This is a genomic window from Nocardia nova NBRC 15556 (genome assembly GCF_001613005.1).
GTDB lineage: Bacteria > Actinomycetota > Actinomycetes > Mycobacteriales > Mycobacteriaceae > Nocardia > Nocardia nova.
This window is the reverse complement of record NZ_BDBN01000042.1, coordinates 1-57,671: the sequence shown is the minus strand read 5'-3', so window position 1 is coordinate 57,671 and position 57,671 is coordinate 1. Positions and strand designations below refer to the sequence as shown.

Sequence of the window (57,671 nt, the reverse complement as noted above, 5' to 3'; positions counted from 1 at the left end):
CCTCGGCGAGGCTCCATCCGAGCAAAGCCAGGTAATTCAGCAAACCTTCAGGAATGAATCCGCGATCCCGGTGCGCGAAGAGATTCGACTCCGGATCACGTTTGGACAACTTCTTGTTGCCCTGGCCCATCACGAAGGGCAGATGACCGAACTCCGGAGTGAACTCCGCCACCCCGATCCGCTGCAATGCGGCATACAACGCCAACTGCCGCGGAGTGGAGGAAAGCAGGTCTTCCCCGCGCAACACGTGTGTGATTTTCATCAGCGCGTCGTCGACGGGATTCACCAGCGTATAGAGCGGATCACCGGTGCCGCGGGTGAGCGCGAAATCGGGCACCGTCCCGGCCTTGGCAGTGATCTCCCCGCGAACCAGATCGTTCCACACCAGATCGTGCTCGGGCATCCGCAAGCGCACCACCGCGGGGCGGCCCTCGGCCTTGTAAGCGGCGATCTGCTCGGGGGTCAGATCGCGGTCGAAGTTGTCGTAACCGAGCTTCGGATCGCGTCCGGCGGCCCGGTGACGGGCCTCGACTTCGTCTGGGGTGGAGAAGGATTCATAAGCCTCACCGGCCGCCAGCAACCTCTGGACGACATCGAGATGAAGCTCACGCCGCTGCGACTGACGGTAGGGACCGTAGGGCCCGCCGACCTCCGGCCCCTCGTCCCACGTCAGCCCGAGCCACCGCAGCGCGTCCAGAATCGCGTGGTACGACTCCTCGGAATCGCGTGCGGCATCGGTGTCTTCGATACGGAAGACGAAGGTGCCGCCGTGGTGGCGAGCGAACGCCCAGTTGAACAGCGCGGTCCGGATCAGGCCGACATGCGGTGTGCCGGTGGGTGACGGGCAGAATCGGACCCGTACGTCAGTCATATTCCTTCTCTCGATCAACGTTTGGCGGCAACAGGATTGGTGAGGGTGCCGATACCCTGAACCGTCACGGATACGGTTTGCCCATCCGTCATCGGTCCTACACCTTCCGGCGTTCCGGTGAGGATGACATCGCCGGGCAGCAAGGTCATCACCTTGGTGACCCACTCGATCACGGTCGGAATGTCGTGCAGCAGAAGTGAAGTCCGGCTGCGCTGGCGCACCTCACCGTCGAGTTCGGTGGTGATCTCGAGATCGCCCGGATCGAGTTCGGTTTCGATCCACGGTCCCAGCGGGCAGAAAGTGTCGTAGCCCTTGGCGCGCGTCCACTGTCCGTCGTGGCGCTGCTGGTCACGCGCGGTCACGTCGTTGGCGACGGTGTAGCCGAGAATGACGTCGGCGGCCCGGGCGGCCGGCACGTCCTTGCACGGGCGGCCGATCACCACCGCCAGCTCCCCCTCGTAGTCGACCTGAGAGGAATTGGGCGGCAACAGGATCGGCAGGTTCGGCCCTACGATGGAGGTGTTCGGCTTGAGGAAGATCACAGGATCCTCCGGCGCCGCTCCGCCCATCTCCGCCGCATGCGCGGCGTAGTTCTTTCCGACGCACACGACCTTGCTGGCCAGAATGGGGGCCAGCAGTCGCACATCGGCCAGCGGCCAGGTACGGCCGGTGAATGTCGGGGTACCGAACGGATGCTCGGCGATTTCACGAGCGATCTCGTCGGAACCGTCGGTTTCGATACTCACGAACGCGACCCCATCGGGGCTGGCAACACGACCTAGACGCATGGCGAAGAGTCTATCCACCTGCCCGAACGCGGCCGACCACCCGGTCTGCGACGGGCGCATGTGACGAATTTCGACTTGCCTACCCGCCACATCCTGGGTGTACGGTAAGAGCCGGTTCACAGAGTAAGACTCTGATCCCAAAATATGAGATTCGAGGTGAGGGCGATGACCACCGTGACAGACGTGCGCGCGACCCGGCGGTGGACCATGCTCGCGCTCGGAGTCTTCGCTCAGTCCTCGAGCGCGGTCATCGTGCACGGCACCCCGTTCCTGTTGCCGGCGCTGACCGATCGCGGAATGCCCTTGGCCACAGCGGGTCTGCTGGTCGCGATGCCGACGGTCGGCCTGGTGTGCACGCTGATCGCCTGGGGATACTTCGTGGACCGGGTGGGTGAGCGCACCGTCCTGGTCGCCGGTCCGGTCGTGATGTGTGTGGCAGGTGTGGCTGCTGCGACGGTGACGAACTACGGCATCCTGGGCGTACTGCTGTTTCTGGCCGGTATGGGCGCTGCCAGTACCAACGGCGCGAGCGGCCGGGTGATCGTCGGCTGGTTCCCGGTCGATCAGCGCGGGCTCGCGATGGGTATCCGCCAGACCGCACAGCCGCTGGGTGTCGCGGTCGCCGCGATGTCGATACCGGCTGTCGCTGCCGCACACGGCTTTTCCACGGCGATTCTGGTTCCGGCGGCGATGGCGGGTGTCGCGGCGATCGGCTGTCTGATCGGAATCGTCGACCCGCCCCGCCCGGCGAGCACCGGCGCGCATCCGGACAACCCCTATCGGGGTGATTCCACGCTGTGGCGCATCCACGCGGTCTCGGTGCTACTGGTGGTTCCGCAGGCCACCCTGTGGACGTTCGCCCTGCTGTGGCTGCATCGCGATGCCGGGCTGTCGCTGCCGGTGGCCGGGGCGATCGTCACCGCGACCCAGATTCTGGGCGCCGCCGGGCGCATCGGCGCCGGTATCTGGTCCGACCGTGTCGCCAGCCGCCTGCGTCCGTTGCACACCGTGGCGATCGCGGCCGTGGTCTCGATGGCCGCTCTGGCCGGTGCTGCCTGGTTGCACTGGTGGTGGGCGGCGATCCCGATCCTGTTCGCCGCGTCGGTGATCACCGTCGCGGACAACGGCCTGGCGTTCACCGCCGTCGCCGAAATCGCCGGCCCGTACTGGAGCGGCCGCGGCCTGGGCATCCAGAACACCGGCCAGAACCTGGCATCTGCCGCTGTCGCACCGATTTTCGGCGCTCTCATCACCGCCGCCGGCTTCCCGGCGACCTATCTGGTCGCCGCGATCGTCGCGGCAGCCGCCGTCCCCGTGGTGCCGATCGTCCGCAACCGCTGACATCCGGGTTCCCCACGGCCGCACCCCTTTCCGTCACAGTACGGAGTGCGGCCGTGGGGAAATGTCACGCCGCCAACAACTTTCGAGGTTGTACCTACAACCTGAGAGGCCTCGGCACCGCTTAGGGGCGAAGCCGGAACGCCGGGATCGAGCGGTCCCGGTCGACGCCCGCCCCTGGTACGGGCCGCAGGATCAAATCTCGATCAGCGCGGCTGGATCGAACTCGATGCGAAAAACCTTGTCCGCCTCGACATCCGCGCTGAACCGGCTTCCCTCGGGGACTGTCGGCTCCCATCGGTAGCCGTCATCGCCGAGCACGGAGCGATGAATTCGAATATGCGGCTGATGCTCGATGATCCAATATTGCGGGATCCCGAGTGCCGCGTATTCGCGGACCTTGCGCACCCGATCCGTGCGCTCGCTACCGCTGCCGGGCGACACCACTTCCACTACGAGTAACAATTCGGTGCCGGGGATCAACTTCGGCGTCTCATCCAGCACCGCCGCTCGCGCCACCTCGCGCGGGATGACGAAGACATCGGGTTTACGCACGCCATTGGGCGTACTGATCTCCCACTCCCCGCCCTCCAGCACAACGACCTCGGCTTCGCCCGCCGCAGATTCGACGATCCGCGCCAAGGTGCGCGCAATCCAGTTGTGCCGAGCCCCCGCCGCCACCTCGATCAACCACCCGTCCTCGAGTTCCAGCCCTTTGCCGTCTTCCGGTTGTTCGTGCAAGTCGAGCACGGTGTACGGACCGAATCCGACGGCACCCCCGATGTGCTCCGCCGTCATACCGCCTCCAGGTCTTTGCGCACGTCGATGGCCTGCATCAGTTGCGCTCAATGCTAGCCGGTGGCGGTCGACGGCAACCAGCAGCGCAACCCTCGAGCGCACAGGACCGGGTCATGTCCCGGCTGCTTTGCGACGGCAACTACGCGCTCTTCCTGTGCGCCGATTCGTGGCCCCCAATTCCGACACGTCGCGTCGAAGTCGCGCACATGCCACGATCCCCCTGTCGCGCCGTTGTTTTGGCGACAGGAGGATCGTTCGGGACAAGCTCAGAGGGACGCCGCGATGCGGTCGCCGATTTCGACCGTGGAGGCGGTGCCGGCGCGGGCAGCGAGGTCCTTGGCTACCGCGGCTTCGATGCGGGCGGCTTCCTCGGACCGGCCGAGGTGGTTCAGCAGCAGCGAAACCGAGAGGATGGCGGCAGTCGGGTCGGCCTTGGACTGGCCGGCGATATCGGGTGCGCTGCCGTGGACCGGTTCGAACATGCTCGGGTTGGTGCCCGAGGCGTCGATGTTGCCCGAGGCGGCCAGGCCGATGCCACCGGACACCGCCGCGGCGAGGTCGGTGATGATGTCGCCGAACAGGTTGTCGGTGACGATCACGTCGAAGCGGCCCGGATCGTTGACCATGTGGATCGTCGCGGCGTCGATGTGCTGATAGGCGACCTCGACCTCGGGGTATTCCGCGCCGACCTCGGTGACGGTGCGCTGCCACAGCGAACCGGCGAAGCTCAGCACATTGGTCTTGTGGACCAGCGTCAGGTGCTTGCGGCGCTGCTGGGCCTTGTCGAAGGCGTAGCGCACCACCCGCTCGATGCCGAAGCGGGTGTTGGTGGAGACCTCGGTGGCCACCTCGTGCGGGGTATTCACGCGGATCGCGCCGCCGGTACCGGTGTACGGACCCTCGGTGCCCTCGCGCACGACGACGAAGTCGATCTCCGGATCACCCGACAGCGGGCTGGTGACGCCCGGGTACAGCTTCGACGGACGCAGGTTCACGTGGTGGTCGAGCGCGAAGCGGGTGTGCAGCAGCAGACCGCGCTCGAGCAGGCCGCTGGGGACCGAGGGATCACCGATCGCGCCCAGCAGGATGGCATCGTGCTGCTTCAGCTCCGGCAGCACCGACTCCGGCAGCACCTCGCCGGTCGCGTGGTAGCGCTTGGCGCCCAGGTCGTACTCGGTCTTCTCGACCCCGGGCACGACCACGTCGAGTACCTTGAGCGCCTCGGCGATGACCTCGGGCCCGATACCGTCACCGGCGATGACAGCCAGCTTCATATGACAACGCTCCGTTCGTTCCTGCTCGCGGCTCGCAACACGTATGCGGCCGAATCAGCCAAGGGCGGTCGATCGGCGGCGTTGCGCCCGGCCGGATCGCCGACACCGTCACACTATCGGTCCCCCGAATCACCCCGATAACCAGGGCAAGCCGCTCCCAATGAGTGAGATCCGACGGCACGGGCTCCCCGAATCACCAGCACGAATCTCACCGGCACACAACCGGTCACATCTACCGAAACGCACAATGCGCGCGAATCCCGCTCCGCGCCATGGCGGTTGGATTCGCGCGCACTGTAACGTACTGCGGCCGAGCCGATTCCGGCCCGGAACGTCTCAGCTCAGGTCGACCTGGACGACCTTCGCGGCACCCACGGCCTCGGCGATCGAGGACTGCACCTCGGCCGGGACGGACTCCTCGACGCGCAGGATGACCGTCGCGCCTTCCTGGTCGATGTCCTGGCTCAGCTGAGCGGCCTTGATGTCGATGGCCGCCTCGCCCAGCTTGGTGCCGATCTTGCCCAGGGCACCCGGGCGGTCGTCGTAGTTGAGGATCGCCAGGTTGAGGCCCTCGGCGCGCATGTCGTAGTTGCGGCCGTTGATGTTGACGATCTTCTCGACCTGAGCGGGCTCGGTCAGGGTGCCGGCGACGTTCAGGGTGCGGCCGTCGCCGAATACGGCGCGCAGGTCGACCAGGCTGCGGTGGGTCGGGCTCTCGCTGTGGGTGGTGACGGAGGCCTCGAGGCCCCGTTCCGCGGCCAGCGACGGGGCGTTGACGAAGGTGACCGCGTCCTCGACGTGCGCGGAGAACACACCGCGCAGCGCCGAGAGTTCCAGCACCGCAACCTCTTCCGAGGACAGCTCGCCGCGCACCTGGAGTTCGAGCGAGACCGGCAGCTCGTCGGCGAGGGCGCCCAGCAACACACCCTGCTTGCGCACGATGTCCAGCCAGGGGGCGACGATCTCGTTGACCGCACCACCGGCGACGTTCACCGCACCGGGCACGAACTCACCCGCGAGGGCGAGCTGCACCGACTTGGCGACATCGGTTCCGGCGCGGTCCTGGGCCTCGGCGGTGGAGGCGCCCAGGTGCGGGGTCACGACGACCTGCGGCAGCTCGAACAGCGGGCTGTCGGTCGACGGCTCGGTCTCGAACACGTCGATGCCGGCGGCGCGCACGTGGCCGGAGGTGATGGCGTCGGCCAGGGCCTGCTCGTCGATCAGACCGCCACGGGCGGCGTTGACGATGATGACGCCCTTCTTGGTCTTGGCCAGGGTCTCCTTGTTCAGCATGCCCTTGGTCTCAGGGGTCTTGGGCAGGTGAATGGAGATGAAGTCGGCGCGCTCGAGCACCTCGTCCAGGCTCAGCAACTCGATGCCCAGCTGGGCGGCGCGGGCCGGGGAGGTGTAGGGGTCGTACGCGATGACCTTGGTCTCGAAAGCGGCCAAGCGCTGCGCGAACAGCTGGCCGATGCGGCCCAGGCCGATGACGCCGACGGTCTTGCCGAAGATCTCGACACCGTTGAACTTGCTGCGCTGCCAGGTGTGCTCGCGCAGGGTGGCGTCGGCTGCCGGGATCTGGCGGGCGGCGGCCAGCAGCAGGGTGACGGCGTGCTCGGCGGCGGTGTGGATGTTGGAGGTCGGCGCGTTGACGACCATGACACCGCGCTCGGTGGCCGCGGGCACGTCGACATTGTCGAGGCCGACGCCGGCGCGGGCGACGATCTTGAGGTTCTTGCCGGCCTCGAGCACCTCGGCGTCGACGGTGGTGGCCGAACGGACCAGCAGCGCGTCGGCCTCGGGCACGGCGGCCAGCAGCTCGGGTCGATTGGGGCCGTCGACCCAGCGAACCTCGACACCGTCACCGAGCGCATCGACGGTCGACTGGGCGAGCTTGTCGGCGATCAGAACAACAGGACGGCCATTTTGGCTCACTGTGGGGCACTCCTGGGGAAAGAGGTCGGCATTTACCGCGGACCAGCTTAATGGTCGCGCTTCGGCGCCGGTGTACCGCCCGGTAGGCAGCCGCCCTCACACCGCCGCCGACCCCGGGCCGCAGCGCATCGGGCCCCGGACGCGAAAGAGCCCCGCATCTCGAAAGATACGGGGCCCCAGTGTAAGTCGCGGACAGTTCACGCTACGTAAAGTGGCGCGCAGTCAGCGGACTCGATCAGAGAACGCTTACGTTCTGAGCCTGCGGGCCCTTCTGGCCCTGGCCGATCTCGAACTCCACGCGCTGCCCCTCGTCGAGGGACCGGAATCCACTACCGCTCACAGCCGAGTAGTGCACGAACACATCGGGACCACCGTCGTCCTGAGCGATGAACCCGAAGCCCTTCTCGCTGTTGAACCACTTCACTACGCCTTGCGCCATTTCATACCTTCTGTAGACGAGCCGAACCGACCAACTTCACGGTCGGGCCGGTCTCAGTGATCAAGCCTGCCACGGACTGCGCCGTCGCGCCACCACAGTGGTCACCCCGGGGGAGGGAAACCGCACCCGAAGCGAAAAGTCGGCTTTTCGCGTGGGGCACGCCGTGATTGTCCCGTGATAGCGCGGCGGGCCGCGGTCGTCGCGTCGCGGCGAGCGGCGGGAATCGTGCGTGTGCGGTCGCCCGGCCGCAGAAATGGGTCGACCCCGGACACTGCGGTCCGGGGTCGACCCGAGGTCGCATCATGCGACCGAAATCAGTGATCAGCCACCGAAAGAGCCGGTCCACAGGGTGTTGACCAGGCCGTGGAAGGCGGCACCCAAGGTGTCGAACAGGCCGTTCACAGCAGCACTACCGGTGTCGATGATAACGGGGATCATAAATACCTCTTCGTTGTTTCAATTCAGTCGTACAAACTGACGATCAACATATCGAGGGCTCAGAAAGGCGCGTTAACTCGTTTTCGGGAATAGTGATCTGCCCGACAGGTCACAGTTCGTGTGGGTCGGGCCACAGTCGGCGCATCGGCTCGATTCGGACGCCCTCGGCTTCCGGGCCCGCCTTGGTGTGGCGTACGTCGAACTCGACGCGCTGGCCCTGCACCAATCGCCGGAAACCGTCGCCGTGAACCTCGGTGTATTCGACGAAAACTTCCGCCCCGCCGGCATCCGGGATTATGAAACCGAAGCCTTTCTCACTGTCGAACCACTTCACCGTGCCGTGCAACTACGCTTCTCACTTACTTCTCGACGTCGGGCCAGGCAGAGGGTAACCGGACCCCCACCGACAGTCCAGCGCTCGCGCCCGCCACGCCGACCGCCGCTCACTCCGGCAGCGGACGACGCAATTCATGTTGCAGCGCTTCCAGTTCCGCGCCGCCGGCCATCTGCCGGGTCAGCTCCGGCAGGTCGATCTGCGACTTGTCGTAGCCGCCGAGTGCGCGGCCGCGCCGCAGCAGCAGGAATCGGTCGCCGACCGGATAGGCGTGATGCGGATTGTGCGTGATCAGCACGACTCCGAGGCCGCGATCACGGGCCTGCGCGACATATCGCAGCACCACGCCGGACTGTTTGACGCCGAGCGCGGCGGTCGGTTCGTCGAGGATGAGGACCTTCGCGCCGTAATGCACCGCACGGGCGATCGCCACACACTGCCGCTGCCCGCCCGACAGCGTGCCGACCGGCTGCTCGAGATCGCGAATCTCGATTCCCATGTCCGACAACGCGGTTCGCGTGATCTCGCGCGCGGTCGCTCGATCCAGCAGGCGAAGGGGCCCGGCGCCGCGGGTCGGTTCCGAGCCGAGGACGAAATTGCGCCACACACTCATCAGCGGTACGACCGCCAGGTCCTGGTAGACGGTGGCGATACCGCGGTCCAACGCCTCGCGTGGCGAGGAGAACCGGGTCGGCTCACCGTCGATGCGCAGCTCACCGGCATCGTGGCGATGAACGCCGGCGAGGATTTTGATCAGGGTCGACTTCCCGGCGCCGTTGTCGCCGAGGACGCAGGTGACCTCCCCGGCGCGAACGACCATCGAGATATCCGACAGGGCGACGACGCCGCCGTAGCTCTTCCCGATGTTCACCGTCTCGATCAGCGGCGCGGCTGTGGTCTGCGCCGCCGTGTGCTGAGGAGTCATCGGCGCAACCTTTCCGCGCGCTTGGCGAAGGCGTTGTTGACCAGAACCGCGGCGAGCAGCAGCACCCCGAGGAAGAGCATGAACCAGTCGCTGTCCCAGCGCGCGAACACGATTCCCTGCCGGGCCATGCCGAAGATCAGCGCGCCGATGGCCGCGCCCAGCACCGATCCGAATCCGCCGGTGAGCAGGCAGCCGCCGACGACCGCGGCGATGATGTACTGGAATTCCAGTCCCACGCCCTGGTTCGCCTGCACACTCGCGAACCGCAGCAGATTGCAGGAGCCGACGATCCAGCCCGCGAAGGCGGTGCCCATGAACAGCAGGATCTTGGTCCGCGCCGCCGGGACACCGACGGCACGAGCGCTGGGCAGCGAACCGCCGACCGCGTAGATCCAGTTGCCGAAGCGGGTGCGCACCAGCACCAGCGTCGCCACCGCGGTGACGGCGATCCACCACAGCACCGACGCTTGGATGCGGGCGTCACCGAGATTCGTCGTCGCCGCGAAAACCCATCCGGCCGAGGCGTATCCGGGCGCCGAACGGATGCCCGACACCTGCACGGTCCCCGTGACCAGCCGTGTCACGCCGAGGTTGAGGCCCTGCAGAGCCAGGAAAGTACCCAGTGTGACGATGAAACTGGGCAGGCCGGTGCGCATCACCACCCACCCGTTCAGCGCGCCGACCGCGAGCGCGAAGAGCAGCGAAACACCCAGCGCGAACCAGACATTCCATCCGGCGTGTACCGCGAGCATGGCGGTCACCAAGGCCGTCGACGCGGTCATCACCCCGGCGGAGAGATCGAATTCGCCGCCGATCATCAGCAGTGCCACCGCGACGGCCATGATGCCGAGCGTCGAGGCGTCGTCGAGCCAGGTGGCCACCCCGAGGGGACTGAGGAACCGGTCGGTGATCACGGCGAAGAAGACGAATACCACCAGCGCGCCCAGACCGGCGCCGATTTCGGGGCGGACGATCAGCCGGTTCAGCAGCGACGGCCGGATCGCGGCGGGGGCGGTGGCTTCGGAAACCGTTGCGGTGTCGGTCATGACAGCTCCCTGCTCAGCGCGTGCCTTGTGCCACGAGGGCGGCGATGGCGTCGACGTTGGTCTTGTCCACGAAGGCGGGTCCGGTCTGCACCGGCATCCCGCCACCGACGGTGTTGAGATTGCGCCGATACAGCTGCAGCATCACGACCGGCAGATATCCCTGTTCGTACTGCTGCTGGTCGACCGCGAACAGCAGGGTGCCGGCCCGGATCGCGCTCACCACATCGGAATTCAGGTCGAAGGTGGCGACGGCGGCGCGGGAATGGGATTCACGCACCCCGTCGACCGCGCGGGCGGCGATCTGCGAATTGAGGGTCAGCACCGCGTCGATCGCGTGGTCGGCCTCCAACGCTCCCTTGATCCGCGACTGCGCATCGGCCGGGTTGTTGATGTCGACCTGCAAGGTGGTGGCATTTCCGCCGAATCCGTCGATCGCGCCGGCGCAGCGGTCGTTGGCGCCGATATTGCCGGCCTCGTGGATGACGCAGAGCATCCTGGCCCGGCCGGCCTCACGCAGGCGTTTGCCGGCGGCCGTTCCCGCCTGTCGCTCACTCTGGCCGACATGCCCGATCGCACCGGCAGCCGCGCTCTCGGCTTCGCCGGAGTTGATCGTGACGACCGGAATTCCCGCCGCGACGGCGTGCTCGACGGACGGGCGCAGCGCCTGCGGATTGGCCATCGACACCACCAACCCGTCCACATGCTGGGCCACCGCGTTGTCCACCAGCTTGGCCTGCTCCCCCGGATCCCCCGAGGAGTTGTATTCGACCCGGATGCCCAGATCCTTACCGGCCGCCTCGGCGCCGTTCTTCACCACATTCCAGAACGCGTCGCCGGGGCTGCCGTGCGTGACCACGGCGACCGAGCTCAGTGGAGCCGTCGAAACCGTTGCGGGAGCGTGTGATTCGGAGACATCGGCGCCAGGTCCACTGCACGCCGCGAGGATCGCGGTGAGAGCCAGCACTGGCGCGAGCCGGCGTGCGAGCCCGCGAGCATGTCGCGACACGGGAGGACGGGCGGGAATCCGCTGTGGCCGTGTGGTCATCGCGCCTCCGGGCATTCGGCAGAACAAGGCGGGTACTCGTTCCGGAGCACTCCAGGTGTATTGAACACCACCGGACCGGCCGCGACCGGTGACACGCGCCCACGGGTGGCGCCTCGCGTCGGCCTCCCTCACGGCGACTACCCTCGTCAACATGGTTGTCGGAAAACGCGGGAGGGCCCCGGTCGACAGCCCCGGGTTCGAGCTGCCGCTACTGCTGTTCGCCGGGTTCCGCTCGCTCATCGACGAATTGCATGCCGAGCTGGCGGAGCGGGGGCATCCCGATATGCGCCCGGCCCACGGATTCGCGATGCAGGCGATCGGAGTGCAGGGGGCGACGGCCAGCGATATCGGCCGCAAGCTGGGCGTCTCGAAGCAGGCGGCGGGCAAGACGGTCGAGAAGCTGACCGCGCTGGGCTATGCCGAACGTGTCGAGGATCCCGACGACGCCCGGCGCAAGATCGTCTGCCTGACCCCGCGCGGAATCGACGCGCTGCGGCAGTCGGCCGAGATCTTCGAGCGGTTGCGACGCCGCTGGGTGCACGAACTGGGCGCCCAGCGCGTGCGCGATATGGAGGCCGCGTTGCGCACGATGGTCCCGCCGGAATCGTTCCGGCTCGACGTCGCGGGCTGGTTCGGGAGCTGACCGGCTCCGCCCCGGCGGCCGTCCAGGCTTGCTCAATTCGACAACTAGGTTTACCGTTTAGACAACTTGGTTGTCCAACTCGAACGGATCGACTCATGCATTTCCCCACCCACACCCCCGACTCCGCACCCGCCGAAGCCCGTCGCACCATGACCGCGACCACCGCGCACTTCGGCTACCTCCCCGCCGCGGTGGGGAAAATGGCGACGTCGCCACGACTGCTCGACGGCTTCATGAAACTCAACGCGCTCTTCGAAGGCAGCACCCTCGACCAACTGTCGCGCGAGGTGCTGGTGATGACGATGGCCACGCGCAACGAATGTCACCTGTGCGTCGCCATGCACACCGCGAAGCTGACCGAGATCGGCGCCGACCCGGAACTGATCACCGCGCTGCGCGAACAGCGCCCCCTCCCCGATCCCCGCCTGGCCGCACTCCAGGAGTTCACCCTCACCGTCGTCGAAACCGCCGGCAACGTCCCCGCCGAACGAGCGAGCGATTTCCTTTCGCACGGCTACACCACCGAACAGGCCCTCGAGGTGGTGCTGGGAATCGGCACCTACACGCTGTCCACACTGGGCAATCGGCTCACCGCGGCGCCACTCGACCCCACGCTGACCGCATTCGCGTGGTCGGCGGGCCTGCACACGGCCTGACGACTGATTGCAGCTGACAAGCACCGGCGGTAGAGTGCAGAGCAATTGCAATCAGCAAGCACTCCGTGAGAGGACCCGCCATGCCCCGTCTTCGTGTCCACAATCTCTCGATCTCACTGGACGGGTACGTCGCGGGTCCCGACCAAGGTCCGGATCATCCGCTCGGCGTCGGCGGCGAACGCCTGCACGAATGGGTTTTCGTCACCCGCACCGGCCGGCGGATGATCGGCCAGGACGGCGGCAGCACCGGAATCGACGACGAACAGCTCGCCGCCGGTGAAGCGAATGTCGGCGCGACCATCATGGGCCGCAACATGTTCGGGCCCGTTCGCGGGGAATGGCCCGATGATTCCTGGACCGGCTGGTGGGGGCCCAACCCGCCCTATCACCACCCGGTCTTCGTCCTCACCCACCACCCGCGCCCGGCGCTCGAGATGGACGGCGGCACCACCTTCCACTTCGTCGACGACACCCCCGAAAACGTGCTGGCACGAGCCTTCTCCGCCGCCGGAGGCAAGGACGTCCGCCTCGGCGGCGGAGCCGCGACCGTTCGCCGCTTCCTGCGGGCCGGACTCGTCGACGACCTCCACCTGGCTCTCGTCCCCACTCTCCTCGGCGCCGGCGAACGCCTCTACGACGGCCTCGGCAGCCTTCCCGGCTACACCGCGTCCCCCGCCCGCCAAGGCGACAACGTCACCCACTTCCACCTCACGAAAGTGGCCGACCAGCCGAGCCCGCGGACCACTTGACCTCAACCGTACTCGAGCTCTTAGCGTGGCGGCATGACTTTCACCGCGGCCGAACGCACCTATCTGACCTCCCAGTCGCTGGGCCGGCTGGGCACTGTGACGGCGGACGGGCGGCCGCAGCTGGTTCCGGTGGGATTTCGGGTGAACGACGACGGCACGATCGATATCGGCGGGCCGAGTCCGAGCGCGCAGCGCTACCGCAATGTGCGGGGTAATCCGAATGTGAGCCTGGTCGTCGACGATATGACGCCGGACGATCCGGCCGAGGTGAAGCCCGGCTGGGGGCGTGGAGTGGAGATCCGTGGCGTCGGCGAGATCCCCGATGTGGAGACGCCTCCGGTGGCGCCGGACTGGTTCGCGCACACCATCATTCGCATTCATCCGCGGCGGATCCGCAGCTGGCACATCGACCGCGCGAATCCGGACGGCGGGGCGCGGGATGTGAGCTGAGTCTCTTCTCAGCCCTGGGCGTATCGCGGCCGTGACGTTCGCGCCGAAATCGGCGAGGGTTGCGGGACAAGCGAGTTGAAAGGGGCTGGTCGTGTTCGCGACTGCCACGTCCGTCCGGGTACGCCGAATCCTGGCGAGGACGGCGATAGCGGGCTTGATTCTGATCGGCATGGTCACCGCGACCGCCGGGCAGGGTTCGGCGCAGGCACCGGTGAGCGAGCCGAGTTCGGTCGGCTGGTACTACCCGGAGGTGACACCGTTCGATCCGATACCGCTGGACTATCTGTACGGCTGGAATTCGTGGTATCGGCCGTACTACTCCTGGTATAGGCCCGTTTACCCGCCGGGGTGGTTCGGCAGCAGCTGAATCGCAGGACTGAGGGTCAACCCTGAGTCCCCGTCATCCTCGCGGCCGATTCCGCCCTGAACCTCGTGCCACCACCCGTGACGCGGTGTCCGATTTGCGAGAGACTGCGTGCGGTGTAACTGATTGGAAGGATTCACCGTGATTGCCAGAACCGAACATCGCACCAAGCGCACGGCGGCGCGCATCGCCGTTGCCGGCGCCATCGTGGCCGCGCCGCTTGCCGCGCTTGCCATTCCGGCCCAGGCCGAGGTCGTGAGCGCCCCGGCGGCCACCGAGATCGCACATCCGGGTCGCGGGCACGGCCCGTGGGACGGCCGGGACCGTGGCGACTGGGACCACCGCGGCGATTGGGACCGCCACCACCGCGGCGACGACTGCAACCCGTGGGACCGGCACGGCAACGGCTGGAACGGTTTCCGTCAGGTCGTTCCGCCGGGATGGTTCGGCAGCAGCTGATCGGCAGCTGATCAGCGGCCCGGCGCCTGCACGGCGCCGGGCCGTTTGCCGTTACCGGCTGTTCGCGACGATCGTCGCCGCCACGCCGGCGAGGACCAGGTCGAGACCGAAAGTGAAGTCGGAGGCAGGGTCGGCCTCGGCGGGCTGGATGGCGTCGAACAGCCCCGAGTCCAGCAGTGCGGCCATATCGGGCAGCCGCTTTCGATCCACCAGTGCGCGCAGATTACGGCTGTAGTCGTGCAGGACGCCGGCCGGGTCGAGATCGGCTGCCGCCATGGCGTGTTCGAGTTGACGGGCGGTGACGAACGCCTCGCGGACGTATCCGCTGACCACCATGATGGCCCCGACCTTCGCCGGCCAGTCCAGCACGGTGTCGCGCAGTGCGCGCAGCCCGGCGTCCATCCAGGCCACAGTGTTCGGTCCACTCGGCGGTCCGGTGATCGGCAGTTCGGTGAGCCAGGGACGGGCGCGGTGCCGCTCGAGTTGAGCGAACGCCCAGGCGCGCAGCATCGAACGCCATGAGCCGCTGGGCAATTCGGGTGGCGCACCCATTCCGGCATCGGACATCAAGCCCAGCAGTTCGTCCTTCGATCCGATGTGGCGGTAGAGCGACATCGGCGTAACACCGAGAGCCGCAGCGATTTTCGGCAGCGTCGCGGCGGCGAGACCGTCTCGGTCGGCCAGTTGGATCGCCGTCGCCACCACCCGGTCCACATCGAGTGCGGCCGGACGGCCGAGCTTGGTGTCCACCGGCAGCCGCCACAGCCGGGCCAGATGGTCGGGCACCTCCCGATCGGTCATCAGCGCGCATCCCGTCGTCGAATAATCATCCTTCCGGAGTTTAGTATGGTCGATATAGTATAAGCCATATACTTACTATTGCCGCCGATCGGAAGGACGCTCCGTGCACACCGAAACCCTCCGCCGCACGGCGGGTATCGCCGCTGTCTGCGGCGCCGCGCTCATGCTCGTCGAACTGCCGCTCTACTTCGTCTACGAGGGCCCGCCCCCGGACTGGAACATCCTGACCCGCGGCCTGATCGGCCTCGTCGGACTCCTCGGCGTGGTGGTGTTCATGTCCACCTTCGGGCACCTGGTGAAGGCCGCCGATCGCCGCTACGAATGGCTCGGCTCACTGGCCTCGACCGCCGGTTTGATCTGGGCCACAGTCGCTTTCGTCTCCATGGGCCTCGAGATCGGCGCCACGATCCAGGCAACCGAACCGATCGATCCCACCGTCACCGTGTCCGGCACCTATGTGCTGTACGGAACGGTCAGCCGGCTCCTGACCGCCCTGTTCATGACCACGGCCGCTGTCACGATTCTGCGCACGCGGATTCTGCCCGCGTGGGCGGGGCGGTCGGCCGCGGTCCTAGCAGTGGTGAACGTGGCGTTCGCACCGTCGATGTTCTTCGGGAACTCTCCGGTGAACTTCTACGCCGCGAACGGATGGGGCACTACCGCAACGGTTTCCGGGTTCACGATCATCTGGTTGCTCGCGGTCGGGATCGCGTTGCTCACCTCGGCATCGCCGAAAGCCGTTCTCGCCGCGGACGGCTCGCGGACGGGGGCACCGCAGTTGATCGACTGACGAAGCGGCCCTGGCTCGGCCTCCAACACGGAAACCCCTGCGGGTGAATTACTTTCACTGTCGAAGATAGTCGGCCGCCGCCATGCCGATCGTCTCCGCGACCAGCGCGAGGGCCGGCACGTCCAACTTCCACTGCTGCCAGTAGAGCGGCACATCGACCCACTGCTCCGGTGCGAAATTCCGTAAAGCGCCCGCACGCAGCAGTGGGTCGGCGTGCGTTTCGGGGACCAATCCCCACCCGAGCCCCGCGACGATGGTGTCGCGAAAGCCTTCCGAGGTGGGTACGTAATGCCGGAGCCGGCTCGCACCCGCCTTGCCGGAGGTGACGGTGCGGACGTAGCGATCCTGCAACTCGTCCCGGCGATCGAAAACGATGACCGGCGCCTCGGGAAGCCGCTGCTCCAGAGGCCCTGCTGCGAAATGACGCTCGACGAATTCCGGGCTCGCGACCGGCAGGTACCGCGCCAGACCCAAGAGCCGTGCCGTACATCCGGTCACCGGGTCGGCCAGCGATGTCACCGCCGCCATCACCGTGCCCTCCCGCAGCAGTGCGGCGGTGTGGGATTCGTCCTCGCGATGCAGATCGAAGCAGACCGGCGGATCCTGCGGCACCTGCGACAGGGCTGGCAGGAACCAGGTCGCCAGTGAATCGGCGTTGACCGCGATGGACAGCGTGGTGGACTCGGCATCTCCGGCGATCCCCAACTCTCGCTGCGCCGCGTCCTGCAAGGCGGCCAGTTGCCGCGCGAAACGCACGACCGCCTGGCCGGATTCGGTGGGCCGCACCGGTTTCGTGCGCATCAGCAGCACGCGGCCGGTTCGCTGTTCGAGCGCCTTGATCCGCTGACTCACCGCCGAGGGCGTCAGATGCATCGCGGCCGCGGCGGCATCGAATGTGCCTTCGTCCACGACGGCGAGCAGTGTGCGGACCTGATCTACCGGAAGTTCGGACATCACGGTTGCTAATGATAGTTAAGAACCTTTAGCTGTACTGATTACGTCAACGCCCATACCGTCGGCTGCGTGAACAGCGGTATCTTCTCGGCGGCCCTCGCCGGATTCGGTGCCGGCTTATCCCTGATCGTCGCCATCGGCGCGCAGAACGCGTTCGTCCTGCGCCAGGGCGTACGCAGGCAAGCCGTGGCGGCCGTGGTCGTCATCTGCGTCGTCTCCGACGCCATTCTGATCATGTGCGGTGTCGGCGGACTCGGTGCGCTGGTCAGCGCGTATCCGGCAGCACTGACCGTCGCCGGACTCGCCGGCGGATGCTTCCTGATCGCCTGCGGCGCTCTCGCGGCCCGCCGCGCACTGCGCCCCGCCACCGCCGCCCTCGCGACCACCGGCGATGCCACCGCGTCCCTCCGCACCGCGATTCCGGTCTGCCTGGCCCTGACCTGGCTCAACCCGCACGTCTACCTGGACACCGTGCTGCTGCTCGGCTCGGTCGCCGCCGGGCACGGGTCGTTGCGGTGGGCCTTCGGCGTCGGCGCGATGGTCGCGAGCGGAGTGTGGTTCGCCGGGCTCGGCTACGGGGCTCGACTGCTCGCGCCGGTGCTGTCGCTACCCGCGGCGTGGCGAGTGCTCGACGTCTTCGTGGCGGGGACGATGTTCACACTCGCGGTGGTGCTGTTGACGCAGCTCGCGTGAAGGCTTGGCCCGCTTCACCGAGCGGTTCGCCGCCCGTTCCCGCAGTACGCTCGATACATGAATCCCGAGGTGAAAACGGATGAGCTCGCGCGGGTGATCGCCGACCACGACCTCGCCCACCTCATCACCGTCGGCGACAATTCTCTTCCCCGCATCGTGCCGGTGCATCCGGTTCCACACTCCGGCCGACTGCACGTGGCCGCGCCCGGCAGCCATACCCGGGACAACGTCGCGGCCCGCCCGGCGGTCAGCCTGGTGTGGGCGCCGCGAGAACCGACGGGCTACTCGTTGATCGTCGACGGTCTCGGCACGCTGGAAGACGACCAGCTCGTCATCGCGCCCACGCGGGCGATCCTGCACCGCGTCGCCGCACCCGGGCAGGTGGCTGCCGAGGGCGAATGCGGCAACGACTGCCGGGTTATTCCGCTCTGAGACGTGGGTTGGGGTCACTGAGCGTTGTCGATGACTTCGAGCTCTTGCGCCTTTTCGTGTGTGAATCCATCTGCGACACAAGCCCTTTCGGTCACTTGTTCAGAATGTGTTCCGAAATCCACACAGACCGAAGGGGTGCACACCCCTCCCCTTCTTGATAGAATTCGAACATGCATTCGAACGCCGGGGAGGACGTCGAGCAGGTCGCGAGACCGCTGCTCGCTGCGGTTTCCCAGCTGTCCGAACAAGCACTGATACCACTGTCGGATGAACAACTGATACAGGCGATGCGGGATGTGGAGAGTTGCACGCGCCGACTGGCAGCGATGCACCATCGCCTGCTGATCGAAGCCGAGGAGCGATCCCTGCCGTCCCGGACCGGCGCGAAGACGGTGAAGCGGTTCCTGATGGAGACGCTGCAGATATCCAGCGCCGACGCCGGCAGCCGCGTCAACGCGGCGCGCTCGGTAGGAACCTTCCACGATCTCGACGGCCAGGTGCGAGACCCGCAATTACCATGCACCGCAGCAGCTTTGGCACACGGTGAGGTCTCCGCCGATCACGTGCGCGGGATCGCGCAGGTCATGAACCGAGTGCCCCGAGGCGTAGCCGACGCGGATCGCGAAGCCGCAGAACACCTGTTGGCGGAGTTCGCGCGATCCGGCTCGCCGGACGACATCGGCAAGGTCGGCGACCGAATCCTGGCCCACCTGGACCCCGACGGCCGCCTCACCACCGACCACGACCGCGCACGAATGCGAGGCATCGTCGTGGGCCGGCAACGCCCCGACGGCATGTCGCCCGTGCGCGGCGACATCGACCCGGTGCTGCGTGCCCTACTGGACCCACTGCTGGCCAAGTACGCACGCCCCGGCGTCTGTAACCCGGAGGACCCGAACAGCCCCGCCGTCGAGATCGACACCGCCGACCCGGCGATGCTTGCCGAGGCAGCGCGATCCGATCACCGCAGCGCCGCCCAACGCAACCACGACGCACTCACCGCGATCCTGCGCTCCGGCCTGATCGCCGAAGACCTCGGCCGCCACCGCGGCATGCCGGTGACCACCGTGCTGACGATGAAACTCGAAGACCTGGAAAAGGATTCGGGCTCCGCGACCACAGCCACCGGCGGCGTCGTGCCGATCCGCGAGGCGCTGCGACTGGCCGAACGATCCCGCCCCTACCTGGCGATCTTCGACCACGCCGGACTCCCCCTGCACCTCGGCCGCATGAAACGACTCGCCTCCCCGACCCAACGCCTGGCGCTGATCGCCGCCCTGCGCGGCTGCTCCCGCCCCGGCTGCGACGCCCCCGCCAGCCTCTGCGCCGCCCACCACATCCGCGACTACGCCAAAGGCGGCCCCACCGATATCACCAACCTCGCCCTAGCCTGCGACGCCTGCCACGCCCTGATCCACGACGGACCCGGCGGCTGGAAAACCGTTGCACAGAACCAGCTTTCCCCGTTCCCGGGCCGCACCGCCTGGATCGCACCCGAACACATCGACCCCAGTCGGAGACCCCGCATCAACCACCGCCACCACCCCGACGAACTTCTGGCAGCGATACTCACGCGCATCCACCTGCGCGACGAACGGGAACGACTGCAACGCCGACAACGCGAACGCGAACAGCACGAGCGTTGGTTGCAGTCGCTTTCGCGTCCACCCGACACCAGCGCGGCCTGACACCCGACCACCGGCCGGGCGCACCGCCGTGCGCGAAGCAGGCCGCCGACTCTCACAGCCGCCGGGATCGGTCCGGCCGCACCCGCCCGGCGGCCACGAGAGTCCTCATCGCTACCGCCTTCGCGGCGCACAAGGTGGGGTCGCATTCCAAGTGCAGTTGCATATCCTCGTGCGCCTCCAGCACCGTCGGCGCCGATGACCGGGCGGCGTGCGTCAACGAGAACCACAGAATATTGGGGCGTACAACAGCTTTCACAGCAGGATGTGCGCTTTGGCCGAACCGCTGATCGCCCCCGACATCCGGCCAAGCACAGGAGACACCTGCCACCGCCAACGCCGCCACACCGACAACCGTCACCACCGATGCGACCAAACCCCAGCCAGACATCTCACTCACCCGACTCGACCCTCGATTCACGCGAAGCCGGCTCCGAAGGAATAGTGGGGCGTGCCCGCGCATAGGTAACCTCAGGCTCAACCGCCTCCACATCACATGCGGCGCAGACAATTCGGAGCCGCTCCCCGAGATGCTCCACGCTCGGAACCACAACCGCCGCCACGTTGTACCCACCGATCCGGTCCAGCAGCCGCATGATCGGATCATCGATATCCCCAGCCGTCCGAAACACCACCCGCACCAACGCGTACCCCAACTTCACCGCATGCGCGAGCACCAGCTGCTCATTCGCCGGCCATCCCGGCAAGGTCCGGTCGATATAGCCGAGAGCGCGAGGCGGCCCCTCCGGCAGTTCACCCGACGCGACATAAGCGGTAGGAAGCGTCATACCGACCTCCCCATGGTCACGATGAGATACATTCAGCTCCTTCGGTTTTCGTTGGCAAGCACCCGCCGCCGAGGATCACCCCCGGTTCAGGATGGCGTCACAGATATCCGGACATCGACCCGGCGGCGGGGCCGATTCGAGCTTCACGAAGAAACGCCACAAACCGAAGGCATGGAACCGCACCGAAGTAATACGCTTCCGCTACTGGCCGTTGAGGGTGTCGATCGGGGGCAATGGTGATCGTCAGCACATGGACCGGCGCGGAGGTACGTGCACTTCGCACGGTCGCACTTCGACTTACGCAGGAACAGTTCGCGGAACGACTGGGGTTTCAACCGCCGACCATTCGCAAGTGGGAGAGGGCAACTCATGAGCGTCCGGTGCGCGGCGATTCGGCCGCAGCGCTGGATGTGGAGTTGTCTCGGCTCACCGATGAGCAACGGGATCGCTTCACCGTCGCCGTTGCACCTGACGAACTCCCGCATCGTGTTCGCGACACCGAGATTCCGACCTGCACAACCGATAACCTGGGTGAACACGATGAGCTGAGCACCTACGGAATCGAGGACGAGGTGAAGCGGCGCGAATTCGGAGTGTTCATGGGTGTCGCTGCCCTGACGGCAGCCGCCGACGCGCCACGCTTTTCCCACACTGTGGGGGTAGGCGACGCCCGCCGGTTGGCCGAACGCGTGACTGAACTCGCTCGGCGCGAGCAGGCAGTCGGCGGCCCCCCTCTTGTGATGACCGGCCTCGGAGACCTCGCGATCGCCAAGCGGCTGCTCGAAACCGGCGCCTTCTCCGATCGGGCTGGATGCCTGTTCATGAGTGCCGCCGGCGAATTGGCAACGATCACCGGTTGGATGGCCTATGACGCCGACCTCCACCCACTCGCTCGCCAGTGCTACGCCGACGCGTTCGCGCTGGCCAATCAGGCCGGTGACAACGATCTGACAGTCCACGTATGCCTGAACGCCGCACATCAATCGATAGCACTCAGCCGAACCGGGGATGGCAGCCCGCACCGTGCACTCGCCCATTTGGAGCGCGCACGCCAACTCACCCGTGGCCGACCGCCCGGCCGAATCCATGCCCTGATCGCGATCCGCGAAGCATTGGCCCACGCAATCCTGCGCGACAGGGTGGCATTCGATCGTGCAGTTGCGACCGCGTGGCGCGAACTGGACGCCGCCATCGCCCACGAACCGCTTTCCGAGTGCCCGCGATGGCTACGATTCGTGAACGCGAGCGAGATTCGGTCACAAGAATCCCGCGGGCTGGGCGACCTCGGCGAGCCCGAGAAGGCACTGGCCCTGCTGGTCGCCGACGAAGACACAGCGGAGACCGGAATCCGCAACCGCGCCAATTACCGCGCGGGTTTGGCCGCAGCACTCGGCAGGACGGGCGACATCAACAATGCCGTGGCCCACGGCCTTTCCGTCCTGACCGAACTGGAGAGCACCGTATCCTCCACCCGCACCCTACGACTGCTGGCCCCGGTCCGCGCGATCACAGACAGCATCCCCGATGACGAATTCGCCAGGCGCTACGACAACCTCCAGCGCCGAGCGATAGGCGTCTCATGAGTGTCGCCCCACCTTCGATCGACGGCCTGACTTTCCAGCACTACACGGCCGCCGAAGCACGAGCGGTCCGAGACCAAGTCGAGCAGATCTTCCGAGATTCCTACATCGACGCCATCGAATCCGGCGAGGAATTCGAAGCGCCCGAAGCATTCATGCACCGCTTCGACACCTACACCGACCCGAGCCGAGGCCGGGGCTTCGAGTTGGTCATCGCCCGAATCGGCGACGAGCCGGCAGGACAAGCATGGGGCTGGCCGCTCGGCCCGGACACTCGATGGTGGTCCGGACTCGAGCTCGACGCGGGCGACCTGGCCCCCTTCACCGCAGAGAGCGGCGACCGCACCTTCGCGCTCAGCGAGATCATGGTGCGCAAGAAGTTCACGGGCCGAGGAGTCGCACGCGCACTACACGACGAATTGCTCAGCGGCAGGCCCGAACAGCGCGCGACCCTGCTGGTCCGACCGGACAACGAGCGCGCCTACCGCACATATGCAAGGTGGGGCTGGTCCCGAATCGGCACTCTCCGCCCGACGTGGCCCGATGCCCCCAAGTTCGATGTGCTCATACGACAGGTCTGACAGCTGCCGTAACGGCAATTCGCTTGTCGCGCAGCAGCAGCCGGACGCCGAAAAGCAACACCTCTTGGACGCGGTGGGTTCTTGGGCGCGTACCCCTGACACGGCGTTTCGTCGCCCTACCGCCTGCGCCCCAATGTACGATTGACCAGTACGAATTAGGTGCGTTTCAAACGGGAGACGCTTCGGTTGCGCCAGAGGTACTGGAAGTTTGTCCGAACTAGACGAGCAAGCCGGCCGACGAGCGTGGCTCGCGCTGTTGAAGCAGGACTACCGTCGTCTTGGCGCCGACACCCGCTACGACGACGATGCGGCCAACCACTACAGCTGGGACAACCGCGTTCCCAACCACCAGCGCGTCAAAGTCGGCGACATCATCGCGTTGTGGGATGAGTCCGAGCTGCTCGGAATTTCGGTAATCGAATCTATCGAGCGCGGTCGCGGCACAAAGGATATCTCGCGTTGTAGGACATGCGGAAAGACCAATCTGGAGCGTCGCACCACACTGACTCCGGTCTATCGCTGCTACGACTGCAAGGACACCTTCGACAACCCCGTGATCGAAACTGTCGAGGTCGAGACGTTCCGTTCCAATCATGGCCAAAGTTGGGTTCCCCTGCCTGGATCCCTGCGCGCCGACGAGCTGCGTGCGCTTTGCGTCAAGCCGAAGTCTCAGAACAGCTTTCGCGAACTGCAGTGGTCCCATTTTCTCACGGCAGTGCGGCTCTCCTCCGACTTCGGTAATCCACTGGTGCCGCTGGAGGCCACTGCGACGCAACTGCGCGGTGGCCACACGATTCGGCCAGTGCGAGTGCGTCTCGGTCAAACAGGGTTTCGCGCCGAACTGTTACGCCGATTCGGCTCCGTCTGCGCGTTCTCTGGACCATTACCCGAACCAGCGTTGGACGCCTGCCACCTGTACAGCTACGCCCATGTTGGGCACCATGACCCTCACGGCGGCCTCCTACTCCGCAGAGACCTTCACACGCTGTTCGATCGCGGCTTGATCGCGGTCAACGGAGACAGTCGAATCGACGTCAGTTTCGAACTCCGACAGTTTTCGATCTACTCCGAACTCCACGGCCGAGGATTCGCAATCGAACCAGACAAGAAGCAGAAGAAGTGGTTACGCCTCCACTGGGACGAGTTCCGTAACCAGCCATCCTGACGGCTCAGTGTTCGGGCATAGCCCCGAACCGCACTCCTCTGGATGATGGTGCGGAATTGCACAGAGGGCATCCGCCAGGCCAGAGCTTATCTTGGTGCCACTGGGCGGAGGCAAACGCTACACCGCCGAGGCCGCCACACTTCCTCTGGTTCGGAGATAGCAGCCATGGCTCAGGCCGACGTAACATATACGCAAGACTGTTCTGATGCGCCTACCTCGTGGAATAACCGGCTTCCGGCATCTCGGAGAACCACCGTTGGACCGGTTGGACGAGAGCGAGTTCCGCAATGTTTGCTACGCAGTGGCACGAATAGCCGGAGGGGTCGTCTCCCCTCCGCCTTCGACTAGCCTGTTCGGCAACTTCTTTCGGTGCACCATCGCCTATTCGGGCACTGAACGAACCGTAGTGTGCAACATGTATGCGCCGCTGGTCGCGACCGCCGAGCCGACGCCTTCGTATGAGCTGACGCTGACCTTCGCCGACGATCCGGAACTTGCCGGCGCGTTCAAGTCCCTCTCCCGGTTCGCGGTGTTGTCACGACATGAATTGAGCCGGCCGATGGCGGATTTCGATCTCTCGGAGCTGGGACCAGCCGAACTCGACCAAGTCCGGTATTGGAACCCGCACATCCTCGGGCAAGCCATCTTCAACTGGTGGGACTGATTGCGCCAAAACCATCCGTTGCCGGTCTACGCCGGTCGTGGGCGCAACACCACTATCCCGGGAACGGTCTGCAAATACTCGCCCAGCGGGGTGTCCACAACCTTGTTGTTTACCGCAAGTGACGACGCGTTTCGGAAGACCGGGCCGGTCGGTGTGTTGATGAGGATTCCGACGTGGGTGACGTCGAGGCCGGGCTGGTCGGCGTAGGCGCCGATGTAGTCGCCGGTTCGGAGGCCGCTGACGACGCCCTCGTCGACCGCTGCGCTGGGGATGTAGGTGATGGCGCGGTCGACTACTGGGATGCCTGGCAGGTAGAGGGCACCGTCGCCCTTTGCGTTGAGGTGTTTGGGGACCTTGATTGCGGCGGGTGACAGATTCCCGGTGATGTCGGTGGCGGCGATGTCGGCGACTTGCGCCCAGTCGGTGAAGAAGTGTTTGCGGTGGGTGTAGTCGACTTGGGCGGCGGCGTAGCGGGTGTCGATCAGGTTGGCTTCGAAGCGGTTTCGGTCGGTGGTTCGGCTCAGGGCTTCTATGTAGTCGAGGAAGGTGAAGCAGTCCACTCGGCGGAAGTCGGCTACGAGTTGTTCGGGCTGGGTTGCGGAGCCGATGAGGTTGTTCGCGGCGTAGGGGGTGCCCAGGAATTGTCGGGACAGCAGGTCGAGTAGTTCGCCTTTGCTCGCTCCGGTCGCGCCGGCGCGCAATGCGACGAGTTCGTCGATGCGGTGGGAGGTGGTGTCGTCGATGGCGGCGTCGGCGCTTGCGCGCGTGGGCAGCAGGAGTGCCGCGGCTACCAGGACGAGCAGGACCGGCAGTATGCGGGTGGAGCGCAAGACACCTCCCGGGTGACGAGTGGAATGGCCGGTATCCACCGTAGACCAGGCGGCGGCCGCTCCGGACTGCAGTTCGGATCAGGGATGCCGAGCGGAACGGGACTCGTCACCGCATGGGGGTAGCGCCGGGCTCGCCCGCGGCGGCGGCTCTGCGCCTCCAGGTTTCGGCGGCGTCGACACGGCCTGCCATCGCGAGTAGGTAGGCCAGGCCGGACATCGCGCCGGGGTGGCCGGCGTCGGCCGCTCTGCGCCACCATGTTTCGGCCTCGTCGGTTCGTCCTCGCTGTTCGAGGATGCCGCCGAGGAGAAACATCGCTCTGGGATGACCGGACTCGGCGGCGCGGCGGTACCACGTTTCGGCTTCCGTCATACGGCCGGTCCTCTCCATCGCTACCGCCAAGTCGCACATGGCGACGGGACGTCCCCCCTCGGCGGCTTTACGGCACCACCACTCGCCCTCCTCGGACCGGCCCGATTCCATCAGCAGTGCGCCCAGGTTGGTCATCGCAACGGCTTCGCCCGCCTCGGCGGCTTTGCGGTACCACGACTCGGCCTCCCCCACTTCGCCGATGGCTTCGAGTAACAAGCCCAGGTTGAACATCGCGGCCACGTTCCCTGCATCGGCGGCCTTTCGATACCAGGTCTCGGCCTCCCGTTGCTTACCCGCCTGCCGCAATGTGCAGGCCAGGTTGAGCATCGAGGCCGGATGCCCGGCTTCGCCGGCCCGCCGATACCAGGCTTCGGCGTCCTCCGACCTGCCCGCCTCCTCCAACCTGATCGCCAGGTTGAACATCGCCTTGGGGTGCCCGGCGTCAGCGGCCTTGCACCACCAGGCTTCTGCCTCCTGCGTCCGGCCCGAGTCGTACGCGACCACGCCCAGGTTGAACATGGCAGTGGCATGGCCGGCGTCGGCAGCGCGGCGGATCCACAGCTCGGCCGGCTCGGCCTTGCCGGCGTCCTCCAGAAGCAACCCGAGGTTGAACATCGCGTTGGGCTCGCCGGTGTCGGCGGCTCGGCGGTACCAGGCCTCGCCTTCCTCGACCTGTCCCTGCTTCTCCAGCAGAACGCCCAGCGTGGTCATCGCGCCGGTGTGCCCGGCGTCGGCGGCCTTGCGGAACCACTCGTGGGCACATTCCGGACGTTCTGCCCCGAGGAGTACGGCAAGGTTGTTCATCGCCGTCACGTTCCCGAGGTCGGCGGCCTGGCGAAACCACCCCTCGGCTTCGGGCGACCGACCCGTATCTTCCAGAAGCAGCCCGAGGTTGTTCATCGCGCCGGTGTGCCCGGCGTCGGCGGCGCGGCGGTACAGAGCTTCGGCCTCCGGTAAACGCCCCGCGTCTTCAGCCGCGACGGCCCCGTCGAACAGGGCGGCGGCATCGGATCCTGTCGACTCCTCTGCTCCGGCAAGCGCTGTGCCCGGAAGTTCCAGGGGCGCCGTGTCCGACCCGTGCACCGCGCGCAGCACGCGCAAGGCCGCTGCTTCCAAGGCACGGTCATCCGCCGCACCGGCGTCGTCGAGATCCTCGGCCAGCGACGCCTTCTTGGCGTCGGAATGCGGCTTCCGCTCCAGCGCCGAAACGTCGACATCCGGATATCTATCGATGATCAGCCGCTTCAAATCGCCGTAAGCGTCGGTGACATGTTGTGCCACACCATCTTCGGAGCTTCCCGACGCTATCGCCGAGGCCACGAGCGTAATCACGAAGTTCATGTCGAGTCCTCCCGCCTCTCCCCACGATCAGTATTGCGGAGCCCACCGACAACTCCGCGGGAGCGAGTCGCCCGACGTCGGTCTGCCGACGGTGCACCGAACCTCGGACGGGCGACAGGGCGAGGACCCGCGCGGCGAGCCCCGCCGTTCGGAACACGCCGCGCGACTCGCCTGATAGAACTGACTGCGACCGTCGTCAGTTCTGCTCGGCAGAGCGACACCAGCAAGAGAGGCTCATCCCGTGGACCGCAGCTCATTCCAGAAACTCTTCGACCTCAGCGGGCGGACCGCGATCGTCACCGGCGGTACTCGGGGTATCGGGCTCGCGCTGGCCGAGGGGTTGGCTTGTGCGGGGGCGAATGTCGTTGTCGCCAGTCGGAAGCCGGAGGCTTGTGAGAAGGCCGTGGAGCGGCTGCGGGAGTTGGGGGCCGAGGCTATCGGGGTGCCGACTCATCTGGGAGAGGTCGAGGGGGTGCAGGCGTTGGTCGCGCAGACGGTGGAGAGGTTCGGCGGGGTCGACATCGTGATCAACAATGCCGCGAATGCGCTGGCTCAGCCCTTGGCGGTGATGCAGAAGGCGGCGGTGGACAAGTCGTTCGCGGTGAATGTGCAGGGGCCGTTGTTCCTGGTGCAGGCCGCGCTGCCGTATCTGCGGGAGAGCGAGCATGCGGCGGTGTTGAACTTCGCGTCGATCGGGGCGTTCGGGTTCTCCGGGGGGCTGGCGATGTACTCGGCGGGGAAGGCGGCGTTGCTGTCGTTCACTCGCTCGATGGCCGCCGAATTCGCCGCCGACGGGATTCGGGTGAACGCGATAGCGCCGGGTGCGGTGGATACCGATATGGTCCGCAACAATCCGCAGGAAGTGGTGGACGCGATGGCCGCGGCGCCGTTGCTGCGGCGGCTCGGTGAGCCGGACGAGCTGGTCGGGCCCGCGCTGCTGTTGTGTTCGGACGCAGGCAGTTTCATTACGGGACAGACGTTCGTCATCGACGGTGGCACCGTTCCGCGCTGAACGCGAAGGAGGCAGGCATGTCCGCGCTGAATATCGAATATCGGTCCTCGGGTGTCGTGGTGTTGACCATCGACCGGCCGCACCGGCGCAATGCGCTGGACAACCAGACCGTCGCCGAATTGCATCGAGCGCTCGACGAGGTGAACGGGAAGTCGGAGGTGCGGGCGCTGGTGATCACCGGCGCGGGAGACGGGTTCTCCTCCGGAGCGGATCTGAAGTCGAAGCCGGAGGATTTCACGGCCACCGATGCCAGTCCGACCGCGGCGCTGCTGGGTGCGGCGCAGTCGACGGTCGCGCAGATCTACGCGAGCCAGGAGTTGATGGCCTCGGCGTTCGAGAAGATCCATCGGCTGCGGCAGCCGGTGATCGCGGCGGTGAACGGGGCCGCGGTCGGTGGTGGGTTCGCGCTCGCGCTGGCCTGCGATATCCGGTACGCGAGTCGTAGTGCCCGGTTCGGCGCGGTGTTCATCCGGCACGGGATCTCGGCCTGCGATATGGGCACCAGCTATCACCTGCCGCGGTTGGTGGGCGCGTCCCGGTCGGCCGAATTGCTGCTCACCGGAAGGGTTTTCGATGCCGACGAGGCCGAACGGATCGGGCTGGTCCTCGAGGTCGTCGACGAGGACGAGCTGCTGGACCGGGCGATCGCCAAGGCGGAGGAGATCGCCGCCCATTCCCCGCTCGCGGTGTGGATGACGAAGGAGACGATGTGGCAGACGGTGGACGCGCCGAGTCTTCGCCACGCCCTCGACATCGAGAACCGGACGCAGGTGATGTGCAGCGCCACCGGGGAACTCGCCGAATCGTTCGGCGCGTTTCGCGACGGTGCCGAATTTCGTTGGCGGCCATTGTGAAACAGCCGGCACGGTTGGCGGTGGTGCGACGGCCACACCCGCGCACCCGATCGCCCCTCACTCCGGCGGATGAACTACCGCATCGACGCGCCGGAACTCGGCGTGATCCGGAAATGGTTCGGCTCGGCGTCCTCGGGAACCGCACCGGCAGGGGTGAAATCCTCGACCAGCGAACGTAATCCGATCAGGTGACGGGCGTGGGCGTCCAGGGCGACGTCCTCGTCGGAGGCCGGAATCCACTGCCGGATCGAGCGCGCTTTGGCATCCGGGTCCAGGGCCACGACCACGGCCAGTCCGTGGGCCGCCAGTTCCGGTTCGCCGGAATGCGGATCGGTGGAGGTGACGTGCACGCTGATGTGCATACTGCGAGGTCCGGTGTGGATCAGCCGGGCCGTCGCCTCGACGGCGTGGCCGATGACGATCGGGCGGTAGAAGCGGATGCCGCCGAAGTACGAGGTGAGGACGTGCTGACCGGCCCACTTCGCGCCGCAGACGTAGGCCGCTTCGTCGATCCACTGCATGGTGCGGCCGCCGTGGACCTTGCCGCCCCAATTGATGTCGGAGGGGGCGGCGAGGAAGCGCAGGGTCGCGCTGGGCGCCGTCCCCTCGGCGGTGTAGCGCTGGGCGGCCATCGCGGCTTCGATTTCCTTACGAACGGCGATCCTGACCTTCGCCTGCCGGTGCCGCCGCAATTCCAGAGCCGTGGTCGGATTCCATTGCGGCACTTCGACGGTGCGGCGCTCGTCGTCGACGGCGACGAAGATGGTCAGGCACTGGGCGCTCTGGACCGGCTTCACGCGGGTCGGGTCGGTCGAATAGACGGTGACCAGGATGTGCATGCTGGTGCGGCCGGTATGGACCAGGTTGGCGTGCAGTTCGACCAACTCGCCGACCTCGATGGGACGGTCGAGGTGGATGTTGCCGACGTAGGCGGTGACGCAGTAATGACCGCTCCACCGGGCAGCGCCCGCGTAGGCGACCTTGTCGATCCATTCGAGAAGCTTGCCGCCGTCCACCGTGCCGACGATGCCGGCGTCGGCCGGCTTGACCAGGAAGCGGTGGATTACCTCGGCGCGAGATCCGGTCGAGTGGGCGGCGGGCGCGGTAGCGGTGAGTGTGTCGGACACAGCGACAATTCCGTTCGGGGGACGTGCGGTCGATTCGCTGACACCGTTGTCGTGGAGCACAGTAGAGGCCGCATGCCATACGGGCGAGTAACCGACTTCCCAGGCGAAACACGCCCCGACTGCACACGTCGGCCGCGCCGAGACCCGAACCACCCTCGCTCAACGGAGCCCGGCGCGCGCAGTCTCAATACGGGTTCGCCGCCGCTTGCACCCGTCCGGAGTCGATGGCGCGCAACAGTTCTCGATGGTCGGCGGCGGTCTGGTCGGCATAGGTCAGGGCGAATTGCGTCATCGCCTTGTCGAAGGCCTCTCCCCCGCCGAGGTAGTCGGCGATCGCGATGCGGTCGCCCGAGCGAGCATGGGCGCGGGCCAGGGTGTGGCCGCAGATTCCGGCGTAGTCGCGCAGGGCGGCCTTCGACAGCTGCGTGATGTCGGCGCCGCCCTTCATATCGCGCAGCTGCCGGAAGTAGTAGTTCCGGTCGTAGGGGCCGGAGACCCAGCCGAGGAAGATGTCGCTGGAGGTCTGCAGCAGACGCTGGCCGTGGACGACGCGGTGGCCCTGGTGCTGGAAGCGGCTCGGCGCGAGATAGGGCTCGAGCACCGACTTTTCGGCTTCCTTCATCTGCAGGAACAGCGGGCCGCCGGTGTCGCGGTCGACGGTCAGGATCACGTAGCAGCGGGTGCCGACGCTGCCCACGCCGACCACCTTGTGCGCGTAGTCGACGATGCGGTAGCGATCGGCCAACACCCGCCGTTCCTCGGGCAGCGACCGCCGGTAGGCGATGAACACCTCTTCGACGGTCTGCGCGTCGACGTAATCGACCGGTGTCAGCAGCGGCGGCCGATGCTGGATGCGCAGCGCGCCATCGGCGTCGATGTAGGTGAGTTTGCGCAGCGCGCCGAGGTTGGTGCGCTTGCGGGCCGCCTCGAAGGTGCGGTCCACGCCCTCGCGGAACTTGGGGCGGCTCACCATATTCGCCACCGTCTCCTCGTCCACCTGCTCGTACCAGACGTCGAGGGAGTCCATGCCGGCCAGACGCCGCATACATTCCCGGTAGGCCGTGGCGGCGGTCCGGGCGGCCGCGGTGGCTTCCTCGTCGGTGAAGCCCTTCTCCCTCGCCGCCACGGCCACACTCGCCACCAGCCGCTTGACATCCCATTCGAACGGGCCGGACAGGGTTTCGTCGAAATCGTTGAGGTCGAACACCAGTGACCGTTCCGGGGAGGCGAAGATGCCGAAATTCGACAGATGCGCGTCCCCGCACAGCTGGACGGTCAACCCGGTGTGCGGGATCGTGGCGAGGTCGGCGGCCATGATCGCGGGGGCGCCGCGCAAGAACGAGAACTGCCCGGCCGCCATCCGGGCGTAGCGAATCGGTACCAGCTCGGGCAGCCGGGTCGTCGCCTGCCGCTCCAGGATCGCGATCGGATCGCGATCGGGGGCGGGCCGGAATTCGCCGAGCGACGAGCGGGGGACGGTGGCGCGCACCGCACGTCCCGTGGAGCGGGGTTCGCCGGAAACGGGTTCGGCCACGGTATTCGTCATCCACCAAGTTTTGCCCCGGAACGCGTTCGCGGCAACCATTCGGCGACCACCGTGATCCGCTTGCCGCCGACACGACCGTGCCGCCCTCCGCAGCACTGGTTCTGCGAAGGGCGGCACACCCCGCGGCTCATGCGTTGAGCGGAATCGCGATGACGACCTCCTGCTCGTTCTCCGGCAGGTAGTGCACCTGCACGATCCGCCCTACCTGCACATTCGAGACGCTCGTCGGCGGGAGGAACTTCTCCGCGTGGGTGCTGAAGGTGCTGCCGTCGGGCCGGGTGACCGCGAGACCGAGGTCGATTTTCGCGTAGCCGTTGCGGATTTCGCCGGGCACCGACAGCGACTGCACGACCGCCTGCGCGGCGACGCCGCGGCCGGCGATATCGAGCTTGGCCCGCGTGGTCACTCCCTTGCGGATCATCGATTCGTTCATCGCCTGCTGCGCCGAGGCGCTGTCGCCGGATCGGTCGACTTCCACCTTGTCGGTCCGTCCGGGCAGATAGCGCACCGGAAGCACGACGCCGGGGCGCAGCAGCGCCAGTTCGGCGAGGGGCACGATCATCTTGGCGGCCGAGTCGAAGATCTCCCCCCGGGCGCCCTCGACGCTGAACTCGATGCGCAGCTGCGGCTGATCGTTCACGCTGACCCCCGTCTCGCGAACCGACTTGACGGTTCCCAGTCCGAGCAGGCCATCGCGGAACTCCGCGCTGTTGCGGCCGGTGAGCGCCGACAGCACGCCCTCGCCGGTGAACACGAAGACCATCACCACCGTGGTGAACGCGATGATCGGCAGTGCCAGAAAACCGTTGAGCCAAGCGGCGAAACCCGGTTCCCACGGACTGCCGGCTCGATAGGTGAGCCCGTGCCAGAGGTAGACGCCGACCGCGAAGACCTCGAATGCGACGACCCCGGCTCGTGCTGTGGTGCGCATGACGATTCCTCTCCTGCTCAGCCGTTGACGATGGTGGGGCAGGCGAAGGTGAGCTCGAACTTCGCGGTGGCGGGGCCGGCCATCGGGTTGGTCATATCCGGGGCGGCGACGCCCTCACCGGTGATCTTGTACGTCTTGCCGTCCTTGCTGACGGTGGCCGAGCCGCCGGGCTGGCCGTTGCCGAAGCCCACGGCATACGGCATACCGGAGGCGCCGCCCTTGCTGCCGCCGATGGCGACGGCCTGCACGGTGTCGCCGCCCGCGGTCAGCGTGGCGCTGACGGTCAGCCGACCGTAGGTGGAGTTGGCGGCATCGTTCAGTGCCAGTGCGAGGGTTCCGGCGTGCTGGGCGCAGGTGGTGTCGAAGTTCGCGCTCAGCGCCTTGCCGTCGACGAGGGCCGCCGACTTACCGCCCGAGGGGGCCTGGGTCGCGGGCGCCGCGGTGGTCGATGCCGGGGCGGCGGTGCCGGAGTCGTCGCCGCAGGCGCCGAGGGCCAGAGTGAGACCGGCGGCGGCGAGGGTGGCGGCGGCGATCCGGATCTGCTTGGTACGCATGGTGTTCGTTCCTTTGTTCTCGGTGAGTCCGGCCCTGTGACCGGGCCGTTGTTCACAAAGTAGGAACGGTTCGCCGCCTACCGATCCCAGGTTTCGGGCCCGGGCAGCGGCAGCGACGGTCGGTTAATCTGACCGAATGCGACGACCGCGCGCCATGGTGCTCGACGAGGTGTGGCGCGGTATCGAGGGCGTCGAGGCGCTCAGCGGCGCCCAGGGTGGACCGTTGCGCCGCACCGTGAAACTGATCCTCGACCCGCTGGTGATCCGGCCTGTCCAGCACCCCGCCTGCGCCGGGCCGATACTCACCGCGGACGGCGCCACGCTGCTCGCGGCCCGCGTCCATGCCGCCGCCGATGTCCTGCGCGCGACCGCGGCCTGGTTCACCCTCCTCAAGCAGGTCCGACGGGCATTGCGCATCACCGACGGCAATCCGCAGGACCTGTACTTCCAGCGCTGTTTCGAACTGGCGACGGTGTCCGGGGCACCGGATCCGGTACGCGATCGGCCCACCGCCACAGCCACATTGCACGACATCCATCACCTCACGGCCGGGCGCACCACGCAGGCGTTGAAGGACCATCTCACCGATCGGTCCACGGCCGGCGAACTCGCGGCGCTGATCGATACCGCGTGGCGCCGGCGACCGCATTCCGCGCCCGCGATCGGCGACCACACCACCGCCCTCGCCGCACTACTCGATTCGTGCGCCACCGCCCGAGCCGGAGATGCCGCCCGGCAACTGCGCACCCTGATCACGGAGCGAGCAGGGACGCACACAGGAATTGCACTGTGGCACAACACCTCTGAAGACTCGGCGCAGGAACTGGGCCTGACCGCGCACCGCCTGCCGGTCGCCCCCGCGCTCGGCACCGGGGCATCGACCGCGACACTGGCGCTGCCGTTCGACCGCACCATCTACGAACGCGTCTTCACGGTGCTGCAGGCCTCCACCGAGCGCTCGGACCTGCCCACGATCCCGGAACTGGTGACCGAGGAGATCGCCCGGAGTTGCGCGCCGTGGGCGTTGCTCGACGAATCACTTCGGGTGACAGCGGCAGCGGGAGTGGCACTGGCACGGGGCCTGGCACCTGTCACCGGAACCCGTGGGTCGCCCGAGAGCGAGCCGGTGGCCTCGAGCGGCGGCGACATGGAGTCGAAAAATCCTGCACGGCAAGGTGTTTCTGTTCTGCGCGGCAGCACCGCCGCGCATCGGGCGATCAACGGGAGGTGGCGCCGCGAGGCGTATGTACTGCAGGCACGCCGCCTCGCCGTGCACGACACCGGGGAGCCGTCCGATCCGCTCGCCGTGATCGCCGCCGAGCTTCGCCGTCCCTGGCGTTCGTATCTGCGGCGGCTGTGGGTTCGCCTGCACGGGCGCGATGTTCGCGGCGCATCCATGTCACCGACCGCGCCGGAGACAGCCGAGCTGTGGGATCTGCTCGACGGGGTCGCACGCTCGGTCATCCTCGATCACCGCGCCCGGGTACGGAAGGCACTGACCGCCAATTCCTTTGCAGGCATGGACGATTCGCTGGAATCGAGGGCCGGATGATGCCCGAGACCGTATTCCTGCACAGTGACGACGAGGTCGTCGTCATCTCACCGGCCGGTGCTCCCACTGTCCACGACGCGATGCCCGGACTCGATACGCTGGTGCTCGAGGTGATCGGCGGTCATCTGTCGTGGGTTTTGCTGTCCGAGCAGACAGTTCCGGCGGCGGTGCTGCACGATCCGGATGCCGCACAGGAGTGGCTGTGGGCCGTGTACGGCGAACCGGTGGCGCTCGCTGTCGCCGACGGCCGGTCGGGAGAGCTGCTCGCGACGCCAGCCCGTCCCGAATTGGCTGAGGCCGCACGGCAACTCGGCTATGCGCATTGGACCGCGCACTGGTGGCCCACCTCCACCATCGACGGCATTCCCGCGCTCGATTCCGAGGTGCTCGGCGGGGACATCGCGTCTCTCACCGAAGTCTGCGAATCGATCGTCGACGGGGCCGACGCACAACCGTCGCCGGTGGCTCCCTCGTTCGATGCGGCTGCGGCGCGCCGGCAGGACTATGCCTTGGCGGCCGGTCCCGCCGGTCCCGGGCGCACCGGATTGATGCTCGCCACCGGCACCTCGGGCTGGGATTGGCGCCGGTGTCCCCCGGGCGTGCTGGATGCCTCGGAATTCGCCGTCTCGTGGCGTCTGACCAGAGAGTCCGGCAGTACGTCGGTCGAGGTGCGCGCGGCGGCGGCGGCGCCGGACCTCGATGCCGCTCTGCCCGGGCATCTGTGGCCCCGGGCTCGCGTGGTGACCACCGCCGCGCCGACAGATTTCGGGCTGCAGCCGAACGGTGATACCTGGATCGGTGGGGCGCCCATCGACGCGGACAATGTTGTGCGCGTGGATATCTACGTGCCCGGCGTCGGGCCTGCCATCGGCGCGGCGGACAGTGGGTACGGCCCGGCACAGCGGCAGCGGATCAGGGAATTCGTCGTGGCGCGATTGCGCTCGCCCGATCGGTCCGGGCTGCTGCTCGAGGCCGAGCGCGTGGCCGCGGCATCGGATACGGACTTCTGATGGCCGACACTCCCCCGCCCGGCCTCGAACTGCTCCACGAGGGCGCCGCGGCCTACGCCCGCGGCGAGGTCACCGAGGCCCTGCGGATATTCGAGCACGCCGCACACACCACCACCGGCGGCGTCCGGGTCAGCGCTCTGGTCAATGCGGCGAGTATGCGCGACGAACTCGGCGACCACGCCGGCGCCATCACCGGATTCCGCGCCGCGCTCACCGAAATCCCCGGCGACGCGACGGAAAAGCGCGCATCCACACTCGTCAACTATTCGCAGGCACTGCAGCACGTGGGTGATCTCGACGCCGCGCACACGGCGTTGGAACAGGCGCGCGACCTCCTCACCGGCCACAGCGAACTGTCGACGTTGCAGGTCTCGTGCATGGTCTCGCTCACCGCCGTCGCGATGCATCGCAGTCAATGGGCGCGGGCGATCGAGCTGGCCACCGAATCACTCGAGTTCGCGACGCGCTCCGCGCCGCAGCTGCGCGGCTACCCGCTCGGCAATCTCGCGGCCGCCCACTTCGAATCCGGTCGCGGCGAGCTCGGGCTCGACTTCGCCCACCAGGCCCTCGCCGCATTCGAGGCGGCCGGCGACGGGAACGCGGCGGCCGAATCCCGGCAGACGCTCGCGATGATGTACGCCCGGCTGGGCCGCCCCGACGACGCCGAGCCACATCTTCGTGCCGCCCAGCAGTATGTCGAACGGGCCGGCCTCGGCTACCGCGCCGGACTGGGGCTGCAGCTGATGGGCTATCTCGCCGAACGGCACGGCGACCTCGATCACGTCGAACAGCTGTATCGCCGGGCGCTGACATCGTTCGAGCGATCCGGGGCCGCGCTCGAAACCGCCGGCGTTCGAATCCGTTTGGCGACATTGGATTTCGCGCACGGCCGAGTCGATGAGGGACAAGCACAGCTCGCGGCCGCGTACGAGATCTACGCCGTGCGCGGGCTCGGCCTGCAGTGCGCGCGGGTCGACTACTGGCATGCCGCGCTGTGGGAATCGCTCATCGGCGACATGGTCACGCCGCCGCCCGCGGAGGTACTCGCCCTCGCTCGGGATCTGGCCGTCACCTCCGCCATCGCCATCGACGCGGTGCGCTACAGCTTCACCAACGGAACCCAGCGGGAGCGGTGGAATCGTGAGATGGCCGCGCCCGCCGTGCGGCTGGCGTTCCGCTTCGCCTACCTGTGCGGTAACGGCGAGCTGATCGCCGATCTGGTCGAAACCGTCTGCGCTGGAACTTCTTTCGACAGCCATACCGCCGCCGACGGCGGACCGCCGCGGCTTCCGTTCGACCCGATACCGGCACCCGGCGACGAATTCGACAGTCCCGGCGCCGGTTCCCTGCAGCTGGGCTCGGCGCTGGCCCAGGTTGCCGCCGCGGCCGGGTTGCCCGTTGCGCCACCGCCACGGCTGTCGGTGTCCCCGGATGGTCACATCGCCTTGGACACCTACCTCACCGCCGCCGAACACCGGTACGGCCGGACCGTCCGGGAAGATCGGGTCCTGGCGATATGAACGAAGCACCCGGTGCGCGACCGACGGTGATCGTGCGGATGGCCGATGCGAGCGATCTGTACATGTCCTGGCGCTGGCTCGGGGATACCGCGAGCGCGGGTGTGGCCATGCTGCCCGGCGCCGACATCGACGTCGCGGTGCGCCGGCTCGCGGCGGGGCTGCCCGATCCGGCCCGTCCCGGCGGACTCGAACAAGCCCTCACCACTGGTGCTTTCGCCGATCGTGAATCGGAATACGCACTGGCGCAGGCACTCAGCCGTGCGTTGCTTCCACAGGCGCTCGCGATCCAACTGCACGACCTGCTCGTGCGCGGAATTCGCCCGCATATCCGGCTGCAGCCGTCACCGCGGGTCGCGCAGGTGCCGTGGGAGATCATCGCGCCCGATCCGGCCCTGCGGCTGATCGATATCGCGGATCTCAGCCTGCTCGCACCGGCGAGCATCGTCCACGCGCCCGGCCGCACCGCGCGCCGATGGGCCGACGACCGCGATATGCCGGTGGTCGCGGTGCTCGATCCGCGCGTGCCCGGATTCCGGGCCGATTCCGAGCTCGGTTCGGTGCTCGGGCGGATGAATTCCAGCTCACCACTCACCGAGCGGGTATCCGAATATGTTGCGCGACAGCGATTTCGACCGCTGACCGACGACCCGCTGCACGCCTTCCGGCGCACCGATCTCGACCGGGCCCGCCTGAGCGCGCTACTGCGGGACGGGGCCGCCCGGCTGGTCTACGTCGGCCATGTCACCGCCGAACGTCCGGAATCCGGTCTGAGCGAGAACGCCGGACTGCACCTCGCCTGCACCGCCGACACCACCGGTTTCGCCCGGCCGCTGCGCACGCATCGCCCGCTGTCGGCCAAGGATCTGCTGCTGGGCACTCATACGCTCGAGCCCGAACCCGTTGCGGGACCGCAACTCTGGCCGATTCCGAGCCGAGTCGCGCTGATCGCGTGCGAGAGCGGCGGCGACCTGCGCTTCACCGAGGCACTGGGCTTGGTCGCCGCGATGATCCACGGCGGCGCCGAACTGGTCACCGCCACCCGCTGGCCGCTGCCGACCGACCTGGCGTTCCAGCGGTTCGCGGGCGCCACCGCGACGCCGCTGCAGGATGTCATCTGCGCGGTCGACGAGGCGCACGAACAGGTCGAACCGGTTGCCGCCCTGGCGAATTGGCAGCGGGAGCGGCTCACCGCCTGGCGCGAGACCGGCGCCGTCGAGGAGTCACCGGTGTTGTGGGCGGCAGTGGCCACCGTGGACGCCGAGCGCTAGCAGCGACCGCCGAGACAGCACCGGGAACCGGCGCGGGCGAGCGGCCCTGCATACACGACGACCCGCCGGACACACTGCCCAGCGGGTCGTTCGGGTGTGAAACCTTACGCGGTTTCGGTGATCGGCCGGTCGACCCAGCTCATCAGGTCGCGCAGCTTCTTGCCGGTGACCTCGATCGGGTGCTCGGCGTTCTGCTTGCGCAGGCTCTCGAGCTCCTTGTTGCCGCCCTCGACGTTGGCGACCAGGCGCTTGACGAAGGTGCCGTCCTGGATGTCCTTGAGGATCGCCTTCATGCGCTCCTTGGTGTCGGCGTCGATGACCCGCGGGCCCGACAGGTAGCCACCGAACTCGGCGGTGTCGGAGACCGAGTAGTTCATGCGGGCGATGCCGCCCTCGTACATCAGGTCGACGATCAGCTTCAGCTCGTGCAGCACCTCGAAGTAGGCCATCTCCGGCGCGTAGCCGGCCTCGACCATAACCTCGAAACCGGTCTTGACCAGCTCTTCGGTACCACCGCAGAGGACAGCCTGCTCACCGAACAGGTCGGTCTCGGTCTCCTCCTTGAAGGTGGTCTTGATGACGCCGGCGCGGGTGCCGCCGATGCCCTTGGCGTAGGACAGCGCCAGGGCCTGGCCCTCACCCTTCGGGTCCTGGTCGATGGCGATCAGGGCCGGAACGCCCTTGCCGTCGACGAACTGGCGGCGCACCAGGTGGCCGGGGCCCTTGGGGGCGACCATGCCGATGGTGACGTTGGCCGGAGCCTTGATCAGGCCGAAGTGGATGTTGAGGCCGTGGCCGAAGAACAGGGCGTCGCCGTCCTTCAGGTTCGGCTCGATGTCCTCGGTGAAGATCTTGGCCTGCGCGGTGTCGGGGGCGAGCAGCATGATGACGTCCGCCCACTCCGAGACCTCGGCGGGGGTGCCGACGGTCAGGCCGGCCTCTTCGGCCTTGGCCCGCGACTTGGAGCCTTCCTTGAGGCCGATGCGCACCTCGACGCCGGAGTCACGCAGGCTCAGCGAGTGTGCGTGGCCCTGGGAGCCGTAGCCGATCACGGCGACCTTGCGGCCCTGGATGATCGACAGGTCGGCGTCGTCGTCGTAGAACATCTCGACTGCCACTGTGGTTGTGTCCCTTCGTTGATTCTTCTGAATAAGTGTTAGCGGGTCGCGGTGATGGACTTCGGCCCGCGGCCGACGGCCACCACGCCGGACTGCACGATCTCACGGATGCCGTACGGTTCCAGCATCCGCAGCAGCGCCTCGAGCTTGGACCGGGTGCCGGTCGCCTCGATGGTCAGCGCGTCGGGCGACACGTCGATGACCTTAGCCCGGAACAGGTTGGCCGATTCGATCACCTGGGTGCGCACGCTGGCATCGGCGCGCACCTTCACCAGGATCAGCTCGCGGGCGACCGAGGCGTCGGCGTCCTGCTCCACGATCTTGATGACGTTCACCAACTTGTTGAGCTGCTTGGTCACCTGTTCCAGCGGCAGATCCTCCACGGTGACGACGATGGTCATCCGCGAGATGTCCGGAACTTCGGTGCCACCCACGGCCAGGGATTCGATATTGAATCCACGCCGGGAGAACAGACTCGCCACCCGGGCCAGCACGCCGGGTTTGTCCTCCACCAGCACGCTGAGGGTATGGGTCGTGCTCACAGGTTGGTCTCCTTCTGCGAGGCCCGTTCGTGCGCCGCCAGGGTCGCCTTGTCGTGGGACATGGCCTCATGGATGACGGCCGGCTCGGAGGCCTGCTCGTCCTCGTCGAACAGCGGGCGAATGCCGCGCGCTGCCATGATCTCGTCGTTGGAGGTGCCGGCGGCGACCATCGGCCACACCTGCGCGTCCTTGCCGACGATGAAGTCGATCACCACGGGACGGTCGTTGATCGACTGCGCCTCGCGGATCGCGGCCTCGACGTCCTCTTCCTTCTCCACCCGGATGCCGTGGCAGCCCAGCGCTTCGGCGAGCTTCACGAAATCGGGGATGCGCAAGGTGTGGGTGCCCAGGTCGGTGTTGGAGTAGCGCTTCTCGTAGAACAGGGTCTGCCACTGCCGGACCATGCCCAGGTTGCCGTTGTTGATCAGCGCGACCTTGATCGGCACGCCCTCGACGGCACAGGTCGCGAGCTCCTGGTTGGTCATCTGGAAGCAGCCGTCACCGTCGACCGCCCACACCTCTTTGTCCGGCGCGCCCATCTTGGCGCCCATCGCCGCGGGCACGGCGTAGCCCATGGTGCCCAGACCACCGGAGTTCAGCCAGGTGCGCGGCTTCTCGTACTTGACGAACTGCGCGGCCCACATCTGGTGCTGGCCGACACCGGCCACATAGATGGCATCGGGCCCGGCCAGTCGGCCCAGGGTCTCGATGACGTACTCCGGCGACAGCGAGCCGTCGGAGGTGGGGCCGTAGCCGAGCGGGTACTGCTTGCGCACACCGTCGAGATAGGTCCACCAGGACTCCAGGTCCAGCAGCGGCGCCTCGGCGTTGGTGAAGGCCGGATCGGACTTCAGGGTCTCGATCAGTTCGGTGATGACCTCGCGGCAGTCACCCACGATCGGCACATCCGCGTGGCGGTTCTTGCCGATCTCGGCGGGGTCGATATCGGCGTGGATCACCTTCGCATGCGGGGCGAAGGAGTCCAGCTGGCCGGTGACGCGGTCGTCGAAGCGGGCGCCCAGCGTGATCAGCAGGTCCGACTTCTGCAGGGCCGCAACGGCTCCCACGGTGCCGTGCATACCGGGCATACCCATGTTGAGGGTGTGGCTGTCGGGGAACGCGCCGCGCGCCATCAGGGTGGTGACCACCGGGATGCCGGTGAGCTCGGCCAGTTCCAGCAGCTCCGGAGAGGCATCGGCCTTGATCACGCCGCCGCCGACGTAGAGCACGGGCGCCTTGGCCTCGGCGATCATCCGCGCGGCCTCACGCACCTGCTTGCCGTGCGGCTTGGTCACCGGGCGGTAGCCGGGCAGCCGCATCTCCGGCGGCCAGCTGAAGGTGGTCTGCGCCTGCAGGACATCCTTCGGGATGTCGACCAGCACCGCGCCCGGACGGCCCGACGAGGCCAGGTGGAACGCCTCGGCGATGATGCGCGGGATGTCGATGGCGTCGTTGACCAGGAAGTTGTGCTTGGTGCACGCCATGGTGATGCCGGAGATGTCGGCTTCCTGGAAGGCGTCGGTACCGATCAGGCCGCGGCCGACCTGTCCGGTGATCGCCACCAGCGGCACGGAATCCATCTGCGCGTCCGCGATCGGGGTGACGAGGTTGGTCGCACCCGGACCGGATGTGGCCATACACACACCGACCTTGCCGGTGGCCTGGGCATAACCGGTCGCAGCGTGACCGGCGCCCTGCTCGTGGCGGACCAGGACGTGACGCACGCGGGTGGAGTCGAAGAGCGGATCGTAGACGGGGAGAATCGCACCACCCGGAATGCCGAATACCGTGTCGACGCCGAGCTCCTCGAGGGAGCGGACGACGGACTGGGCGCCGGTCACCTTCTCGGGCGGGACCTGGCGGCGGTTTCCGATCGCGGCGGCAGCCGCGGGGGTCGGCTGGGAGGCCGAAGGCGCTGGCCTGCGGGCCGAGGGCCCGGGCCGTGCAGTTGGTGCGCTCACCGTCTTTTTCCTTACTGCTTGTCGTTCACCGCTTCGCTGTCACGCGGCGCCTGCGCGGCGCTCGAGCGATCTTCGAAGCCATGAACACAACTTGTCCGAACACAAAAAAGCCCCCGTCAGCCGATGGCTGAGCGAGGGTGGCGCGTCGCAGTTGCGAGCTGACGTAGTCGACCTCGAGTCGTCAGGCTCAGCGCTGGACGCGCCGGCCGATTACGAGAAGCTCGTTTCGATTCACGCGCTCGACGGTATGCGCGCGAGAGTCGATGAGTCAAATTACTTGACGTGCGGTGTCTCATTATGTGAGACGGGGCGGTTCGAGTGTCGCTTCACCATGATGCGAGGATGGGGGTGTGTCATCGCCGCAGCAGTCCGTGCCACCAGCTCAATCGTCCCACACCGCCGAGGGCGGAACCGATACGGGGCGTGTGATCCGTATCCCCCGGCTCGCGCATCTCGGGGTGTTCATTCTGCTGTTCTGCGCGGCGTTCCCGTTCTTCGGCTGGCCCGCGGTGCTGTGGATCCTGTTTCTCATCCCGGCCGCGGTCGCGTGGTGGGTGGAGCGGTCCCGCACCACGGTATCGGCGAGCGGACTCGACCTGCGCACGACCTTCGGCTCCCGGCACCTCGACTGGTCGCAGATCCAGGGACTGCGGATCCCCAAGCGCGGCTGGGTGCGAGCGCATCTGAGCGACGACTCCGAGGTGGCCCTGCCGGCGGTGAGCTACGACCGGCTGAAGGATCTGGTCGCGGCATCGGACGGGCGGATTCCGGATCCGTTCGCCCGGCCGGAGAAGAGCGCGGCGGACACGGAGGAGACGAGCGGCCAGAGCACCGGCGAGGCCACCGATTCCGGTGCCGCGGACAGCTCGTCGACCGAAGCCGCTGACAAGCCGGACACCTCCACGGAGGACTGAGCGGCCTCTCCCTCGAGTGGGATGTTTCACACTCTCCCGCCAACCTCGAACTCCGGGAACAAATTCGCGCTTTCGCGATGCTGCCCTGACTACGTCCCCACTCGGGGCGCAGTCGCCGCGATCATCGCGTCGCGGTGCGGGTCCGTGGTCGAGACCCCACCCGGTGACGGCCGCTCGGACCGGCTCGACGTGCGTCGTGCTGCCGCTCCACCCCGCGGCCGCACGACCACCCGCCTCCGGTGAGCACGCTCCGGTGGCGGGAGTAACGTTGAAGCGCCGAACAGACACTCTGCTCTTGCGAACAGGCACCTCTGCCGACGACACCACTCGCCGAAGAGACGCTCCGCACGGCGGCCGACCAGCCCTCGGCCCCGGCCCCGGCGACCCACCGGACGATGAGCACCGACGAGCAGAGCCCTGCCCGAGTAGAGCCGCTCCGGCCACCGCGCCGACCACCGAGGACCGAATTCATGCCACCGCTTCGCTCACGCACCACCACCGCCGGACGCAATGCCGCAGGCGCACGCGCACTCTGGCGGGCCACCGGCCTGACCGACTCCGATTTCGGTAAGCCGATCGTCGCGATCGCGAACTCCTACACCCAATTCGTGCCCGGCCACGTGCATCTGAAGGATGTCGGCGAGATCGTCGCCGACGCGGTGCGCGCCGCCGGTGGTGTGCCGCGCGAATTCCACACCATCGCTGTCGACGACGGGATCGCGATGGGTCACGGCGGCATGCTCTACTCGCTGCCCAGCCGCGAAATCATCGCGGACTCGGTCGAATACATGGTCAACGCGCACACCGCCGACGCGCTGGTGTGTATCTCCAACTGCGACAAGATCACTCCCGGCATGCTGAACGCCGCCATGCGGCTCGACATCCCGACCGTGTTCGTCTCCGGCGGTCCGATGGAGGCAGGCAAGGCCGTGGTCGTCGGCGGTGTGGCGCAGGCGCCGACCGATCTGATCACCGCGATCGCCGCCAGCGCCTCCACCGAGGTCAGCGACGAGGGGCTGAGCGAGGTCGAGCGCAGCGCCTGCCCGACCTGCGGTTCCTGTTCCGGCATGTTCACCGCGAACTCGATGAACTGCCTCACCGAGGCATTGGGCCTGGCACTGCCCGGCAACGGCTCCACCCTCGCCACCCACGCGGCGCGGCGCGCGCTGTTCGAGCGGGCAGGCCGCACCGTCGTCGAGATCGCTAACCGCTGGTACCGCGACGACGACGAATCCGTCCTGCCGCGAAACGTGGCCAACGCCAAGGCCTTCCGCAACGCGATGGCCCTCGACGTCGCGATGGGCGGTTCCACCAACACGGTGCTGCACACCCTGGCCGCCGCCCAGGAGGGCGAGATCGATTTCGACCTCGCCACCATCGACGAGATCTCGCGCCGGGTGCCCTGCCTGTCGAAGGTCTCCCCCAACTCCGACTACCACATGGAAGATGTGCACCGCGCCGGCGGCATTCCCGCCATCCTGGGCGAACTGCGCCGCGGCGGACTGCTGGAAACCGATGTGACCACCGTGCACACCGCCTCCTTCGACGAGTGGCTCGACACCTGGGACATCCGCTCCGGCAAGGCTTCCGACGAAGCGATCGAACTGTTCCACGCCGCGCCCGGCGGAGTGCGGACCACGGTGCCGTTCTCCACCGAGAACCGCTGGTCCTCGCTGGACACCGATGCCGAGGGCGGGTGCATTCGCGATATCGCGCACGCCTACACCGTCGAGGGCGGGCTGTGCGTGCTGCGGGGCAATATCGCCCTCGACGGCGCCATCCTGAAAACCGCCGGTATCGACGAGGACCTGTTCACCTTCGAAGGACCGGCCGTGGTGCTGGAATCCCAGGAAGACGCGGTCTCGGCGATCCTGGGCAAACAGATCACCCCCGGCGACGTCGTCGTGATCCGATACGAGGGCCCCGCCGGCGGCCCCGGTATGCAGGAGATGCTGCATCCCACCTCGTTCCTCAAGGGCCTCGGCCTGGGCAAGGTGTGCGCGCTGATCACCGACGGCCGCTTCTCCGGCGGCACCTCCGGCCTGTCCATCGGGCACATCTCCCCCGAGGCGGCCAGCGGCGGCGCCATCGGCCTGATCGAGAACGGCGACCGCATCCGCATCGACGTGCACACCCGCGCGCTCGAGCTGCTGGTCGACGACGAGGTGCTCGCCGAGCGCCGCGCCAAGATGGAGGCGCGGGAGCGGCCGTGGCAGCCGGTCCAGCGTGATCGGCCGATCACCACCGCGCTGCGCGCGTACGCCGCATTGGCAACCTCCGCCGACAAAGGTGCCGTCCGCCGCGTGCCGTGACCGCCTCTCCGGGCCTCTGCGTGCCGTTGGGCGCGCGGAGGGTTGGGCGTCGGTCTTACGTCAGGTGACCGGCTGAGTTCTGGACGTACCCGGTGAGTTACCCATGTGCGTACGAGGTCAGTTGTCGCCTCAGATGAAAGATCAGGACACCTATACGAAAGGCCGCTCCTCTGTCGCGGGGGCGGCCTTTCTGTCTGATGTGGGGGTGTGGGTAGCTGTCGAGTGCGCGAAACGGCCGCTCCCCAACGGAGCGGCCGTTTCCGTTCGAACATCAATGGCGCGCGGAGTTATCTGCGCAGGTGGTGGCTCACGTCGCCGATGAGGTCCATGGTGACCGCGCGTTGCGCGAATGCCCACTGTCCGGCGGGGCGGTGGAAGCGGTCGTCGTAGCGGCCGCTGACGATGGGTTGCAGCGGTAGGTCGGGGGCGGCCTGCAGGACGGTGAAGTAGGACCTGCCGGTCGCGGTGTCCTCGGCCTCGTCGACCTCGATCACCAGGTTGGTGACCAGGTGTTTCGTGCGAGGAGTGCCGTCGTCGTAGCGGATCACGGTGCCGGACAACATCTTTTCCACGGCGGCACTGCCCTCGATCATTCCGGCGCTGGACCCGAAGGAGCCCGTGGCGAACAGGGCGCCGACACCTGCGAAATCGCCCTGGTCGACCAGGAGGGCGTAGTCGGCGATCAGGCGTTCGATCGCTCGGTAACTCGGTATTGCGGAATCAGGCACGGTTCAGAAGATTCCCACGAACGGGTTGCCGCCGTGCAGGAAAATCCACCCAGCGGCCGCTGCGCCGAGCGCCAGGACCAGGCAGACGAACGAACCCCACGACGGGCGGACGGCCCAGCCGCGGTTGCGGTCGAACGACAGGCGGCCGGGGCCGGTGAGGATCAGCGACGCCGCCGCGCCGGCGAGGATCGACTCCAATTCGACCGGGCGGTACTGGAAGTCGGGAGCCATGCCCTGCTTCCACAGCCACGCGGTCGAGATCGACGCCAGGACGGCACCGGCCGCGAGCGGAGTGGCCAGACCGAGGATGATCAGCGCGCCGCCGCCGACCTCGGACACGGTGAGCATCGCGGTGGACAGCTCGATGTGCTTCCAGCCGCCCTGCTCGAGCATGTGCCGGGTGCCGTCGAGACCGGGGCCGTGGAACCAGCCCGCCAGCTTCTGCAGGCCGTGGTAGAGGAAGGTGAGGCCGACGGTCAGGCGCAGGCCCAGCAGACCCAGATCCAGTGTGCCGCGGCGGTATTCGCGCGGGCGGCGCAGCCGCTCGGTTTCGCCGTTGGCCCGCGCGGGCGGGATCGTGGCGAAGGCGTAGGTGGGCGCTTCCGAGGCGGCCGGCTCGGCGCCAGGCGGCACGGTGTCGGGGTGCTCGGTGCCGGCATGTTCGGTGCCGGGGTGCTCGGTGCCGGGGTGCTCGGTGCCGGGATGCGCTGCGCTCGCGGCGGTAGCTCCGGCGGCTGCGGCGCCCGTGGGCTGCGTCCTCTTCGTGGCGCCCGTGTGCTCGGCACCCGCGGACGGTACGTCCGGGTCCAGGCCGAGATCGTCCTCGGTCCGCGGAACCTCCTTGCCCACCGCGGGTTTCACCGAGGGGAATTCGCCGGTCGGATTGTCGTAGGGGCTGCCCGCCGTCGGTCCGGAGCCCGACGGCCGCCCCGACGGCTGATTCGATTCCGGTGTTTGATTCGGCTTGTCCGTCACGGGCACAGAGTATGACGCCAAACGCGTGGGCGCGTGGTCTGTTCCCGGCGTGTCAGCCCCGCCCGGCCGGTTCCGCGGCGCGCCTCGCCAGCACGAACCGTAGCCGCCGGGACAGCCCGCGCGGTGTGGTCCGGACCCCTGCGAGCGCGCGCGGCGGTATTTCCGTAACGTTTGGGCAATGAGTGTGGTTGTCGTCGGTCGTGTCGCGTCGATCCTCGCCGTCACCGCCGGCCTGGTGGTCGGCTGTGCTCGCTTCGACGATTCCGCGTCCAAACCGTTCACTCCCGCGCCCACCATCGAACCCGAGGGGCAGGGCCCGACCAGCGAACCGAAGACTCCGCCGCCGACCGGGCAGCGTCCCACCGGGCCGTGTATCGATCCCGATCCCGCGGTCGTGGTGTCGTGCCTGGACACCACCGGCGGGCTGACGGTCCTGCCGGACGGGCAGCAGGCGCTGGTCACCGAACGCACCACCGGCCGCATCCTGAAGGTCACCGCCGTCGATCCGAGCCAGGCGCCACCGCAGCCGCTCGAGGTCACCCGCGTCGATGTCGACGCGGCCGGCGACGGCGGGCTCAGCGATGTCGCGCTCTCACCTAGCTACGGCGAGGACGGCCTGGTCTACGCCTACATCACCACCGCCTCGGACAATCGCGTCGTCCGTATCGGCGCGGGCGGCGATCCGAAGCCGATTCTCACCGGAATTCCCAAGGGCGCCAACGGAAACCACGGCTCGCTCGCTTTCGTCTCACCGACCAAACTGGCGGTGCTGACCGGCGACGCCGGCAATCCGGGTGCGGCGAACGACCCCGGATCGCTGGCGGGCAAATTGCTCGAGATCGACGATCCGGCGCCGGGTAACGCGAATCCGAAGGTGGTCGCGTCCGGCATCGGCACCGCGGGCGGGGTGTGCCCCGACCACAAGGACACCATCTGGTTCACCGACCGCACCGCCACCGAGGACCGGCTGCAGCGCCTGGGACCCGACGGCGCCGTCGCCACGGCGTGGACCTGGCCGGACAAGCCGGGTGCGGGCGGCTGCGCGGCCGCCGTGGACGGCGTGGCGATCTCGATGTCGGGCGCCAAGGCGCTGGCCTTCGCCGACGCCGATCCGACCACGCACGCGGTGACCACCGCCCCGACGATGGTGGCGCAGGACAAATACGGCTCGCTCGGGGGCGCCGCGCTGGGCGGCGACGGCAACGTCTGGGTGGGTACGGTCAACAAACCCGCCGCCGCGGGACCGCTGGACGACCGCATCGTGCGCATCCCACCGCCCAAGGGCGGCGCGGGCGGCGGACCGGACTAGGCGCACACAGACGAATGCCCGGCCCCACCGGACCGGGCATTCGACACCGTCACACTCAGGCAGCGCCGCAGGCGGCGAGCACCAGTTCGCGGACGCGGGCGGCGTCGGCCTGGCCCCGGGTGGCCTTCATGACGTCGCCGACGATCTTGCCGGCGGCCTGGACCTTGCCGGAGCGGATCTTGTCGGCGATGTCCGGGTTGGCGGCCAGGGCCTTGTCGACCTCGGTCTGGAGGGCGGAGTCGTCGGACACCATGCCCAGCCCCTTGGCCTCGACGATCTGTCCCGGATCGCCCTCACCGGCCAGCACGAAGTCGACGACCTGGCGGGCCACCTTGGAGTTGATGGTCTTGGCGTCGACCAGCGCGACCACCTCGGCGACCTGCTTCGGCGTGATCGGCAGATCCTCGAGCGCCACCTCGCGCTCCTTGGCCTGCTCGGTGAGGTAGTTGACCCACCAGGCGCGGGCGGCGTCGACCGTGGTGCCGGCGTCGACGGTGGCGATGATCAGATCCAGCGCACCGGCGTTGATCAGATCGCGGAACACCTCGTCGGACAGACCCCATTCGGCCTGGATGCGGGCGCGGCGCAGCCACGGGTATTCGGGGATGGTGCCGCGCAACTTCTCGACCCAGTCGGCGTCCGGGGCGATCGGCTCGAGGTCCGGCTCGGGGAAGTAGCGGTAATCCTCGGCGGTTTCCTTGACGCGGCCCGGGGAGGTGGAGCCGTCGCCCTCGTGGAAGTGGCGGGTCTCCTGGATCACGGTGCCGCCGGAGCTGAGCACCGCGCCCTGGCGGCGCATCTCGTAGCGCACCGCGACCTCGACGCTACGCAGCGAGTTCACGTTCTTGGTCTCGGTGCGCGTGCCGAATACCTCGGCGCCCTTGGCCATCAGCGACACGTTGGCGTCGCAGCGCAGCGAACCCTGCTCCATCTTGACGTCGGAGACGTCGAGCGCCTTCAGCAGATCGCGCAGTGCGGTGACGTAGGCGCGGGCCACCTCGGGGGCGCGTTCACCGGCGCCGGTGATCGGCTTGGTGACGATCTCGATCAGCGGCACGCCGGCCCGGTTGTAGTCCAGCAGCGAATGGCTCGCGCCGTGGATACGGCCGGTGGCGCCGCCCACGTGCAGGGACTTACCGGTGTCCTCCTCCATGTGGGCACGTTCGATGTCGACCCGGAAGACCGAGCCGTCGTCGAGCACCACATCCAGGTAGCCGTCGGTGGCGATCGGCTCGTCGTACTGACTGATCTGGTAGTTCTTCGGCTGATCCGGGTAGAAGTAGTTCTTGCGCGCGAACCGGCCCCACGGGGTGATCGAGCAGTTCAGCGCCAGGCCGATGCGGATCGCCGACTCGACGGCCTGCTGGTTGACCACCGGCAGCGAACCCGGCAGGCCCAGACATACCGGGCAGACCTGGGTGTTCGGCTCGGCACCGAAGGCCGTCGGGCACCCGCAGAACATCTTGGTTTCGGTGCCCAGTTCGACGTGCACCTCCATGCCCAGCACCGGCTCGTACCGGTCGATGACGTCGGCATAGTCCATCAAGTCCACCGTGGGTGCAGTCATGTCCATCAGTTTATGTAAGGGTGCCGACGACGCTGCGCCGACCCGGAATCGGAGCAGTCCCACGCGCCCGGCCGCGTGGGACTTCCCCTCCTGACACGATCAGTCGACGGCGATGGCCTCGACGATCGGCATGCGGGCCGCGCGCAGCGACGGCGGAATCGAGCCGAGCAGGGCCAGGACCAGCGCGGCGACGGCGTAGACCAGCAGCATCGGGCTCGGGCGGTACACCACGTCGATGGTCATCGCGTGACCCATCGCCACGGTGGCCAGATACTGCACGGCCGCGCCGGTCACCAAACCCAGTGCGGCACCGGCCAATCCGATACCGGCGGCCTCGGTCAGCACCGTGCGCAACAGGAATCGGCGGCTGGTGCCCATGGCGCGCAGCACGCCGAGTTCGCGGCGGCGTTCCAGGACCGACAGCATCAGCGTATTCAGCAGCGCCGCGGTCGAAACCAGCACCACGATCCACAGAATCGAACCGGACAGCGACGTACCCTGCTGCACCCCTCGAGATACCGCCGCGAGCGCCTGAGCGCCGGTGTCCACGTGCAGGGCGGGCGGCACCACCGCGCGGATCGCGTCGATCACATGGGCTTTGTCGACGCCGGGCGCGAAGTTGACGCCGAGGATCGTCTCTCCCGGGCGGTCGTACCACTGCCGCAGGACGTCCAGATCCATGAGCACGATGCCCGACAGCGCCGAGAAGTACGGGATCACCCGCAGGACCCGCACGGAATGGACGCCCGTCGGCGTGGGCAGCTCGAGCTGCGCGCCCTCGCCGACATCCAGCGAGCGCGCCACGTCGCGCGAGAGCACGACGCCCTCGCCGGTCGACATCCGTTGCGACACATCGGGTCCCAGATCGGCGAGGACCGACGACCGGATATTGGGCTGATAGGCCTGCAGCATCACCCGATCGCTGCCGACGGTGGCGAAGGCCATCTGCGCCGAGCCCACGTCGGCGACGCCGGGAACCCGGCGCACGGTTTCCTTCAGATCCGGCGGAAGGATCGGCCCCGTGGGGAATTCGGCCAGCGAGGTGGGGCTGATGTAGGCGTCGCGGCGACCCAGATCGGAGAACGAGTCCGTGGCCGAATCGACCAGATTGCTCGACGCCCCGCCCATCGCGACGGTCGCGGTGACGCCGATCATCACCGTCATCGCCGTGGCCCACACGCGTCGCGGAGCTCGTTCGATGGTGGTGGCTCCCAGGGCTCCGGGCGCGCCGAAGATCCGGGCGACCCCGGCCGCCAGGCGCACGATCGGCCCCATCGCGGCGAAACACAGGCCGACCGCGCCCGCGATGGACAGCGAGATCGCGGCGAGCGAGGCCCGGCCCAGATCGGCGCGCGCGATGACGACGGCGCCGCCGACCATGGCCAGGCCACCCACCAGCGCACCCCAGCGCAACCACGGCCCGACCGAATCGGCCTTCGACACCCCCACCGGCGCCAGCGCCTCGATGGGCTGAACCTTGTAGACCTGGCGGGCGGCGATCGACGCGGCGGCGACGCTGGCCAGCACGCAGGCCGCGATCGCGAACGGAATCGCGTAGCCGGGCACCATGTATTCGGTGCGGGTATCCACCGCCGCCACCATGGCCGAGGGAATCGTGTCGATCGACATGCGCCCGGCGAAGATCCCGACCACCGAACCGATCGCGCCGCCGATCAATCCGATGACGGCCGCCTCCACGACCAGATCACGCACCATCGGACGCCGCCGTCCGCCGATCGCGCGCAGCAGCGACAGCGTCGGGCGGCGTTGGGCCACCGCCATACTCATCGCGTTGTAGATCAGGAAGCCCGAAACGATCAGCGCCGCGGCCGAGGCCATCGTGGTGGAGAAGCGCACGAGCTGGATCGCGCCGCTCGCCTGCGCGGTGCGCAAGCTCGGATCGGCCACGACGGCACGGCCGTTCACCAGTGCGGTCAGCGCCGAACGCAGTTGCCCCACATCGGTTCCCGGCTTCGGCACGATCTGGACGGAGTCGACCATGCCCGCCCGGCCGGCGAGTTGCTGGGCGACAGGCAGGGTGGCGATGACGATGTGCCCGCTGTTGAGTCTGTGCGAGGTGGCGTCGTCGAGCACTCCGGCCACGGTCACCTGCTGGTTGCCCAGCGTGAAGGTCTCGCCCTCGTGCCGGCCCAGCCCCGCGCCGACGAGGACTCCGCCCGGCACCGACAGCAGTTTCGCCGCCTGCCCGCTCAGCGCCCCGTTCAGATCACTGCCGAGCGCCGACACCGACGCGTCGGCGCCGATGAGCAGCGTGCGGTCGGCAGGGTTGCCGACCCCGGCGCGGATCATCGGCACCGCCGCCTCGACTCCGGGGACCGCGCGCACCTGCGGCACCAGGTCCTGCCCGAATCCGCTCTCGGTGACGCCGGAGATCTCGAGTTGCGCCTTCCCGCCCAGCGCCGAGGTCAGCCGATCCACCGAACCGGTCACCGAACCGGAGATGCTGAGCACCGCCACCAGCAGCCCCGCCGATACCCCCATGACCGCCATCGACATGGCGGTGCGGCCCTTGTGGGTGAACAGCTCTCCGATGTTGAACAGCCGCAACCGATCCCAGCCGGCTGTGATCACGCGCGCACCACCTCGTCGCCGTCGCGAACCTCGCCGCGGCGCGCGGACACCAGCTCGTTGGAACCGATTCGCCCGTCCCGCAGCGTGATCACGCGATCGCAGTATTCGACGGCGCCCATGTCGTGGGTGACCATCACCACCGAATTGCCCGCGCCGCAGATGTCGCCGAGCAGTTCCAGAATGGCGGCGCCGGTCTTGGAATCCAGATTGCCGGTGGGCTCGTCGGCCAGGATCAGCGGCGGATCCATGATCAGCGCGCGAGCGACGGCCACCCGCTGCATCTGACCGCCGGACAGTTCCGCGGGGCGATGCTCGGCGCGATCGGACAGGCCCACGCGGTCGAGCAGTTCCAGCGCCCGCGGCTTGGCCTTGCGCAATCCGGTGCCGTCCAGCAGTTTCGGCACCGCGACGTTCTCCCACGCCGAGAGCGTCGGCAGCAGGTTGAAGAACTGGAAGACGAAACCCACGCGGTGGCGGCGGAACTCGGATTGCCGGTTGTCGTCGAGGGAGCCGATCTCGTCGCCCTGGAAGGTGATGGAACCCGAATCCGGTGAATCCAATGCGCCGAGCAGATGCAGCAGGGTGCTCTTACCGGATCCGGACGGGCCGATGATCGAGGTGAATTCCCCCGCCTCGATGCGCAGACTGATGGTGTCGAGAGCGCGAACCCGCTGTTCACCCACCCGGTATTCCTTGACGACGTCGGTCAATTCCAACATGGCGGTCGTCCCACCCTCTTTCTGCTGTCGGTTGCGGTGACGGCGCGGGTTCGACTGCGCCGCAACCGGGTCGGATCGTCGCTCAGCGTGCCAGGGCCGGCTCGCGATGCCAATGCCGGACCTCGTGCGCGTCGAGTACGGCACGCAGTACGGGTTGTTCCGCGGCCAGTTCCAGGTAGGCCTCGCCCGGCGACTGGCCCTGCAGCTGGGCCTGGTCGAGTTTGGCGTGCAGATGGTTGTCCCACCGATACCGCAGGGCGGCAAGCACTCCGGCGGGTCCGCCGAAGAGCCGATCGCAGTCGGGCAGGTCGTAGAACAGTCCCGGGGTGGCCGGATCGACGGCCGCGCGGGCGAGCACCTCGTGCAGGATGTCGGTACGAGCGTGCTGGTCTTGCCAAGTCATCGCACCCATCTCCTCGGGCCGGGTGTCCGGGCCTTTCGCCGGACACTGTGCGACTCACGCTACGGACGCCGCCCGGCGGATACGTCGTGCCGCAGACGAGACTTCGGGTCCTACCACGGTAGGAGCGCGGGCCCTTTCCGGGAACGATGCAGCGACCACCCGTCGGCGACTAGCCTGACTGTTATGGACCTGACCAGCGCAGACGACCGTGCGGAGGTATTGCCGCGCGCGCCGCGGCGCCCGGGCCGGACCCGCCTGGCACTGGGGCGGGTCGCGCGTCGTCTCCTGGACCTCGTGCACGATCCGGCCGGTACGCTGCGGCGGCGGGTCGAGGAGATGTCCTACGGCTATCCCGTCTCGGTGGTCGTCACCGCGGATATCGCGGTCGTGGTGGCGGCGGTCGCGGCCGCGGCGCTGCGCAGCCAGTACTTCTCGACCGGGGTGCCCTTCCTCGCGGTGGCGCTGTTGTTCGCCTGCTATCCGCTGCTGTTCTTGTTCGACCTGCCGCCGAAACCGGCCGTGTTCGGCCTGTCCGCGCTCACCGCCCAGGCGCTGTTCCTGCTGCAGCCGGTCTCACCCGATTGTTCTCCGCTGGTGTTGACCGTGATGGTCGGGATGATCGGGGCGATCGCGCCGAAACGGGTCAGCCTGTTCTGGATGATCGCCGCCGTCGCGGAGATCGTCGTCTTCTACGCCCTGGGCTCCGCCGAACTGGTGCAGGTGTACGTGGTCGCGATCGTGCTGGGCTGGATGGTCGGCCTGATGTTGCAATTCCAGCGGCAGTCACTCGATCAGGAGCGCGAGAATCAGGCGATTCGCTCCGCGCAGGCGGCCGACGACGAACGCCGCCGGATCGCCCGCGAGGTCCACGACGTGATCGCCCACTCCCTGAGCGTCACGCTGCTGCACCTGACCGCGGCCCGGCACGCACTGGAGACCGATCGCGATGTCGACGAGGCCATCGACGCACTCGGCGATGCCGAACGCCTCGGCCGCCAGGCGATGGCCGATATCCGGCACACCGTCGGCCTGCTCGATCAGCGCCCGTCCGCGATGACGCCCGAACCGGGTCTCGAGGACATCGCCGACCTGGTCGCCGATTTCGTCGGCGCCGGGCTGTCGGTGACCTACCACCTCACCGGCGACACCGCGGCGGTGTCCGCGTCGACGGGTCTGGCGCTGTACCGGATCAGTCAGGAATCGCTGTCGAATATCGCCAAGCACGCGCCGGGTGCGCAAGCGTCCCTCGATATCGCCGTGACCCCCGCCGAAGTGACCGTGCGCGTGCGCAATACGCTGCCGCAGGGCCCGGCGCCGCGCACCGGCCGCGGAATGGGGATCAACGGCATGCGTCAGCGCACGGCGACCCTGAACGGCAATCTGTCGGCCGGCCGATCGGGCGAGTACTGGCAGGTGCGCGCCCGCATCCCGCTCGCTCCCGACGAGGTGTGCCCGGTGAGCGGACTCGACGATCCCCTGACGAAGGTGCGTGACGCGATCACCTCGCTCACCCGCAAACGCCAGGAGGAGCGGTGAGACATGCCGGCGCGTCCGCCAACCCGTCCGACCGGGTGCGGGTGTCCCGCAGGGCACCGGGATCGGTGAGACATACCCGCGCCGACCGGGTGCGGGTGTCCCGTAGAACGCAGGAGGGCACGTGAATCCGGGTCAGAGTCCGCTCACCGACACCGATACCGCGACCACCACCGTGCTCGTCGTCGACGACCAGGAACTCGTGCGCGGTGGACTGCGACGGATCCTGCGCCGCCGCGACGGCTTCGTGGTCACCGAATGCGGCGACGGTGACGAGGTGCCGGCCGCCTTGGCCGAATACCGGCCGGACGTGGTGCTGATGGATCTGCGGATGAAGCGGATCGGCGGCATCGACGCGACCCGGCGGCTGCGGACCCGCGCGGACGCGCCGCCGGTGCTGGTGCTCACGACCTTCGACGACGACCATCTGCTCTCCGGTGCGCTGCGGGCAGGCGCGGCGGGCTTCATCCTCAAGGACTCCCCCGCCGAGGATCTGATCCGGGCGGTGCGCACCGTGGCCGAGGGCGGCTCCTGGCTCGATCCGTCCGTCACCGGCCGGGTGCTGTCGGCCTACCGGACGGCGCGGCCGGTCCCCACCGACACTCGCTCCCGCATGGCGGAGCTCACCGCTCGCGAACTCGAGGTGCTCAAACTGATCGGCCGCGGGCGGGTCAACTCCGAGATCGCCGGCGAACTCGGCATCTCCGAAGTAACGGTAAAGAGCCACGTCGGACACATTTTCGGCAAGCTAGGGTTACGAGACAGGGCGGCCGCGATCGTCTTCGCGTTTGACCACGGCGTGGTCGCACCCGGAGAATCGGCGTTCTGAGGGGCAGGCAACCCGGTGCGGCGCCGGGCAGGTTGGCCACCTTGCCCAGGAGTTGGAGGTTCACCGGTGGAAGTGCCGAGGTCACGGGTCGGCACCAGATTCGGCCCGTACGAGGTGCGCTCGCTGCTCGGTCGCGGTGGTATGGGCGAGGTGTACGAGGCGTTCGATACCGGTAGGGATCGCGTCGTCGCGCTCAAGATCCTGCCCGAACAGCTCGCGCAAGACGCGACGTATCAGGAACGCTTCCGCCGCGAATCGCAGGCGGCGGCCCGGCTGGCCGAACCGCACATCATCCCGATTCACGACTGGGGTGAGACCGGCGGCTCCCTGTTCCTGGATATGCGCCTGGTGCGCGGCGAGAACCTGCGCACGCTGCTGCGCCGGCAGGGAAAGCTCGATGCCGACCGCGCGGTGGCGATCGTCGAGCAAGTGGCCGCCGCACTGGATGCGGCACACGCCGCGGGGCTGGTCCATCGGGACGTCAAGCCCGGCAACATCCTCGTCACCCCGGCCGATTTCGCGTATCTCACCGATTTCGGCATCGCCCGCGACGAGGGCGACAACCCGCACACCACGGGCAGCCACGCCGCCGGTTCCTACACCTATATGGCGCCGGAGCGATTCGACTCGGGGCCCGTGACCGCCCGTGCCGACATCTATTCGCTGGCCTGCGTCCTGCACGAATGCCTGACCGGCGCGACGCCCTTCCCGGCCGAGAGCGTCAGTGTGCTGATCCGGTCGCATCTGTCGGAACCGCCCCCGCGTGCCAGCGCCGCGCGGGCCGGCGTGCCCGAGGCCATCGACGGGGTGATCGCGCGCGCAATGGCGAAGGCGCCGGCGGACCGGTATCAGACCGCCGGACAGTTCGCAGCCGCCGCGCGCGCCGCGCTGGGACTGGGCGGACGGATGCCCGCCGAGTCGAGTACCGCGGGGACGCCGTTCGATTCCGGGACGCCGAAGGTCTTCGGCGCGGAATTGCTCGCGAACACCCCGCGCGGCGGGGACACGCCCTCCGGCCCCAGCCCGGTGGACGTGGCGGCGGCGCGGGACAACGACTACCGCCGCACGCCGGAACCGACGACGTTCCAGCCGTTCGGACCGGACGGACCGACGATTGCGGCAAACTTCCAGCCACGCGGCCCCGTCGCCGCCGGTGACACCGCCGCGAGCGCAGCTGCTGACACGGCCAATGCCGGTGCCGCGCAGCCTGTTTCAGCAGCCGCATCGGCAGGCGCCCCGGCTCCGAACGACGCGGCCGGTGCGGACCGGGCCGCCGGCACCGACGCCCCCGCGGCCACGTCGCGCGCGTACGAGACCACGGGCACGCTGCGCATCATCCCGCCGCCGAGCAAGGACGAGCGCGATACGTCCGGCGATCTGCCGGTCATCCGCCCCGCCGATCCGACGCTGGTCGAACCGGGCGAGTTCCACTTCACGCTGACCGCCGAAACCCCTGCGGCGGAGCCGAAACCGACGACCTTGCAGAGCCTGCCGATGCGCAAGCCACCCGCGTCGGGCGCGGCAGGATCGGCACGGCCGGCCGCAGAACCAGTCGTGCCGCGCGCGGCC

At 67.8% G+C, this 57,671-nt stretch carries 55 protein-coding genes (1 of these 55 running past the window's edge); 27 read left to right on the top strand and 28 right to left on the bottom strand.

Annotated features, from left to right (window positions below; translation table 11 throughout):
• A protein-coding gene (gene gltX / locus NN2_RS18245) for a glutamate--tRNA ligase (protein WP_063015188.1) crosses the window boundary here: on the bottom strand, positions 1-871 show its 5' portion. Its footprint begins 587 nt before the window's first position; the window shows 871 of its 1,458 coding nt (coding positions 1-871); it begins with the start codon at positions 869-871; its stop codon lies off the left edge, out of view.
• Between the two features lie 14 nt (positions 872-885).
• Positions 886-1,659, bottom strand: a complete 774-nt coding sequence (locus NN2_RS18240) for a fumarylacetoacetate hydrolase family protein (protein WP_030512995.1) — start codon at positions 1,657-1,659, stop codon at positions 886-888.
• Positions 1,660-1,824: 165 nt separating this feature from the next.
• Here NN2_RS18240 and NN2_RS18235 point away from each other — a divergent pair, with 165 nt between their 5' ends.
• Entirely contained in the window at positions 1,825-3,000 is a 1,176-nt protein-coding gene (locus tag NN2_RS18235) for an MFS transporter (RefSeq protein WP_063015187.1), read from the top strand.
• A 192-nt stretch (positions 3,001-3,192) separates the two neighbouring features.
• Here NN2_RS18235 and NN2_RS18230 read toward each other — a convergent pair whose 3' ends face one another.
• From NN2_RS18230 to NN2_RS18195, 8 genes are all read right to left on the bottom strand, one after another.
• Positions 3,193-3,795 carry a Uma2 family endonuclease gene (locus NN2_RS18230; protein WP_063910798.1) on the bottom strand — a complete coding sequence of 201 codons (603 nt, stop codon included), beginning with the start codon at positions 3,793-3,795 and terminating at the stop codon, positions 3,193-3,195.
• Between the two features lie 266 nt (positions 3,796-4,061).
• Entirely contained in the window at positions 4,062-5,069 is a 1,008-nt protein-coding gene (locus NN2_RS18225; RefSeq protein WP_063015186.1) for a 3-isopropylmalate dehydrogenase, read from the bottom strand.
• Between the two features lie 336 nt (positions 5,070-5,405).
• Complete coding sequence (gene serA, locus NN2_RS18220) at positions 5,406-7,004, bottom strand: phosphoglycerate dehydrogenase (protein WP_063015185.1); 1,599 nt, start codon at positions 7,002-7,004, stop codon at positions 5,406-5,408.
• A 235-nt stretch (positions 7,005-7,239) separates the two neighbouring features.
• Positions 7,240-7,443, bottom strand: coding sequence for a cold-shock protein (locus tag NN2_RS18215; RefSeq protein ID WP_030512990.1), 204 nt, complete (start codon positions 7,441-7,443; stop codon positions 7,240-7,242).
• Positions 7,444-7,990: 547 nt separating this feature from the next.
• Complete coding sequence (locus NN2_RS18210) at positions 7,991-8,227, bottom strand: cold shock domain-containing protein (RefSeq protein ID WP_036522709.1); 237 nt, start codon at positions 8,225-8,227, stop codon at positions 7,991-7,993.
• Positions 8,228-8,324: 97 nt separating this feature from the next.
• Entirely contained in the window at positions 8,325-9,140 is an 816-nt protein-coding gene (locus tag NN2_RS18205; protein WP_051755122.1) for an ATP-binding cassette domain-containing protein, read from the bottom strand.
• Positions 9,137-10,186: an ABC transporter permease gene (locus tag NN2_RS18200; RefSeq protein ID WP_063015184.1), complete on the bottom strand. Its 1,050-nt coding sequence runs from the start codon at positions 10,184-10,186 to the stop codon at positions 9,137-9,139. The genes NN2_RS18205 and NN2_RS18200 overlap by 4 nt, the downstream gene beginning before the upstream one ends.
• 13 nt (positions 10,187-10,199) lie before the next feature.
• Positions 10,200-11,150 carry a substrate-binding domain-containing protein gene (locus NN2_RS18195; protein ID WP_227462705.1) on the bottom strand — a complete coding sequence of 317 codons (951 nt, stop codon included), beginning with the start codon at positions 11,148-11,150 and terminating at the stop codon, positions 10,200-10,202.
• Positions 11,151-11,382: 232 nt separating this feature from the next.
• Here NN2_RS18195 and NN2_RS18190 point away from each other — a divergent pair, with 232 nt between their 5' ends.
• From NN2_RS18190 to NN2_RS18165, 6 genes are all read left to right on the top strand, one after another.
• A complete protein-coding gene (locus tag NN2_RS18190; protein WP_063015183.1) occupies positions 11,383-11,874 on the top strand; it encodes a MarR family winged helix-turn-helix transcriptional regulator in 492 nt (163 codons plus the stop codon).
• 95 nt (positions 11,875-11,969) lie between these two features.
• The gene (locus tag NN2_RS18185; RefSeq protein ID WP_063015182.1) at positions 11,970-12,530 is read left to right on the top strand and encodes a carboxymuconolactone decarboxylase family protein; all 561 of its coding nucleotides are present in this window, start codon (positions 11,970-11,972) and stop codon (positions 12,528-12,530) included.
• A gap of 80 nt (positions 12,531-12,610) precedes the next feature.
• Positions 12,611-13,279 carry a dihydrofolate reductase family protein gene (locus NN2_RS18180; protein ID WP_063015181.1) on the top strand — a complete coding sequence of 223 codons (669 nt, stop codon included), beginning with the start codon at positions 12,611-12,613 and terminating at the stop codon, positions 13,277-13,279.
• Positions 13,280-13,312: 33 nt separating this feature from the next.
• Positions 13,313-13,729, top strand: a complete 417-nt coding sequence (locus NN2_RS18175) for a PPOX class F420-dependent oxidoreductase (protein WP_063015180.1) — start codon at positions 13,313-13,315, stop codon at positions 13,727-13,729.
• A gap of 91 nt (positions 13,730-13,820) precedes the next feature.
• Entirely contained in the window at positions 13,821-14,096 is a 276-nt protein-coding gene (locus tag NN2_RS18170; RefSeq protein ID WP_146098619.1) for a hypothetical protein, read from the top strand.
• A gap of 138 nt (positions 14,097-14,234) precedes the next feature.
• Complete coding sequence (locus NN2_RS18165) at positions 14,235-14,552, top strand: hypothetical protein (RefSeq protein ID WP_146098620.1); 318 nt, start codon at positions 14,235-14,237, stop codon at positions 14,550-14,552.
• Positions 14,553-14,603: 51 nt separating this feature from the next.
• Here the strand turns inward: NN2_RS18165 and NN2_RS18160 are convergent, their stop codons facing one another.
• A complete protein-coding gene (locus tag NN2_RS18160) occupies positions 14,604-15,353 on the bottom strand; it encodes a TetR/AcrR family transcriptional regulator (protein ID WP_063015177.1) in 750 nt (249 codons plus the stop codon).
• A 103-nt stretch (positions 15,354-15,456) separates the two neighbouring features.
• Here NN2_RS18160 and NN2_RS18155 point away from each other — a divergent pair, with 103 nt between their 5' ends.
• Positions 15,457-16,143 (top strand): hypothetical protein, encoded by a 687-nt coding sequence (locus tag NN2_RS18155; protein ID WP_174554984.1) that lies wholly within the window; start codon positions 15,457-15,459, stop codon positions 16,141-16,143.
• A gap of 54 nt (positions 16,144-16,197) precedes the next feature.
• On the opposite strand, the gene NN2_RS18150 is transcribed toward NN2_RS18155, so the two are convergent.
• Entirely contained in the window at positions 16,198-17,097 is a 900-nt protein-coding gene (locus NN2_RS18150) for a LysR family transcriptional regulator ArgP (RefSeq protein WP_063015176.1), read from the bottom strand.
• A gap of 69 nt (positions 17,098-17,166) precedes the next feature.
• On the opposite strand from NN2_RS18150, the gene NN2_RS18145 reads away from it, so the two are divergent.
• The 3 genes from NN2_RS18145 (at position 17,167) to NN2_RS18135 (ending at position 19,910) form a co-directional block, all read left to right on the top strand.
• Positions 17,167-17,790, top strand: coding sequence for a LysE/ArgO family amino acid transporter (locus NN2_RS18145; protein WP_063015175.1), 624 nt, complete (start codon positions 17,167-17,169; stop codon positions 17,788-17,790).
• A 57-nt stretch (positions 17,791-17,847) separates the two neighbouring features.
• On the top strand, positions 17,848-18,222 hold the full coding sequence (locus tag NN2_RS18140) for a pyridoxamine 5'-phosphate oxidase family protein (protein ID WP_063015174.1): 375 nt from the start codon (positions 17,848-17,850) through the stop codon (positions 18,220-18,222).
• Between the two features lie 170 nt (positions 18,223-18,392).
• Complete coding sequence (locus NN2_RS18135; protein ID WP_063910797.1) at positions 18,393-19,910, top strand: HNH endonuclease signature motif containing protein; 1,518 nt, start codon at positions 18,393-18,395, stop codon at positions 19,908-19,910.
• A gap of 389 nt (positions 19,911-20,299) precedes the next feature.
• Here the strand turns inward: NN2_RS18135 and NN2_RS18125 are convergent, their stop codons facing one another.
• Positions 20,300-20,695: a hypothetical protein gene (locus NN2_RS18125; protein ID WP_063015172.1), complete on the bottom strand. Its 396-nt coding sequence runs from the start codon at positions 20,693-20,695 to the stop codon at positions 20,300-20,302.
• A gap of 233 nt (positions 20,696-20,928) precedes the next feature.
• Here NN2_RS18125 and NN2_RS18120 point away from each other — a divergent pair, with 233 nt between their 5' ends.
• From NN2_RS18120 to NN2_RS37240, 4 genes are all read left to right on the top strand, one after another.
• Positions 20,929-22,278, top strand: a complete 1,350-nt coding sequence (locus tag NN2_RS18120; protein ID WP_156511367.1) for a helix-turn-helix domain-containing protein — start codon at positions 20,929-20,931, stop codon at positions 22,276-22,278.
• Positions 22,275-22,856, top strand: a complete 582-nt coding sequence (locus NN2_RS18115) for a GNAT family N-acetyltransferase (protein WP_063015170.1) — start codon at positions 22,275-22,277, stop codon at positions 22,854-22,856. The genes NN2_RS18120 and NN2_RS18115 overlap by 4 nt, the downstream gene beginning before the upstream one ends.
• A 208-nt stretch (positions 22,857-23,064) precedes the next feature.
• Positions 23,065-24,021: an HNH endonuclease gene (locus tag NN2_RS18110; RefSeq protein ID WP_063015169.1), complete on the top strand. Its 957-nt coding sequence runs from the start codon at positions 23,065-23,067 to the stop codon at positions 24,019-24,021.
• A gap of 265 nt (positions 24,022-24,286) precedes the next feature.
• The gene (locus tag NN2_RS37240) at positions 24,287-24,685 is read left to right on the top strand and encodes a hypothetical protein (RefSeq protein ID WP_063910800.1); all 399 of its coding nucleotides are present in this window, start codon (positions 24,287-24,289) and stop codon (positions 24,683-24,685) included.
• Positions 24,686-24,711: 26 nt separating this feature from the next.
• Here the strand turns inward: NN2_RS37240 and NN2_RS18100 are convergent, their stop codons facing one another.
• Positions 24,712-25,515, bottom strand: a complete 804-nt coding sequence (locus NN2_RS18100) for a DUF1460 domain-containing protein (RefSeq protein ID WP_174554983.1) — start codon at positions 25,513-25,515, stop codon at positions 24,712-24,714.
• A gap of 106 nt (positions 25,516-25,621) precedes the next feature.
• Entirely contained in the window at positions 25,622-27,226 is a 1,605-nt protein-coding gene (locus NN2_RS18095; RefSeq protein ID WP_082857066.1) for a tetratricopeptide repeat protein, read from the bottom strand.
• Between the two features lie 241 nt (positions 27,227-27,467).
• Here NN2_RS18095 and NN2_RS18090 point away from each other — a divergent pair, with 241 nt between their 5' ends.
• The gene (locus NN2_RS18090) at positions 27,468-28,238 is read left to right on the top strand and encodes an SDR family NAD(P)-dependent oxidoreductase (RefSeq protein ID WP_063015166.1); all 771 of its coding nucleotides are present in this window, start codon (positions 27,468-27,470) and stop codon (positions 28,236-28,238) included.
• 17 nt (positions 28,239-28,255) lie between these two features.
• The gene (locus tag NN2_RS18085; protein WP_063015164.1) at positions 28,256-29,092 is read left to right on the top strand and encodes an enoyl-CoA hydratase/isomerase family protein; all 837 of its coding nucleotides are present in this window, start codon (positions 28,256-28,258) and stop codon (positions 29,090-29,092) included.
• 74 nt (positions 29,093-29,166) lie between these two features.
• Here the strand turns inward: NN2_RS18085 and NN2_RS18080 are convergent, their stop codons facing one another.
• The 4 genes from NN2_RS18080 to NN2_RS18065 form a co-directional block, all read right to left on the bottom strand.
• On the bottom strand, positions 29,167-30,156 hold the full coding sequence (locus NN2_RS18080) for an acyl-CoA thioesterase (protein WP_082857070.1): 990 nt from the start codon (positions 30,154-30,156) through the stop codon (positions 29,167-29,169).
• A gap of 247 nt (positions 30,157-30,403) precedes the next feature.
• Positions 30,404-31,765, bottom strand: a complete 1,362-nt coding sequence (locus tag NN2_RS18075; protein ID WP_063015198.1) for a DUF2252 domain-containing protein — start codon at positions 31,763-31,765, stop codon at positions 30,404-30,406.
• 127 nt (positions 31,766-31,892) lie between these two features.
• The gene (locus tag NN2_RS18070; RefSeq protein ID WP_063015162.1) at positions 31,893-32,696 is read right to left on the bottom strand and encodes a hypothetical protein; all 804 of its coding nucleotides are present in this window, start codon (positions 32,694-32,696) and stop codon (positions 31,893-31,895) included.
• 17 nt (positions 32,697-32,713) lie between these two features.
• Positions 32,714-33,250, bottom strand: a complete 537-nt coding sequence (locus tag NN2_RS18065) for a lipoprotein LpqH (RefSeq protein WP_030512959.1) — start codon at positions 33,248-33,250, stop codon at positions 32,714-32,716.
• Between the two features lie 154 nt (positions 33,251-33,404).
• Here NN2_RS18065 and NN2_RS18060 point away from each other — a divergent pair, with 154 nt between their 5' ends.
• Genes NN2_RS18060 through NN2_RS18045 form a run of 4 tightly spaced genes read left to right on the top strand, consistent with a single transcriptional unit; the run spans position 33,405 to position 38,600 of the window.
• The gene (locus NN2_RS18060) at positions 33,405-34,802 is read left to right on the top strand and encodes a hypothetical protein (RefSeq protein WP_063015160.1); all 1,398 of its coding nucleotides are present in this window, start codon (positions 33,405-33,407) and stop codon (positions 34,800-34,802) included.
• Positions 34,799-35,812 (top strand): hypothetical protein, encoded by a 1,014-nt coding sequence (locus NN2_RS18055; protein WP_063015158.1) that lies wholly within the window; start codon positions 34,799-34,801, stop codon positions 35,810-35,812. Before NN2_RS18060 ends, NN2_RS18055 begins: the two co-directional genes overlap by 4 nt.
• Positions 35,812-37,332 carry a tetratricopeptide repeat protein gene (locus NN2_RS18050; RefSeq protein ID WP_063015156.1) on the top strand — a complete coding sequence of 507 codons (1,521 nt, stop codon included), beginning with the start codon at positions 35,812-35,814 and terminating at the stop codon, positions 37,330-37,332. Before NN2_RS18055 ends, NN2_RS18050 begins: the two co-directional genes overlap by 1 nt.
• The gene (locus NN2_RS18045) at positions 37,329-38,600 is read left to right on the top strand and encodes a CHAT domain-containing protein (protein WP_063015154.1); all 1,272 of its coding nucleotides are present in this window, start codon (positions 37,329-37,331) and stop codon (positions 38,598-38,600) included. Before NN2_RS18050 ends, NN2_RS18045 begins: the two co-directional genes overlap by 4 nt.
• A 104-nt stretch (positions 38,601-38,704) precedes the next feature.
• Here the strand turns inward: NN2_RS18045 and ilvC are convergent, their stop codons facing one another.
• The 3 genes from ilvC to NN2_RS18030 are packed head-to-tail and all read right to left on the bottom strand — an operon-like array spanning position 38,705 to position 42,221.
• Entirely contained in the window at positions 38,705-39,706 is a 1,002-nt protein-coding gene (ilvC, locus tag NN2_RS18040) for a ketol-acid reductoisomerase (protein WP_174372318.1), read from the bottom strand.
• 50 nt (positions 39,707-39,756) lie between these two features.
• Positions 39,757-40,260 carry an acetolactate synthase small subunit gene (gene ilvN, locus NN2_RS18035; RefSeq protein WP_040720620.1) on the bottom strand — a complete coding sequence of 168 codons (504 nt, stop codon included), beginning with the start codon at positions 40,258-40,260 and terminating at the stop codon, positions 39,757-39,759.
• Positions 40,257-42,221, bottom strand: coding sequence for an acetolactate synthase large subunit (locus NN2_RS18030; protein WP_063015152.1), 1,965 nt, complete (start codon positions 42,219-42,221; stop codon positions 40,257-40,259). The genes ilvN and NN2_RS18030 overlap by 4 nt, the downstream gene beginning before the upstream one ends.
• Before the next feature lie 350 nt (positions 42,222-42,571).
• On the opposite strand from NN2_RS18030, the gene NN2_RS18025 reads away from it, so the two are divergent.
• Complete coding sequence (locus NN2_RS18025; protein ID WP_245658754.1) at positions 42,572-43,135, top strand: PH domain-containing protein; 564 nt, start codon at positions 42,572-42,574, stop codon at positions 43,133-43,135.
• A 470-nt stretch (positions 43,136-43,605) separates the two neighbouring features.
• Positions 43,606-45,447, top strand: coding sequence for a dihydroxy-acid dehydratase (gene ilvD, locus NN2_RS18020; protein WP_063015148.1), 1,842 nt, complete (start codon positions 43,606-43,608; stop codon positions 45,445-45,447).
• Positions 45,448-45,734: 287 nt separating this feature from the next.
• Here the strand turns inward: ilvD and NN2_RS18015 are convergent, their stop codons facing one another.
• The gene (locus NN2_RS18015) at positions 45,735-46,175 is read right to left on the bottom strand and encodes a nuclear transport factor 2 family protein (RefSeq protein WP_082857064.1); all 441 of its coding nucleotides are present in this window, start codon (positions 46,173-46,175) and stop codon (positions 45,735-45,737) included.
• A 3-nt stretch (positions 46,176-46,178) separates the two neighbouring features.
• Positions 46,179-47,150: a DoxX family protein gene (locus NN2_RS18010; protein WP_063015146.1), complete on the bottom strand. Its 972-nt coding sequence runs from the start codon at positions 47,148-47,150 to the stop codon at positions 46,179-46,181.
• 178 nt (positions 47,151-47,328) lie between these two features.
• Here NN2_RS18010 and NN2_RS18005 point away from each other — a divergent pair, with 178 nt between their 5' ends.
• Positions 47,329-48,459 (top strand): PQQ-dependent sugar dehydrogenase, encoded by a 1,131-nt coding sequence (locus tag NN2_RS18005; protein WP_030512947.1) that lies wholly within the window; start codon positions 47,329-47,331, stop codon positions 48,457-48,459.
• 55 nt (positions 48,460-48,514) lie between these two features.
• Here NN2_RS18005 and gatB read toward each other — a convergent pair whose 3' ends face one another.
• The 4 genes from gatB to NN2_RS17985 all read right to left on the bottom strand — a co-directional run bounded on the left by gatB (position 48,515) and on the right by NN2_RS17985 (position 53,740).
• Complete coding sequence (gatB, locus tag NN2_RS18000; protein WP_369817611.1) at positions 48,515-50,032, bottom strand: Asp-tRNA(Asn)/Glu-tRNA(Gln) amidotransferase subunit GatB; 1,518 nt, start codon at positions 50,030-50,032, stop codon at positions 48,515-48,517.
• A 93-nt stretch (positions 50,033-50,125) separates the two neighbouring features.
• Positions 50,126-52,618, bottom strand: coding sequence for an ABC transporter permease (locus NN2_RS17995; protein WP_063015144.1), 2,493 nt, complete (start codon positions 52,616-52,618; stop codon positions 50,126-50,128).
• Positions 52,615-53,337, bottom strand: a complete 723-nt coding sequence (locus NN2_RS17990; protein WP_063015142.1) for an ABC transporter ATP-binding protein — start codon at positions 53,335-53,337, stop codon at positions 52,615-52,617. The genes NN2_RS17995 and NN2_RS17990 overlap by 4 nt, the downstream gene beginning before the upstream one ends.
• 82 nt (positions 53,338-53,419) lie before the next feature.
• Positions 53,420-53,740: a hypothetical protein gene (locus tag NN2_RS17985; protein ID WP_051755193.1), complete on the bottom strand. Its 321-nt coding sequence runs from the start codon at positions 53,738-53,740 to the stop codon at positions 53,420-53,422.
• A gap of 183 nt (positions 53,741-53,923) precedes the next feature.
• Between NN2_RS17985 and NN2_RS17980 the strand changes: the two genes are divergently transcribed.
• The 3 genes from NN2_RS17980 to NN2_RS37235 form a co-directional block, all read left to right on the top strand.
• Positions 53,924-55,276 (top strand): sensor histidine kinase, encoded by a 1,353-nt coding sequence (locus tag NN2_RS17980; RefSeq protein ID WP_063015140.1) that lies wholly within the window; start codon positions 53,924-53,926, stop codon positions 55,274-55,276.
• 172 nt (positions 55,277-55,448) lie between these two features.
• Positions 55,449-56,102, top strand: a complete 654-nt coding sequence (locus NN2_RS17975) for a response regulator (protein ID WP_063015195.1) — start codon at positions 55,449-55,451, stop codon at positions 56,100-56,102.
• 66 nt (positions 56,103-56,168) lie between these two features.
• The coding region (locus NN2_RS37235) for a serine/threonine-protein kinase (RefSeq protein WP_156511365.1) at positions 56,169-57,671 on the top strand (1,503 nt) is incomplete at its 3' end.

Coding starts and splice junctions, on each gene's coding strand:
- NN2_RS18240 (WP_030512995.1), bottom strand. CDS start 1,659: ATGCGTCTAGGTCGTGTTGCCAGCCCCGATGGGGTCGCGTTCGTGAGT.
- NN2_RS18235 (WP_063015187.1), top strand. CDS start 1,825: ATGACCACCGTGACAGACGTGCGCGCGACCCGGCGGTGGACCATGCTC.
- NN2_RS18230 (WP_063910798.1), bottom strand. CDS start 3,795: ATGACGGCGGAGCACATCGGGGGTGCCGTCGGATTCGGTCCGTACACC.
- NN2_RS18225 (WP_063015186.1), bottom strand. CDS start 5,069: ATGAAGCTGGCTGTCATCGCCGGTGACGGTATCGGGCCCGAGGTCATC.
- NN2_RS18215 (WP_030512990.1), bottom strand. CDS start 7,443: ATGGCGCAAGGCGTAGTGAAGTGGTTCAACAGCGAGAAGGGCTTCGGG.
- NN2_RS18205 (WP_051755122.1), bottom strand. CDS start 9,140: ATGACTCCTCAGCACACGGCGGCGCAGACCACAGCCGCGCCGCTGATC.
- NN2_RS18200 (WP_063015184.1), bottom strand. CDS start 10,186: ATGACCGACACCGCAACGGTTTCCGAAGCCACCGCCCCCGCCGCGATC.
- NN2_RS18190 (WP_063015183.1), top strand. CDS start 11,383: ATGGTTGTCGGAAAACGCGGGAGGGCCCCGGTCGACAGCCCCGGGTTC.
- NN2_RS18185 (WP_063015182.1), top strand. CDS start 11,970: ATGCATTTCCCCACCCACACCCCCGACTCCGCACCCGCCGAAGCCCGT.
- NN2_RS18180 (WP_063015181.1), top strand. CDS start 12,611: ATGCCCCGTCTTCGTGTCCACAATCTCTCGATCTCACTGGACGGGTAC.
- NN2_RS18175 (WP_063015180.1), top strand. CDS start 13,313: ATGACTTTCACCGCGGCCGAACGCACCTATCTGACCTCCCAGTCGCTG.
- NN2_RS18160 (WP_063015177.1), bottom strand. CDS start 15,353: ATGACCGATCGGGAGGTGCCCGACCATCTGGCCCGGCTGTGGCGGCTG.
- NN2_RS18150 (WP_063015176.1), bottom strand. CDS start 17,097: ATGTCCGAACTTCCGGTAGATCAGGTCCGCACACTGCTCGCCGTCGTG.
- NN2_RS18140 (WP_063015174.1), top strand. CDS start 17,848: ATGAATCCCGAGGTGAAAACGGATGAGCTCGCGCGGGTGATCGCCGAC.
- NN2_RS18135 (WP_063910797.1), top strand. CDS start 18,393: ATGCATTCGAACGCCGGGGAGGACGTCGAGCAGGTCGCGAGACCGCTG.
- NN2_RS18125 (WP_063015172.1), bottom strand. CDS start 20,695: ATGACGCTTCCTACCGCTTATGTCGCGTCGGGTGAACTGCCGGAGGGG.
- NN2_RS18120 (WP_156511367.1), top strand. CDS start 20,929: ATGGTGATCGTCAGCACATGGACCGGCGCGGAGGTACGTGCACTTCGC.
- NN2_RS18115 (WP_063015170.1), top strand. CDS start 22,275: ATGAGTGTCGCCCCACCTTCGATCGACGGCCTGACTTTCCAGCACTAC.
- NN2_RS18095 (WP_082857066.1), bottom strand. CDS start 27,226: ATGAACTTCGTGATTACGCTCGTGGCCTCGGCGATAGCGTCGGGAAGC.
- NN2_RS18085 (WP_063015164.1), top strand. CDS start 28,256: ATGTCCGCGCTGAATATCGAATATCGGTCCTCGGGTGTCGTGGTGTTG.
- NN2_RS18075 (WP_063015198.1), bottom strand. CDS start 31,765: ATGACGAATACCGTGGCCGAACCCGTTTCCGGCGAACCCCGCTCCACG.
- NN2_RS18070 (WP_063015162.1), bottom strand. CDS start 32,696: ATGCGCACCACAGCACGAGCCGGGGTCGTCGCATTCGAGGTCTTCGCG.
- NN2_RS18065 (WP_030512959.1), bottom strand. CDS start 33,250: ATGCGTACCAAGCAGATCCGGATCGCCGCCGCCACCCTCGCCGCCGCC.
- NN2_RS18060 (WP_063015160.1), top strand. CDS start 33,405: ATGGTGCTCGACGAGGTGTGGCGCGGTATCGAGGGCGTCGAGGCGCTC.
- NN2_RS18055 (WP_063015158.1), top strand. CDS start 34,799: ATGATGCCCGAGACCGTATTCCTGCACAGTGACGACGAGGTCGTCGTC.
- NN2_RS18050 (WP_063015156.1), top strand. CDS start 35,812: ATGGCCGACACTCCCCCGCCCGGCCTCGAACTGCTCCACGAGGGCGCC.
- NN2_RS18045 (WP_063015154.1), top strand. CDS start 37,329: ATGAACGAAGCACCCGGTGCGCGACCGACGGTGATCGTGCGGATGGCC.
- ilvC (WP_174372318.1), bottom strand. CDS start 39,706: ATGTTCTACGACGACGACGCCGACCTGTCGATCATCCAGGGCCGCAAG.
- ilvD (WP_063015148.1), top strand. CDS start 43,606: ATGCCACCGCTTCGCTCACGCACCACCACCGCCGGACGCAATGCCGCA.
- NN2_RS18005 (WP_030512947.1), top strand. CDS start 47,329: ATGAGTGTGGTTGTCGTCGGTCGTGTCGCGTCGATCCTCGCCGTCACC.
- gatB (WP_369817611.1), bottom strand. CDS start 50,032: ATGGACATGACTGCACCCACGGTGGACTTGATGGACTATGCCGACGTC.
- NN2_RS17990 (WP_063015142.1), bottom strand. CDS start 53,337: ATGTTGGAATTGACCGACGTCGTCAAGGAATACCGGGTGGGTGAACAG.
- NN2_RS17985 (WP_051755193.1), bottom strand. CDS start 53,740: ATGACTTGGCAAGACCAGCACGCTCGTACCGACATCCTGCACGAGGTG.
- NN2_RS17980 (WP_063015140.1), top strand. CDS start 53,924: ATGGACCTGACCAGCGCAGACGACCGTGCGGAGGTATTGCCGCGCGCG.